This is a genomic window from Lentilactobacillus diolivorans DSM 14421 (assembly GCF_001434255.1).
Lineage (GTDB): Bacteria > Bacillota > Bacilli > Lactobacillales > Lactobacillaceae > Lentilactobacillus > Lentilactobacillus diolivorans.
In genome coordinates this window covers 1-49,334 of the sequence record NZ_AZEY01000014.1, presented here as the reverse complement: position 1 = coordinate 49,334, position 49,334 = coordinate 1, and the positions used below count along the sequence as shown (strand labels likewise).

37 protein-coding genes, 1 pseudogene, 1 riboswitch and 1 other annotated feature are annotated in these 49,334 nt (G+C 39.6%); of the genes and pseudogenes, 20 read left to right on the top strand and 18 right to left on the bottom strand.

What is annotated here, in order from left to right; translation table 11 throughout:
- Window positions 1-157, bottom strand: a pseudogene (locus FC85_RS15620) (MFS transporter); the annotation flags it as partial.
- Between the two features lie 598 nt (window positions 158-755).
- Window positions 756-1,829 (bottom strand): mannonate dehydratase, encoded by a 1,074-nt coding sequence (gene uxuA / locus FC85_RS01270; RefSeq protein WP_057863764.1) that lies wholly within the window; start codon window positions 1,827-1,829, stop codon window positions 756-758.
- Between the two features lie 306 nt (window positions 1,830-2,135).
- Here uxuA and FC85_RS01265 point away from each other — a divergent pair, with 306 nt between their 5' ends.
- Window positions 2,136-3,155, top strand: coding sequence for a sugar kinase (locus tag FC85_RS01265; protein WP_057863763.1), 1,020 nt, complete (start codon window positions 2,136-2,138; stop codon window positions 3,153-3,155).
- Between the two features lie 232 nt (window positions 3,156-3,387).
- Here FC85_RS01265 and FC85_RS01260 read toward each other — a convergent pair whose 3' ends face one another.
- Window positions 3,388-5,415 (bottom strand): glycosyl hydrolase 115 family protein, encoded by a 2,028-nt coding sequence (locus FC85_RS01260; RefSeq protein WP_057863762.1) that lies wholly within the window; start codon window positions 5,413-5,415, stop codon window positions 3,388-3,390.
- 282 nt (window positions 5,416-5,697) lie between these two features.
- Between FC85_RS01260 and FC85_RS01255 the strand changes: the two genes are divergently transcribed.
- Entirely contained in the window at window positions 5,698-6,363 is a 666-nt protein-coding gene (locus FC85_RS01255; protein ID WP_057863761.1) for a GntR family transcriptional regulator, read from the top strand.
- A gap of 683 nt (window positions 6,364-7,046) precedes the next feature.
- Here FC85_RS01255 and FC85_RS01245 read toward each other — a convergent pair.
- Complete coding sequence (locus tag FC85_RS01245) at window positions 7,047-7,346, bottom strand: hypothetical protein (protein ID WP_057863759.1); 300 nt, start codon at window positions 7,344-7,346, stop codon at window positions 7,047-7,049.
- A gap of 188 nt (window positions 7,347-7,534) precedes the next feature.
- Window positions 7,535-8,938, bottom strand: coding sequence for a sugar porter family MFS transporter (locus FC85_RS01240; RefSeq protein ID WP_057863758.1), 1,404 nt, complete (start codon window positions 8,936-8,938; stop codon window positions 7,535-7,537).
- Window positions 8,939-10,191: 1,253 nt separating this feature from the next.
- Here FC85_RS01240 and FC85_RS01235 point away from each other — a divergent pair.
- On the top strand, window positions 10,192-10,413 hold the full coding sequence (locus tag FC85_RS01235) for an IS66 family transposase (RefSeq protein ID WP_083484845.1): 222 nt from the start codon (window positions 10,192-10,194) through the stop codon (window positions 10,411-10,413).
- A 363-nt stretch (window positions 10,414-10,776) separates the two neighbouring features.
- On the opposite strand, the gene FC85_RS01230 is transcribed toward FC85_RS01235, so the two are convergent.
- Entirely contained in the window at window positions 10,777-14,064 is a 3,288-nt protein-coding gene (locus FC85_RS01230; protein WP_057863756.1) for a DUF5776 domain-containing protein, read from the bottom strand.
- A gap of 206 nt (window positions 14,065-14,270) precedes the next feature.
- On the opposite strand from FC85_RS01230, the gene FC85_RS01225 reads away from it, so the two are divergent.
- Window positions 14,271-14,627, top strand: coding sequence for a hypothetical protein (locus FC85_RS01225; protein ID WP_147008549.1), 357 nt, complete (start codon window positions 14,271-14,273; stop codon window positions 14,625-14,627).
- A 305-nt stretch (window positions 14,628-14,932) separates the two neighbouring features.
- Here the strand turns inward: FC85_RS01225 and FC85_RS01220 are convergent, their stop codons facing one another.
- Together FC85_RS01220 and FC85_RS01215 are read right to left on the bottom strand one after the other, a co-directional pair.
- Complete coding sequence (locus FC85_RS01220; RefSeq protein WP_057863754.1) at window positions 14,933-16,186, bottom strand: MFS transporter; 1,254 nt, start codon at window positions 16,184-16,186, stop codon at window positions 14,933-14,935.
- 34 nt (window positions 16,187-16,220) lie between these two features.
- A complete protein-coding gene (locus tag FC85_RS01215; RefSeq protein WP_057863753.1) occupies window positions 16,221-17,876 on the bottom strand; it encodes a glycoside hydrolase family 43 protein in 1,656 nt (551 codons plus the stop codon).
- A 232-nt stretch (window positions 17,877-18,108) separates the two neighbouring features.
- Here FC85_RS01215 and FC85_RS01210 point away from each other — a divergent pair, with 232 nt between their 5' ends.
- On the top strand, window positions 18,109-19,116 hold the full coding sequence (locus FC85_RS01210; protein WP_057863752.1) for a LacI family DNA-binding transcriptional regulator: 1,008 nt from the start codon (window positions 18,109-18,111) through the stop codon (window positions 19,114-19,116).
- Between the two features lie 246 nt (window positions 19,117-19,362).
- On the opposite strand, the gene FC85_RS01205 is transcribed toward FC85_RS01210, so the two are convergent.
- Together FC85_RS01205 and FC85_RS01200 are read right to left on the bottom strand one after the other, a co-directional pair.
- The gene (locus FC85_RS01205) at window positions 19,363-19,719 is read right to left on the bottom strand and encodes a hypothetical protein (protein ID WP_057863751.1); all 357 of its coding nucleotides are present in this window, start codon (window positions 19,717-19,719) and stop codon (window positions 19,363-19,365) included.
- Window positions 19,720-19,955: 236 nt separating this feature from the next.
- Window positions 19,956-20,573, bottom strand: a complete 618-nt coding sequence (locus FC85_RS01200) for a TetR/AcrR family transcriptional regulator (RefSeq protein WP_225427586.1) — start codon at window positions 20,571-20,573, stop codon at window positions 19,956-19,958.
- Window positions 20,574-20,691: 118 nt separating this feature from the next.
- On the opposite strand from FC85_RS01200, the gene FC85_RS01195 reads away from it, so the two are divergent.
- From FC85_RS01195 to FC85_RS01185, 3 genes are all read left to right on the top strand, one after another.
- Complete coding sequence (locus tag FC85_RS01195; RefSeq protein WP_057863750.1) at window positions 20,692-22,164, top strand: DHA2 family efflux MFS transporter permease subunit; 1,473 nt, start codon at window positions 20,692-20,694, stop codon at window positions 22,162-22,164.
- A 66-nt stretch (window positions 22,165-22,230) separates the two neighbouring features.
- Window positions 22,231-22,743: a hypothetical protein gene (locus FC85_RS01190; protein ID WP_057863749.1), complete on the top strand. Its 513-nt coding sequence runs from the start codon at window positions 22,231-22,233 to the stop codon at window positions 22,741-22,743.
- A 375-nt stretch (window positions 22,744-23,118) separates the two neighbouring features.
- Window positions 23,119-23,180: riboswitch (Fluoride riboswitch) on the top strand.
- A 50-nt stretch (window positions 23,181-23,230) separates the two neighbouring features.
- On the top strand, window positions 23,231-25,510 hold the full coding sequence (locus FC85_RS01185; RefSeq protein ID WP_057863748.1) for an HAD-IC family P-type ATPase: 2,280 nt from the start codon (window positions 23,231-23,233) through the stop codon (window positions 25,508-25,510).
- Between the two features lie 128 nt (window positions 25,511-25,638).
- Here FC85_RS01185 and FC85_RS01180 read toward each other — a convergent pair whose 3' ends face one another.
- Window positions 25,639-26,250: a TetR/AcrR family transcriptional regulator gene (locus tag FC85_RS01180; protein ID WP_057863747.1), complete on the bottom strand. Its 612-nt coding sequence runs from the start codon at window positions 26,248-26,250 to the stop codon at window positions 25,639-25,641.
- A gap of 302 nt (window positions 26,251-26,552) precedes the next feature.
- On the opposite strand from FC85_RS01180, the gene FC85_RS01175 reads away from it, so the two are divergent.
- The 3 genes from FC85_RS01175 (at window position 26,553) to FC85_RS01165 (ending at window position 30,459) form a co-directional block, all read left to right on the top strand.
- Window positions 26,553-27,254: an ABC transporter ATP-binding protein gene (locus tag FC85_RS01175; RefSeq protein WP_057863746.1), complete on the top strand. Its 702-nt coding sequence runs from the start codon at window positions 26,553-26,555 to the stop codon at window positions 27,252-27,254.
- Window positions 27,255-27,267: 13 nt separating this feature from the next.
- Window positions 27,268-30,018 carry an FtsX-like permease family protein gene (locus FC85_RS01170; protein ID WP_057863745.1) on the top strand — a complete coding sequence of 917 codons (2,751 nt, stop codon included), beginning with the start codon at window positions 27,268-27,270 and terminating at the stop codon, window positions 30,016-30,018.
- 177 nt (window positions 30,019-30,195) lie between these two features.
- Complete coding sequence (locus FC85_RS01165; RefSeq protein WP_057863744.1) at window positions 30,196-30,459, top strand: hypothetical protein; 264 nt, start codon at window positions 30,196-30,198, stop codon at window positions 30,457-30,459.
- Window positions 30,460-30,980: 521 nt separating this feature from the next.
- On the opposite strand, the gene FC85_RS15940 is transcribed toward FC85_RS01165, so the two are convergent.
- The 3 genes from FC85_RS15940 to FC85_RS01150 form a co-directional block, all read right to left on the bottom strand.
- Complete coding sequence (locus tag FC85_RS15940) at window positions 30,981-33,644, bottom strand: LPXTG cell wall anchor domain-containing protein (protein ID WP_057863743.1); 2,664 nt, start codon at window positions 33,642-33,644, stop codon at window positions 30,981-30,983.
- A 283-nt stretch (window positions 33,645-33,927) separates the two neighbouring features.
- Entirely contained in the window at window positions 33,928-34,995 is a 1,068-nt protein-coding gene (locus FC85_RS01155) for a KxYKxGKxW signal peptide domain-containing protein (protein WP_057863742.1), read from the bottom strand.
- Between the two features lie 646 nt (window positions 34,996-35,641).
- Window positions 35,642-36,490, bottom strand: coding sequence for a tyrosine-protein phosphatase (locus tag FC85_RS01150; RefSeq protein ID WP_057863741.1), 849 nt, complete (start codon window positions 36,488-36,490; stop codon window positions 35,642-35,644).
- Window positions 36,491-36,897: 407 nt separating this feature from the next.
- On the opposite strand from FC85_RS01150, the gene FC85_RS01145 reads away from it, so the two are divergent.
- Window positions 36,898-37,902: an acyltransferase family protein gene (locus tag FC85_RS01145; RefSeq protein ID WP_057863740.1), complete on the top strand. Its 1,005-nt coding sequence runs from the start codon at window positions 36,898-36,900 to the stop codon at window positions 37,900-37,902.
- A gap of 142 nt (window positions 37,903-38,044) precedes the next feature.
- Here the strand turns inward: FC85_RS01145 and FC85_RS01140 are convergent, their stop codons facing one another.
- On the bottom strand, window positions 38,045-38,668 hold the full coding sequence (locus FC85_RS01140; protein WP_057863739.1) for a DUF308 domain-containing protein: 624 nt from the start codon (window positions 38,666-38,668) through the stop codon (window positions 38,045-38,047).
- A gap of 388 nt (window positions 38,669-39,056) precedes the next feature.
- On the opposite strand from FC85_RS01140, the gene FC85_RS01135 reads away from it, so the two are divergent.
- The 5 genes from FC85_RS01135 to FC85_RS01115 all read left to right on the top strand — a co-directional run bounded on the left by FC85_RS01135 (window position 39,057) and on the right by FC85_RS01115 (window position 45,621).
- Window positions 39,057-40,007 carry an AraC family transcriptional regulator gene (locus tag FC85_RS01135; protein ID WP_057863738.1) on the top strand — a complete coding sequence of 317 codons (951 nt, stop codon included), beginning with the start codon at window positions 39,057-39,059 and terminating at the stop codon, window positions 40,005-40,007.
- 108 nt (window positions 40,008-40,115) lie between these two features.
- Window positions 40,116-40,325: a hypothetical protein gene (locus FC85_RS01130; RefSeq protein WP_057863737.1), complete on the top strand. Its 210-nt coding sequence runs from the start codon at window positions 40,116-40,118 to the stop codon at window positions 40,323-40,325.
- A 202-nt stretch (window positions 40,326-40,527) separates the two neighbouring features.
- Window positions 40,528-40,769 (top strand) — a binding site (T-box leader).
- A gap of 79 nt (window positions 40,770-40,848) precedes the next feature.
- Entirely contained in the window at window positions 40,849-42,243 is a 1,395-nt protein-coding gene (locus FC85_RS01125) for an amino acid permease (protein WP_057863736.1), read from the top strand.
- Between the two features lie 402 nt (window positions 42,244-42,645).
- Window positions 42,646-43,551, top strand: a complete 906-nt coding sequence (locus FC85_RS01120) for an Ig-like domain-containing protein (protein WP_147008551.1) — start codon at window positions 42,646-42,648, stop codon at window positions 43,549-43,551.
- A 48-nt stretch (window positions 43,552-43,599) separates the two neighbouring features.
- On the top strand, window positions 43,600-45,621 hold the full coding sequence (locus FC85_RS01115) for a Cna B-type domain-containing protein (RefSeq protein WP_338033328.1): 2,022 nt from the start codon (window positions 43,600-43,602) through the stop codon (window positions 45,619-45,621).
- 140 nt (window positions 45,622-45,761) lie between these two features.
- Here FC85_RS01115 and FC85_RS01110 read toward each other — a convergent pair whose 3' ends face one another.
- Together FC85_RS01110 and FC85_RS01105 are read right to left on the bottom strand one after the other, a co-directional pair.
- A complete protein-coding gene (locus tag FC85_RS01110; protein ID WP_147008553.1) occupies window positions 45,762-46,109 on the bottom strand; it encodes a hypothetical protein in 348 nt (115 codons plus the stop codon).
- Between the two features lie 25 nt (window positions 46,110-46,134).
- The gene (locus FC85_RS01105) at window positions 46,135-46,482 is read right to left on the bottom strand and encodes a hypothetical protein (RefSeq protein ID WP_057863732.1); all 348 of its coding nucleotides are present in this window, start codon (window positions 46,480-46,482) and stop codon (window positions 46,135-46,137) included.
- Window positions 46,483-46,775: 293 nt separating this feature from the next.
- Here FC85_RS01105 and FC85_RS01100 point away from each other — a divergent pair, with 293 nt between their 5' ends.
- Window positions 46,776-47,342 carry a DUF5776 domain-containing protein gene (locus tag FC85_RS01100; RefSeq protein ID WP_057863731.1) on the top strand — a complete coding sequence of 189 codons (567 nt, stop codon included), beginning with the start codon at window positions 46,776-46,778 and terminating at the stop codon, window positions 47,340-47,342.
- A 168-nt stretch (window positions 47,343-47,510) separates the two neighbouring features.
- On the opposite strand, the gene FC85_RS01095 is transcribed toward FC85_RS01100, so the two are convergent.
- Complete coding sequence (locus FC85_RS01095) at window positions 47,511-48,419, bottom strand: magnesium transporter CorA family protein (protein WP_042521520.1); 909 nt, start codon at window positions 48,417-48,419, stop codon at window positions 47,511-47,513.
- A gap of 165 nt (window positions 48,420-48,584) precedes the next feature.
- Here FC85_RS01095 and FC85_RS01090 point away from each other — a divergent pair, with 165 nt between their 5' ends.
- Both FC85_RS01090 and FC85_RS01085 read left to right on the top strand, forming a co-directional pair.
- Window positions 48,585-48,941, top strand: coding sequence for a type II toxin-antitoxin system RelE/ParE family toxin (locus tag FC85_RS01090; protein WP_057863730.1), 357 nt, complete (start codon window positions 48,585-48,587; stop codon window positions 48,939-48,941).
- Window positions 48,934-49,209: a helix-turn-helix domain-containing protein gene (locus tag FC85_RS01085; RefSeq protein WP_057863729.1), complete on the top strand. Its 276-nt coding sequence runs from the start codon at window positions 48,934-48,936 to the stop codon at window positions 49,207-49,209. The genes FC85_RS01090 and FC85_RS01085 overlap by 8 nt, the downstream gene beginning before the upstream one ends.
- The last annotated feature ends 125 nt before the right edge of the window (window positions 49,210-49,334 follow it).

Sequence of the window (49,334 nt, the reverse complement as noted above, 5' to 3'; positions counted from 1 at the left end):
AACCAATTGGCCCATACCAGCAAAGTGGTGCTAAAAACATAGCCGACGAAACCATCAAAGGTAATTTAGGCTGTTGTGAATCCTTTACGCGGGCATTGGTAATTTCACCAACGACAGATGAAACTGGTTTTTCTTTCGGATCATTATTTTTTGCCATTTTTTTCACTCCTAAATTTACAATTTCTTAATTTTTAATACACGAACTGATACAAAATACTGTTGTATCATCTGCCACATCCCTTCAAAACGTGTTGACACTTTCAGCCATTTTAAGTTTTATCAATTAATCAGGTGAAAGTTCACACAATCAAAAATACTAATATTCTAATATACTAGACAAATAGAATTTAACACTTATAGAAAGCGCTGTCAACTTGATTTTTCATAAAAAATGACTCAAAATCATTAAAATCCAACGATATCAATTAAATAAATCATCAAACTTAATTGTGAACTTATTTATTAATCTCAAGTATTCATCTGTTTATCCGCATCTAACAGTTCCGCCAATAAATAATAATTGGTGAAAATCCCTTATTTAATCGCACCCAGTGACCTGACTTTTGGGCATATTATTGTCTTAGCAACACCTCAAAATAAAAGTACCTCTGGACAGTTAGTCGAAAGAATAGTAAGGCTCAAAAAAGTCTCGTAAAATCAGCAATAACACTGGTTTTACGAGACTTTTATTGTCCAATCAGAACGCTACAAGCTAACGTTTTAACGCTTGTTCGAGCTCCATTTTTTCTTATATTCTAAGACTTCTCTAGGGCCTCCCACAAGCCTTCTAAATAAGTAATCCCAAGCGCTCGGTCGTATAATCCATAGCCTGGACGACCATCTTCACCAAAAATGTTCCGACCATGATCGGGACGGATATAACCATCATAATCAGTATCATGAAGTGCCTTCATGATCTCATACATATCAAGTGACCCTTCTGATGATGGATGAGCTGATTCATGAAAAGCATCCTTACCAACATACTTAATATTTCGAACATGCATAAACGGCACCCGATCCTTGGGGACAAATTCCCGAATGATTGCAGGTAAATCGTTTTCAGGATTCTCGCCAAGACTTCCGGTACAAACTGTAAACCCATTGTATCGTGATTCATGTAGTTGTTCGATTTTCAGCATATCTTCCCGATTCTTAAAGATTCTTGGAAGACCAAATAATGGCTTTGGTGGATCATCCGGATGAATCGCCATTCGAACATTATATTTCTCACAAGTTGGCATAATAGCATCCAAGAAATACTTAAAGTTTTCCCGTAGCTTATCTGCCGTGACATCTTTATATGCAGCAAATAACTGTTTTAAAGCAGCCAGACGTTCAGGCTCCCAACCAGGTAAACTGAACCCCCTTGATCCCGAATTCATTTCAGCCATTAAGGCTTCTGGATCCTTGGGCAGCTTGCTCTCTTCATACATCATTGCATTAGAACCATCGGCTAATTGGTGATGTAGATCAGTTCTTAACCAATCAAAGACTGGCATGAAGTTGTAGCAAATTACCTTAATTCCCACTTTTGAAAGATTCTTGATGGTTTGAATGTAATTAGCGATGTACTTATCCCGGCTCGGCAAGCCGATCTTAATATCATCATGAATGTTAACTGATTCGATGACTTCAAGCTTAAGGCCGGCATCAGTCACCTGCTTTTTTAATGCATCGATTTTATCTTGGGGCCAAACTTCCCCCACTGGTACGTCAAATAATGCCCCGACAACTTGCTTAGTTTGCGGAATTTGTCGAATTTCTGCTAATGAAATTGGGTCGTCATCAGCGCCAAACCAGCGAAATCCCATTTTTAGATTTCTCATTGTTTCCTCCTTGTGGATTGATTAAATAAAGTAAAACTTAACTGGTATTTTAATATATTTTAATAAAAGCCATTCACAACTTACCATAACCAAAAGATACCGTCAACGGTTAGCCATCATTAATTTGACAAATTGATATATTAATATACAATACACATTGTAAGCGGAATCATATCCTATTGCAACTAAATTCTATGAAATGTACCCTTCGATCGGACTCACAGGGCGTTTAACATCGCTGAAACACCTTTTCTAATAGTAACCAAATTAAGCAAAATAATAAACAATATTTAGGAGACGATTAACATGAAATTAACATCATTGGGAGAATTAATGCTGCGGTTCAAACCTAATAGTTGTACTCGGATCGTTCAAGCCACTTCATTTGAAGCATCATTCGGCGGTGCCGAGGCTAACGTTGCCGTTTCGCTAGCACTACTGGGCGATCAGAGTTGCTACATCACCAAGCTGCCTCAAAACATCCTCGGGGAGTCAGCTCTTTTTCGACTTCGTGGATATGGTGTCGACACCACAAAAATTCTTCGCGGCGGTGAACGAATCGGCACTTACTACTTTGAAAAAGGGACTAGTGTTAGAGGAACCAACGTTGTTTATGATCGTGCCCATAGTTCGTTTGCAACCTCTAATGATAATGAATATGATTGGAAAAGGCTATTAAAAACCACTGATTATTTCTACGTTTCTGGCATTACGCCAGCCTTATCACCTCAACTTCAAGATACCGTTTTAGATGCGGCTATTTACTGTAAAAAGCACGGCATCAAAGTTGTCTATGATGCCAACTTTCGCGGAAAACTTTGGTCAACCAAAGATGCTCAAAAGTTTTCAAGCATGATCATGCCTTACGTCTCAATTGTTTTTGCTCATGATGAAGATTTTGAATCCTCGTTTGGTATTAAAGCGTTCGATGGCAACATGGCTGACGGTATCGCCCAAAAACAGCAATTTAAGCAAGCGATGCTTAAATTGGCTGCCACATACCCTAACCTAGAGACAATCGGATCTGTTCTTCGAAACATCTATTCTGTTGAATCAAGTCAGTGGACGGCAATGTTACTTAATGATCAGACGTTTTATGAAAGCCCGGTCCACTCCGTTCAAGTTTACGAAGGTGTTGGCGGTGGGGATGCCTTTGCCGCGGGAATCATGCACGGTATTATGAATCAATTCGACCTGCAAAAAACGGTGAATTACGGTATTGCAGCCAGTGTCACCAAACTAACAATCTCCGGTGATTTTAACCTCGCCTTTGATAATGAGATCACCCAACTTGCCGCAACGGGTGGATCAGCAATGAATCGATAAGCAAATTCCAAAATCTTCCGTCAATAGTCTTAGACCACTAACTTATTGTTAACTTAAAACAGCTCTGTTGAATCCCCCTCTATAAAAGAGATTTCAACAGAACTGTTTTTTATATCAGATACTCACTGGTTGTACCCGAAGCAAAAAAGCTGGGATCCATTTTGACGATATCCCAGTCTCTTCACTTTTTATTTATGATCATTAACAAGGAAAATCAACGGATCTTCGATATTTATAGTGACTCGTCATTACCCTCTAGACGAGATGCAATTTCATCATCACTGTATGCTTTGTGCGTGTTCGACAATAACATGACTTTTGCATCGCTCTTACGCATCAAATATTTCCGTTCCCATTGATCCTCATCCGGCCCATCGCAAGTAATCCGAATGACATTTTCCAAAGTCGCTAAGGTTTGGGCGGCTAATGTGATATTGGTATAGCAATCATTATCAAAGAAATGACGCCACTTGGCTAATGGGTTATTCAACCATCGACTCGTCATCGTTTGCATATTCTTTTTGGCTTGATCAACTTTCAAAAATGCACCAACAAAATCATGGCCATCGTATGATTTAAACGCGTCAATCAGTAGTTTAAGCGCTTTAATTGAGTACGTGTGAATGGCAATACTTAGCCACAAGTCGTTGTATAAACGACCTGCATCGTCTGCCGGCAATCGTTTCATCAAAACGGTAGTGTCAGTTGCCAGCTTAATAAATGGTTGAACATGTGGCTTAATTAAGTCGTCAATTTGTCTAAGCTGAGCGGCAAATTGATTAGTCCCGGTTAGCCACTCCATTTCCGGCATTTGATCACGTTTAGCCAGCCAGGTTGCAATCGCCTTTCTCAGTGTATAAACGTAGAATTCGTCACCAGCTTTTTGATCTTCAAAATGCCGATAATTGAAGGTTGTCTGGAAATATCGGGTGTAAAGTGCAGCAATTTCGCTTAGATGTGACTCGTAATAGATCCCAACATATTCATTTAAGATATCTGAATTGGATCCCAGCTTATAATTACTGCGCCAAGTTTGTGCAATCAGACGTAAATAGAAAATATGTGGCTTAATGCTTCCGGTATTGGCAATCACCAGATCATCCATTCCAGCCTGTCGAACCTGCATTAATTGATCGGCAACATAGTGTGGATCAATCTGTAACAAGGTTAAGAAATTGGATGCTTGTAAATCATGGAATGCCACATGATAGTAAATTCCTTGAGCAATTTGATCGTTTTTTGAAGAAAGGACGGCACTTCGTGGATCATCATTTCCCTGCCGACGTGAAACCATCTTGCCATAGCCGTTGTCAGCCCAAATCTGGATAACATCCTTTGGTATTTTAAGTAACCCTTCATTATATAAGCCGGTTGATTCACCATAAATATTCATTGAGCACATTGCATCAGGGTCAGCTTTTTTAACCATTTCATACTGGGTTTGAATCACTGAATTGATGACTTTAGCTTTATCTTCTTCTGTGTAATTATGATCATCATCAGCCCAAAATGGTCGGTCTCCTTGTCCTCGAAAACCGATATTCCAGAGAATTTTACTTCCTTTCTGGCGATCGATACTATCCTGCCAAATTTTCTTAAACAAATCAGGATGCTTCAAATAAGATGCTTCAAGATCTGGATAAACTCGGGAAAACATGTCAGCACCCAGTGGTTCCGCATGGTGATGGGCGATCATGAGACCCATTGAAGAAGCTAATGGCCAATGCAAATGACTATTGGTATCCGTTCCAGGAATGACGATATTGCCACCACAGCGCAACAATGTTTCAAAGATTAGCATCCAAACGTACTGATTTGATTCTCGATACTCCCAGTGATTAATTAATAGTTCGTCGTTTACAAACCAGCCACGGTATTTAACATGATAATCAGGCATTTTCAATGATTCAACTTTTGGAAATTCCACGTATGGCACCGATTTCGGCATCTTATCCAACCAAAACCAGAAATCATCAATTCCCAAGACATCCTTAGAAATTGCCAAAGCACCATACATTACTCCTAATTCAGTTTTGGCAATAACAAGTATTCGATCAATTGCTGGAAAAACAACTTGAAAAGCGTCACCTTTCAAGTTGGCAGCCAGATCCACCTTCAATATAATGGTATTGTGAGATTTATGATTGGTGACTGTTTTTCGGATATCTCTCTGCAAAATTTCTGCTGCATTCCGAAGAACGTCGTTAGTGAAATTCGTTTGAACATTGGTATCTTTTGAAATAAAAAATTTAGTTCTCAACTACATAGCGTCCTTTCATTTGTTTTGAACGAACTAAAAATACATTTTCTACTTTGCCAACCCCATCCACGGCAACTAAATTTATTATCGAAATTAATAAATTCAATCTTGGTTGACTAATCTAGAATCTTAATATATCAATTGCAAATCTATCACTCATTGAAACCGCTGTCAATATTTGGTTGAATATTACAACTTGGTCTGTGAATGTTAGAATACTAGTGTTACAATTATCAATTACAAGCATAATTGATTAAATCTAATTATTAATGAGGGATAACCATGGAAAGCCTAAACGAAGTTGCTTATCAAACTATTTTAAATGACATTCTCAAACTCAAGTTCAAACCTGGAGAACGCATTCAGGATAGAGACCTAATTGAACGTCTAAAGATCAGCCGAACTCCTGTACGGGAAGCCATTTTACGATTGAAAAACGATGGCTTAATGGCAACGGTTCCACAAAGTGGGACATACGTGACCAAAATTAGTTTAAAAAGTGCGTTAAATGCGCGTTTTGTTCGTCAAAGCGTTGAACGTGACGTTGTCAAGGAAGCAGCCATCAACATGAGTGAATCGAATATTTTGGACGCCAAGAATCTAATCAGCAAGCAAGAACTAGCTACCAAACAAAAAAATAGTGAAGACTTTTTTTACCTAGACAATGACTTTCATAAAATGTTTTATACAGCGACTGATAAAGATGAAGTTTGGAACTGGTTAAAGGCTCTCACGCTTCAACTTGACCGTTATCGTTTCTTGCGAATTCAGCAAACCGAAATGCCCGTTGACAAAATCTTGCAACAACATGAGGGCATTGTTGAAGCCATCAAGAAACATGACAAATCCTTAGCAGGTCGTCGTGCTTTTAACCATCTCAACTTGATGCTGGCCGAAAAAAACAACCTACTGAAAAAGTTTCCAGATTACTTTGAAGAAAATCGTTAAAAATCACATAAGGTCATTTTGTACATCCGTATTAATAAGATGTTAATTGCAATTAATTATATCATCAGAACACTTTTACCAATAAATAATATCTAAACGACAAACTAATTAGTCTATACCATAATACTTACAACCCTAAAGAAGATAAAAAAGCAAAAGCTAAGAATTACGCTAACCAAGCGAGATTCTTAGCTTTTGTTTTATACTTCAGAAACAATCGAATATAATTAATTGTCATTTAACAATCATCCGACGTAACGTTCACAAGATTAACTATCAGGCATCTCAAAATATCAACATCAACCAATCACAAATACACCTTCGTATTCTTTGATCATTTACCTTTTTCATCCAATATAAAATTTTGCAATCCCGAATTACTTGGAAAACTATCACTCATTAAATCTCATTCATCAAAAAGGTGGTTTAACAAATTTCTTGTTTGCGCAAATATAAGCGCCGTTTGTTAATCGGTAACGAGTCCTATTCTTTGGTCTATTCTGAAATACAATCTGCTACGCGATAATAACCAGTTTCATTTGTCAACAAGGCTTGTCGATATGAATGAATTCCATATTTGGCAATAACCTTAATAGTTTTGGAAACTGGCAGACTTGAATAATAAAATAGTTTAACATAGTTATTTTTTGTAGTGATATAGCCAACCGTCAAAATCACGAAAGTTATACCTTAATTTCCCAGCATTGAATTTGACATCCCGTAACATTTTGAATATTAACAGATTTATCCGCGTAAATATAGGTCCCAATCCTAACTGCCCCTCGATCAAGAGTAGTCGAAGGTTCTAAAGCATCTGAAGCCCCAGATAAGCCGGTTTCTGTTAAAGAACTTGAGAAACCAGCTGTGGAGGGACTAGTAGATTGAACCGTTTGGGCTAAATTAGTCGTCGATGAATCTACCGAACTGCTTGAAGTTGTGAAACCACTATTAGAAATATCATTAACATAAACTTGAAATTCCACTAGCCCATCTTGACCGCCAATAACCTTAGTCGCTGTTAATCTAACATAACGACCTTATCCAGTGAACTTATTACCATTACAACCTTAGTGGATGGATTAACGCTCTTCTTCCAGTTATTGCTGTCCCTCCGTCCAAACCAGTCTCGATCACATCTATGTTAATTGAAAAAGGTACACAGCAAAAATCATTATTTCTTTGAATCTTCTTGAATTTGTTCCAATGACTTCCCAGCGGTCTCACTGAAGAACAGCTGAATAAACATCCCCATCGCAATACAGAAAATGCCAAAAATAACAAATGTCCAAACACTTCCTAACTTATCGAGCATCACTGGAAATAATTGAGTAACTGCGTAAGTTGCGGCCCATAATGCGAATGACGCAATTGATGAAGCTCGACCACGAATTTTATTTGGAAACATTTCAGAAATCAAGACCCAGGCACCACCGCCCCAGGACATTTCAAAAATACTCGTATGGATGATGATTAAAGCGATGATAAATACATCAAAGATTTTTGACATGGAAGTTTGGTCGAAACAGAACGCCAGCAATAGCATACAAGCTGCCATTCCATATCCACCCCATTTGAGCAGTCGCTTTCGTCCGAGTCTATCAATCATTCCCATAAAGAATAGAACAAATAATACCTTAACCAATCCGATGGCCACCGTTTCAATCATGGCCGCGTTGGTTCCTGCACCAGCATTTTTAAAAATAACTGGTGCATAATAAGCTACCGCACTGACCCCCGTTAATTGTTGAAACACGGAACACATGACAGCAATGAATAATGCCATTCGTGTCCCCTTTTTGAATAACTCTTTAAGAAATGTACCGTTTGAAGTCTCTGAATGAATTGTCTTTTTGATTTCGTTAACTTCAGTCGAGATTGTTTGTTCAGAATTATAACTCACTTTTCCCATAATCCTTTTTGCTTGTTCATCTTGATTTTTGCTAACTAAGAATCGTGGACTTTCCGGAATGAAAAATAATAGGACAAAGAAAAGGATGCCAGGAACAATGCCCGCTAGGAACATCATCCGCCAACCAATATCTTGATTCCAAGCAATCGTATGTGTGTTAGCAATTAACGCATTAATCACATAAACAACAAATATTCCTGATGCAACTGCTAGTTGATAACTGCCAACCATTTTTCCACGAACTTGTTTTGGAGAAATTTCAGCAATGTATAAAGGAACCAGTGTAGACACCATTCCAATTCCTAAACCACCAATTAAACGAGAAATAATTAAAATTGCAACGTTACCGGCAAATGCACAGCCAACCCCCGAAAGCGCAAACAATATTGCGGAAACGAACATCATGATTTTCCTGCCAATTCGATCAGCCAAGTATCCGGCAATTAAACAACCAACCATTGCCCCCAAAGGAATACAACCAGAAATGAACCCTAATAATCCGCTTGACATAGCAAACGTATGACCAATAAACGTAACAGCACCGGACATAACACCTTGATCATACCCGAATAACAGTCCACCAAGAGCTGCAATAAAAACGGTAATTGTTAGATACCGTGGAAAATCATGGCTATTGGAAGATTTGACTACAACATTCTTTTTCAAAAGATAACCCCTCCTAGGATTAAATATGCAAAAACCGACTGTTCAAACCTATCCTCTTTTGTGACATATTGAATACAAATCGAGATAGTTTTAGGAAAAAACTATTTTCTGAAAAAAGTCTCAACCTATCGTTTGGGTCGGTCATTTTTTTGCACACTGATATATTAATGTACTAATATTCTAAAGACACAATAGAAGAATAACACTTTAATTCACATATTTCAATGATGTTAAAACTAGCTCAACTTGATTCAGTTTATCTTTTAATCAATCACCAATTTATGATTCCGCTTACAAGTGCCATTTCTCCGCAATCCTTTTTTGGATCATGATTACAATTAAAGCAATCTATCCGATTTTTCAATGTTCTGTAAGCATTTTCTTCTAAGTATTTTTTTCACAACCGCGGACTAGATCATAAGTATCCTCGGGCTTCACATTTAAATTGGTTCATCTCACATCAGTTCTTATAGAAATTAAGACTCTATGATCATTAGGTTGAACACCAATGCCGAATAATGTCATATCAATCCATAAAGGGAAAGATCATAAAAGCTTTTATTGAACTTCATTGACTAACCATATTTAAAATATAGTAGACATTTTTTCACTTACTGCAGAAGTTAATCATAAAAACAAAATACATTCTGGTAAATCTAGCGAGCGGTCGCCAGGAAATGGTCAAACCTAGTTATTTGACGATGATAATAATGGTGTTTTCAACCAACCGGAGTCAAATGGGAAACAAGTCGAAACGGTCATAGTATGTCATTTGCAAATGAAAATTACTATTAAAGGAGGAATTTATCACATTAGCAGATCGTCATTGTGACGCGTATGGCCACCAGTACATGGTTTTCAAAAAAATGATTGGAAAAAAGCTGCATTTCCAACCAGTCAAGTTATACATAGTTCAACGTTATCGAGAAATTGGTAAGCATCTGCAATGTTCAGCCGATATCAATTACGATGGTGATAAGTTAACAACAGGGTATCTTTGATCCCACACAGTTTAGCAGCGGCAAATTGATTAGCTGTTATCACAGCCAATTGTCATTTTTCTACGCACCATCACGGAGTAGAACCGTCGTAGAATGGTTGTATGCTGATATGATGCACTGCCACCCAAAATAATTCACGCGGGCTGCTGAGCAGACGCCAAATAAAAATTTGTGGAGATGCAAGTGGAATTGTCACAACAAGCAGCATGAGCGTCTAATTTGTTCAGTTAGTTATCCGTCAAAAGAAAACCAATTGTCGACCAGTTCTTCGCATTGGCAATTCACAACCCGGCGATTGAAAAATCCAAACTGGGTAAAGCGATTACTTATTTGGTTAATCAGCGGGTGGCGTTAAAAGTCTGCTTAACCGATTCTCAAGCGGCGATCCGTAATAATGTGGCGGAACGAAGCATTCAAACTTTAGTAATTGGTCGTAAAGTGTCAACCCGACTGGGGCCAAAGTCAACGCTTTAAAATTCAACAAATATTTAACCTATTTATTCACAAGAGTACTCCAACTTGGCGATTTTCCTCGCCAGGGCCGACTGGTGGCTCATTTACCATGGAGAAAAATTCAACAAATCTGCGTCGACTAAAATTAAAACCGGCTCTCGATAGACGTTAACGTAATCGAGAGCCGGTTTTAATATGTCCAGTTATTTAGTGCGTGCATTTAAAATTACGAAATCTAAATATTAAAAACAGTTTAACATCTTCAAGAAAAATGAAATGAAAGTATTAATTAACCCACTTTATTTATTACCTATACAATATTCAAACCAATATTAGTGAAAACATTTTAGTACATCCAATGTCAATTAAAAATCACATTTGTCATTAATAGTTTTTTTGCATAACTAACTTTTTATTACCAGTGATGTAATAGCCATTAACCAATCGATACCGCGAAGTCAGATGATATTTCTTAATCGCTTCAACCTTTAATTTGGTACCTTGTTTATAATGTTTGGCTTTACCTTTAAGACTGACTGTCCTGTATGCATTAACACCCTTCTTAGCAATAATCGTATTTACTTTAGATTTTGGCATCGTTGCGTAATAAGCAGGAACAATATACTTCCTATTAGCAGTGATGTAACCTCTTTTACCATTGGTTTTACGATAATGATTTACATCTTTGACTTGATAGCGGAGTGTTCCATTTGACGAACGGGCAAATCCTTGAACAACGAACATAGGTCGGTTAACCCGTCGTTGCTTTGAATAAACAGTAATCCGGTTATTAGTCTTGAAGTTAGCATCTTTATATAGATAGACTTTTTTAACTGCGTAAACAGCTTCGCCAACTTTTAATTGACCTGGTTTAGTCACCAATGTTGACCCATTTGTTGAACTAGAGGATGAAGAAGTAGCACTTGAGCTAAAATTCGACGTACTTGAACTGGTTACAGATGATTCTGAACTATTAGAAGACGAACTAATTTCTGTTGTTGGTGGATTTGGTGTACTTGTCCCACCAGCTGTTGTTGACGAAGCTGGTGATTGAGCCTCGTCAATCGCATCGAGTAAAAAGTTTCCACTTTTCACTGCAACCCTCACCGTATGTTTACCATTACTCAAATTGGCAAGACTATAGGCCGTGCCACGATCAATTGAATTATTGGCAATGGCATCATCTTTAATTACTTGACCATCAACGGTGATTTGAAGATGCGCTGAATTGTTTTTGCCAATTAAATTGAATTCATTACCATTCATTGTAAAAGTAAATGCACCACTATTTGAAGAGGAGGCTGAACGGTTATAGACGTTCCCTTCAGCACCATTACTATCACCACTTCCCGGAACAGCATGTGTCCAATCACCACTGTAATTAATTGCTGAATCAAGGTCATCGATTCGTTGGACATTTTGAGCCTGACCATCAATAGGGTCAATCTTCAGATTATCGAACTGAGTGTGATAATAACCACTGCTTAAGCCAATTTTTCCCGTACTATACGGTGAATCATTATCTGTATAGGTCACAATCTCCTTATTATCTAAATAGCCAGTAATGGTATTCCCAACAACTTTAAGAGCAAAATTATGCCATTGATCAGCCTTGAAGCTAGGAATTGTTATCGTTTTCAAAGATTTTCCGTCTTTATTAAGACTAATCTGACCACTTTTATCAACCTTCAATGCATAACCAGAATCATTATTGCCTCCAGACTTTAAATTTCGAGCCAGTAAACTAGCAAAATCTGGGTCTGAATTTGTAACAGGCGTTTTGGTGTCAAGCTTAAAATCAGAACTAACTTGATAGTTGGCCCATCGATTATCTCCCATTACAGTATCATTACCGGGCTCTGGATTCCATCCCCCAACAAAAGTTGCAGCGGTAATCATTCCTTGCAGGACATTATTATGGCCCGAATCGTCTGACTTGACCACCTGGAAAGCGCCACCCATGTCATCAAAGTAACGAGGCGTACCATCTCGACTGCTTAAATACCCTTGGTTTGCAGAATCAATTACTGACGTATCTCGATAATTTTGATATTTTGAGTCAGTGTAATCGAAATTATCTGCATACGGCAAAGATAGCTGATCATCTTTCCACTGCTTTTGATTGTCGTTGGGTTGATAGTTACTTTGTCCTGTTGTGGTCGACAAAGTAACAACACTATTGGGGTCAACTGTGTAGTTAAATGTATAAGTACCATTATTAGCTTTAGCTGGTGTGACGTTGCCAACATTCTTTAGCCAATTTGCATCATATTTCTCACCTGATTTAGGACCAGTTGTCTTCCAAGCGTGCAAAATGGCACTTGGATCTTTCATATTTTTTAATGTGAAGTTATAACCTCTTGGCGAATCACTATCGTTAGTAATAACAACCGAATAGTCTTTTTTGCTTGAATCAGTTAATGTTAAATGATTATCAGTTGTATTCGTCAGTCCATTTGCGCCTTGACCGTCACCTTCTGAGGCACTTTTAATATATTCCCATCCTGGTTTGATAAAGTTAGTAAATTGTTGCGTAACTGGAACCCCAGCATCAACATAATAATTTCCCGACCAAGGTGTTTGGGCATCAATCAATTCCTTGGTTGAATATTGGCTACCATCATAGAATGAACTAACCGCCGGTTGAAATTCATAACGCGTCATGTAGCCGGATGAATTTTCAGACTGATTATTTAAACTGGTAGTCGACTGATACATATTGATAAATGAATTCGCAACATCAATGGCACCATGTGTGCCTCCTAACCCATTTTTAGGAGTATTGCTGTTAAGCCGATATTCAGCAAATGTTGTCGGAGCCAATGCCTCTGAGTACCAAATCTGTTTACCCTGCTTGTTAACCTCACGAATGTCCGCATCACCATGAACTTGATAATGCATTGAAACAACATCAATTGCATCCATTAATGCCTTGTCTTTTAACATTTTACCAGGCAAATCTGTACCACCGATTTGATCCGAGGCAACAATCTTAATTCCATTCATTGGATATGGACTAGTTTCCTTTTTTAAATGACCAGATAAATACTTAATCCACTCTGGTTCAACATTTCTTGTTTCATTCTTATCAGCACTGACATAGTCCATCTTAATACCATATGTTTTGTAAGCGGAGTCAATTGTTTCTTTATACCACTTATAGCGAGCTGCATACCCCGCCTCTACACCCTGCTTTTCGGCATCACTCACCCATTTTGGCTCGGACCAGCGTAACATATCAACTTTTAAATTTGGATTGATCTTCTTAGCATCAGCTACGATGTGCCAATCCCAACCACGAAGTGTATTTGCAGGCTCATCCACAGATCGCATTGTGGCAGGAGTTGAAGCAGTTGATGTATTTGCATCGGCACCCATTTCTACCTTAATCATGTCCAAAATTCCCGTATTAGGGTTAAATAACCGATTCATAATTTCCCAATACTTCGCTGGATTTTCAGCCTTGTAATCAAGAAGCAAACGAGAAGTCCCGTTTGCTGAAACCATTCCAAATCCCTTATAAGTATTAGCTTGATTGGTATCCACCGTACTTCCATCGATAGTCACATTTCTTGCTGTATCCGCTTGAGCTTGAGTAACACCAAACGCGGTTATTCCTATTAATGTTGCAGTACTCAATACGGCTGAAACCCATAACTTGGATTTTCTCACTTTTGATCCTTCTTTCAATATAGTTAGTAACAGCACTGCTTTGTAAGCACTTACAGGCAATATTCTATCATGTGGATATTAATATATCAATCCCAGGATGTTTTCATCTTATGAGAAAACGAAACCAAAATGACCTGAGATTACGCTTGCATTAGTGGTCCAAAACATTGCTATTAACGATAATTCCGAAAACCAGTATAATTTTTTTGGCAAAATTTGAGTCAACCCCAAAGAAGGACGAAATCGTTTTACATTTCAAAGGATGTGGCGCCCCGGTTAAAATCAATGTCTCATGGCACTTCTTTAGCCAACGTAATCAGGAAGCAATTAAAGTTCGGAAATTTGAAAATAAATACTTAAAGCAGCTTAAGTACGCATTGTCAAAATCAGAGAACGACTTAATGATGCAACACGAGATTGATTGTCTGAATAACCACTTTCATCAATTTGTGACTTTTTATAATGAACAGCTGATTAGGGATGTTTTAGTGGGCTATGGCGTTGACCGCAATCATATTGAACAACCATTCGTTGAACACTTGGCTAAGAAGCTGATGCAGTAACAACTAATCGTGATAAATTATCCACTGGATAATTTATCATTAATCATTTGACATCTATCGATAACTTTTCAAAGTAAATAAGCGTCTTCATCGTATTTTGTTGATTTATACACACTTTAATTAGGTGTCCACCAAGTGATTGACAGAAACAAAGAGGCAAAAACGAGGCAGAAACTCCCGCTTGTGAGAATTTCCTGCCTCATTTTCCATTAATTCTAACTTATTGTGTTCCTGACGATAACCAGGTATCAATTTCATTTGCCGAAACAAGTGAAGCCAATATTTTTTTATTCTTCCAAATCGATTTATTTAACTCGTTTAATCAACATGATAAGTAAACCACCAACGACACAAATAATTGTTTCAACTGGAAACATTGCTTTATAACCCATTGTCGAAATAGCAACCGCCGCAATCATTGGTCCGAAGACTTGTCCTAAGGTATTTGCCATATTGATAATCCCTAAATCTTTGGCTGCAGAATTCGGATTTGGCAAAACAGCAACGTTAAGGGCTTGATCAACGGCATTATAGGCACCCATTCCGATTCCAGCAACCAAGGCATATGCGAACATCGTCCATGGTTTAGGAGAAAAGAATGGGAAGAACGCACCAACACCCAGCAAAATAGTTGTAAGTGCAACAGGTGCTTTTAAGCGATGAATCTTGTCAGAAATAGGACCAGCTAAAGCAGTAAATAAAATACCTGTAACCATAAGAATGGAAGACATTGTTGCAATTGAAGCTGCCGTAGCGCCTTTACTTAGATTCATATAATCTGTAAAAATATAAAGTTGGTACCCAACAATTACGTATTGACCAGTAACCATCAACATTTTACCTGCCAGAGCCAAGTAATAATCGCGAGCGCCCTTTGTTGGAAACATAAAGTTCTGTTTAAGCGTTGACGCATCAAATTTAACTTTTGGTTCATCCAAATTAGAAGGTTCCTTAGCTAAGAAGGCTGAAAGTAACCCACCAACTAAAGCAAAGGTCGCCAAAACTTGAATTCCCACTGCCGTTGTATCAATAAATTGTGAAGCAATAATTCCCGAACCATAGTTACCAAAAGCCTGTCCAATGCCATAAAATGATGAAATCGTCCCTCGCCATTTTGGCGCAACTCTATCGGAAATCTGTGCAATCATTGGCGCCACAACCGCATTCAGAACTGCTTGGTAAATTCCCCAAATAACCAAAAGCATTGTGACACTGGTTGCCATTGATAAACCAACTAAACATAGTGCAGATAAAATTGAGTTAATGACAATCCACGGCGTTCTCTTACCATGCTTAGAACGAGTAACGTCTGATAAGGCTCCGGCAATGATATTGGCGATCGTGGCAACCGTCATGGCAATGGCCGATGCGGCTGCGACTAACGGAACTTTGTCCGCCGGAGCAAGTTGACCAATCTTAGCTGGTAACAAAGTTGCTGAAACACCAACATAGGGTCCCAACCAACATGCAGGACCAATTAACAATGAAAATCCTAGTCTAATTGGACGCTTGGGTTGTTGATCATTTGTTACCCCAAGTGTTGAACTATTTTCTGCCATACTAATTCATTCCTCTCGGCATCTTTTGATGTCTTTATTCATTTTTTGGTGTAATTTTGAAGTATTTAAAGTCCGCAAATGACTGTCGGCGATAGGCATCCCAAGTACCGATACCACCCATTAATCCAGTAAAGCCACCAGTTTGTTCATCGGACATAAATGAAATGTCAATTAAATCACCTAATTTGCGCCATTCAGTATTTTCATTTGTTCGGTAGAAGAACTGAACTTGGCCATAATCAATTTCAGCTTTTAGTTCAGCTTTTCCTCCCGGTAAGGCAACTCGATCAAGAATGTATTCATCCTTATTACCCTTTTCACCTTTCATGATTGCCAATGCGGTACTATTTAATGTCTCTGAATGATAGAGACGGGCAAAAAGCCAATTGCTATTATCGTAATAAAGTGTTAGCCCGGCTGATTGTGAATAGTGAATCGGGTTAAATTCAACCTTGGTCGAAACGATTGACTTGAATGAATCGATTCGGGAAGCTAACAGTGACACTTGAAATTGGCTGAAGAATGATTGTCGTCCATGAATTCTCAACCAACCTGAGCGCTCTTTTAATGAACACCATTCTTCTGTTCGTGGCCCGTAAGGACTCATTAAATGAAGATCAATTTTTCCAGTAGAAAAATCGGCATTCACACCTGCTGCTTGAGATTTATCAGATACTTGAATCCCTTTCATTCCTTCAGTTGTCGGCTGTGCTAATGTGCCGCCGGCTTTCATTCTTAACCAGCCTTCCTCGGTCCACTCAACTTTTTGGATTGAGGTTTCACGTCCAAGGGTACAATTAGTCGTTCCGGGTAAAGGTCGTGCAGATAAGTGAACGACGTACCACTCATCGGTAGCAGTGTGAACCAAGGAACCGTGACCACATTTCTGAAGCGGTGCTTTTGGATTATAAAGATCCAATCTCAATGAATCCGGGTCCCCTCTTCTAAAGTAACGATACGGTGTGGAAGTAATAATCGGATTCTGTGGATCTGATTCATAGGGACCATCGATTGTTTTTGACCGTTGAACAACTACCCCGTGACCGTATCCAGTACCACCTTCTGCAGTCATTAAATAGTAATAACCATCATGTTTATAAATATGAGGGGCTTCCAAACATCCGCGATCAGTGCCGCCGCGACTAATCCGTTTCGTTGGGCCAACCAACTTGCCCTGGTCTGGATCAAATTGTTCTAAAACGATTGCTCCTGGATGTTGATACCCCTTTCGAGTATCCCATTCCAAGGTCACCGCCCAGTGCTTACCATCATCGTCATGAAATAGCGAACAATCAAAACCAATCGAATTTAAATAAATTGGCTTTGACCAAGGGCCGTTAATTGAGTCTGCATAAACGGCATAGTTATCCTGATCAAACAAATTACCATTCATGTTGTGCATTTGACACATCACAATCCAATATTTACCGGTTCGTTTATCATATGTTAAATCCGGTGCCCACACTCCGGCAGGTGTATCAGTTCCTGCTAAATGTAAAAAGTCTGGATCATTAAAAACGTAGGTTTGCAGCTCCCAATGAGCTAAATCCTTTGAGTGAAAAATTTGAACTCCCGGATACCAGTTAAAGGTTGAAGTTGCTAAATAATAATCATCGCCAACCCCTAAAACTGCTGGATCTGGGGTAAAACCAGGCAAAATTGGATTTTTAATTGTTGAATAGTCTGTCATAACATTTCCTCTCTTCGTCAATCTGATAGCGCTATCATTACTTAGAATATAAATTATTTTAAAAAGCTAAACAATAAGATAAACTAGACGAACAGTAAATAAATGTTTATGATAGAACCACGCCGAAAGGTGAAAGCGCTATCTAAAGGGCTTCTGACCCCCATAAAAAGATCATTAAGCACGGTCTTTTGGGTTGGTAAACATTGGTAAACAGCGAAAGGATCCTTTAAACATGACGATTAGAGAAATTGCAAAATTAGCTGACGTCTCTCCAGGCGTGGTTTCGCGAGTTATTAATCAAGACCCCTCACTTCGGATTTCAACCACAACGCGTCAACGAATTGAATCGATTATCAAAAAAACAGGATATCAAAGAAAAACATCCCGTTATGAAATCGTGATTTTATTAGCTCTGAGCCAAAAAAGGGTTTCTCAAGACCCTTATTTTTCAGATTTACTTCAAAATATTCTAATTTATTGTCGTCAGAATAATCTAAAGGTTGCGAAAACAATTTGGTTACCAGATAACGTTGCTTTAGCCCAACTAGATAAATTACATGGGGTCTTGGTTATCGGGCCATTCACAACGGCCGCCATTAAAAGAATGAAACGAATTTCTAATGCCTTTGTTTTAGTTGATGACAATACCAGTGTTCCTAAAACAAACCAAGTTAAAAGTAACTTTGATCAAATTACAAATAAAATACTCGATGACTTCATCATTGACCATCGAAATCGCATTTCGTTTGTTGGTGGATCGATTGAACGAATTAACCAATCCGGAAAGACGTGGAATAATCTGATTGATCTGCGATTATCAACCTACTATGAGTGGTCAAAAAAACATACATTGGTTCCTGATATTATTAACGTTGGCCTCACGATTGAAGATGGTAAAAAGGCCGCTCAATACTTGCTAAACCGAAAAAAGGAAACCAACTATTCTTTTCCAAATGGGATTATCGCTTTAAATGATTTAATTGCTAGGGGATTGATTGATACCTTAAGTGATAATCAGATTGATGTTCCCAATGATGTCAGCGTCGTTAGTTTTGATAATTTAATGGTCACCAAAATAAAATCTCCTACAATTACTTCAATTGAAATCCCAACAAATGAGCTTGCAAACGCTGCTGTCCGATTGCTACGAGATCAGATCAATCATTCACTTGTTGGAACTAATATCATTACAGTTCCCGGAGATATTATTTATCGTGATAGTTTTCCTAAAATCAAATAATCGTATCAATTTCATCAACCAGCAAACAGAAGGGCCGAACACTTTTTGTATATATAAACACACAATAAAAGCATTGCTGGGCATGGACAGTATCAACATCTATCCTATGTTCAGCAATGCTTTTTCATAATTTAGCATTCGAAAATTTGTTGGTAAGTAGCATCGTTAGAGTGCGAAATTATAGTACAAAAGCAGGGAGAAATTTTATAAGTGAAGTCTCTCCCTGCTTTCATGATCCACCTTTTATTATTTAGTGACCACAGACTGCTCAGCAACCTTTCTGAAAATATCAGATAATGAAATGTTTATATTTGAAAACTTCTTATGAAGGACTAATTGACGAAATTGCTCAATGGTGAGTTTCTCGGTATCTTTAAACGGCATCGGTGCTAACGCTAAAGCAGTCGTTGGGGTATTGCCTAACGTCATCGAGATAATCAACCCGTCATGGCTATTAAGTCGGACATTCCAATATTCAAAGTAGGTTTTGTCTGTATAGCTACCGGTTAGTTCTTGGTGTTGTTCAAAATAGTGGGTTAAATAATCCTCGAAATCATCAGATGTTTTAATTGCATTTTTCCAATTCATTGTTATCGTTGTCATATTAATACTCCCTTTTCAAAAAACTAAAATCTCGAAACACGGTATGCCAATTCTGCAATTAGTAATGATATCAATTCTATCATTGCTTTGCTGAATTCAACTCTCATAGTAATCAGATTTTTTCAGAAAACAAGTGAAAAACTTTATGAAAACGTTGACAATAGCAAATTTATTAATTCTAAGTTAACCAATGACCGGATTCTACCCTTCTTTAAATTTTCACTCACAAGTTCATTTTATTGGGTCGGGTTAATCCTACTTTCATAATGATAAGATGGTAATAAAACATCATCAATCAACAATTCCAACTTGTGCTCAGTTAAAGGCTGGTTAGTAAAAAGGTGAAATCTTAGCCAATCAAATGGCAGCAATTTAATTTCTTCAGGCAGATCTGTTTTTATGATCTCACCTCTTTTTTTTGCTCGTTCGAGGACATGATCAAGGGCATTAAGATCGATCGCATTTCCCTCACTAATCAATTGTTGAATCGTCGTATTTTGCTTTTGAGTTGCTTCCCCTAACAGTTCGGCAATTCGGAAGTCCCTAAATGCTTGCATACTAATAATAAACCGATGCAGTAGTTGCAATAAATCCTCGCGTAACGAATGACCGGTCAAAGTTAATTCATCCGTTCGACCATGATTTTCTGTTTTTATCTTATCTTGAATCGCGGCAATCGCCAGAGAAAATGGTGTCTGCCATCGGCGATAAATAACTGATTTACTGGTTTTTGCCAAATCTGCCACATCGGCGAAATTTAAATTTAAAAATCCCTTACTTTTCAGGATCTGTAAAGTTGCTTGATAAATCGCTTGTTCGAGGTCGGCGCCACGGCGACGTTTTTGAACCATCATATTTAGTCTCCTTTTATAAGATACCTAAAGTACCTTATTGCGTTTTTTGTCTTCGGAGAGTATTATATCAATTATCGAATTAAGATACTAATAGTTTCTTATTTAGGAGGAAAATTTAATGAATAAAGAAATCCCTAAATCGACAATTGTGATTGCCTGGGTAGTCGTCTTTGGTGCAATGGCCCCATTACTTGATTCAACAATGATCAACATTGCCATTAACAAGTTGGTTAACAGTTTTAATAGTTCCGTCACAACGGTTCAATGGACGATTACCTGCTATGTCTTGGCAACTGGAATTGCCGTTCCATTTTCAAGTTGGTTGTTAAATAAATTTGATGGTAAACATGTCTTTATGTTTAGTGAAGTTTTATTCGGTATCGGATCTATCTTAGCCGCCGTTTCACCAAACATTCAATTTTTAATTGGGGCGCGCCTGATTCAAGGATTTGCCGGTGGCTTAATTATGCCACTGCTAACCACGCTTCTGGTTCAAACTGCTGGAGCCGCCGTTATGGGACAAATGATGGCAACGGTCGGCTTACCCATGATCTTGGGTCCTCTGATTGGACCTGTTATCGGTGGGATTATCATCAAGTTTTTATCTTGGCAGTGGATTTTTTGGATTAACGTGCCAGTTACCTTGACATCGCTTGGCTTAATTATTTGGAAAATGCCTAACTACCCTGCTCAAAATAAATCCGCCAAATTAGACCTGATTGGGACATTGCTCCTGATCGGATCCAGCAGCAGTATTATTTATGGCATGGTTAAGGCAGCTCATAAGGCCAGTTTTAGCAACTCGTCAACACTCAGCTTTTTGGCAACGGGCGTTTCACTGTTAATTGTCTACATTATTTGGGGTGCAATTCGTGGCGAAAAAGCCGTCATCCCGCTTAATTTGTTTAAACACGGGTCCTTTAACGGTTCAATCATTGGCTTGTTTATTGCTGGAACCGTTCTTAACGGTGCTATGTTATTGCTGCCACTCTTTTTCCAAAACGTGCGTCATATGAGTGTCTTGATGGCCTCACTGGCATTGATCCCCCAAGGATTGGGGATGTTGATTTCACGACCATTAACCGGTCGATTGACTGATTCAATCGGCGCAAAATATGTCGTTCTTGTCAGTGTCTTTATTGCTTTTCTTGGTACCATCCCCTTCTACTGGATCACCCAAAGCACCCCTTATTGGATTATCGCCGTTGTGCTGCTGGTTCGTGGAATTGGTGCCGGTGGTATTTTAACACCATTGATGGCCGACTCTTATACCGGAATGAAAATCGAACAAATTTCAAGCGCCACAATTGGTTCCCGAATTCTCCAAAATATCGGAAGCGCCTTTGGCTCAGCGCTAGTTACAACTGTCGTAACCGCCTTTTCAGCTTCACACGTTAAGACTTTCCAACACCAATTAAAAACGGGTGACATCAAACCGGCATCAGGCCAATTAGCCACTTTTATCCATCAACACTTGGTTAATATTCGGCTCGACTCATTTCAACAGGGATTTTTAATGATTTCTTTGGCAGCTTTGTTGATCATTCTGCCAACCCTGCTGCTTTCAAACAAAATGAAATTAAAAAAATAACCAAAAAACGGTTACCGAGCTACTGAAGTAGTCAAGAGTCTCGTCTGAGGGGAGGATGATTCAATCATGAAAAATGATCTTTTGGCAATCATGCATGGCTGGTACATTGCCCTTGCTGTTGTTCTATGGCTCACGTTTGTTACAATTTTTGTTTCAAAGAGATACCTCAGCAGCTCCCCAGTCAGTTGGGCAAAATTGTATTTAACACCCATTTTATTTATTGTTTTCGGCATTGAGAAAATTGTCCGCTTTCAACATTTAGCAGCCACTCTGGCAATCTTTCTAGTGATTATTTTGTTGGCTAGTTTCTTAGGTGCCCACTTGGCCTACAAATTCCAAGCTTTTTTCTCGGAGGATAATCAAATAAAAATGATTGGCGGCAAATACGCGATTAGTTTAATGATTATGAATGTCATCGTGATGCTGCTTATTAATTTCCATGGTTGGGTAAATCCACAAAGTTATGAGACTTGGTCATACACACTAACCTATGCCATTACCTCGGCAATTGTTAAAGGGCTCTTGATTGGCCAATCTGTTAATATGTGGTGGCATTTGAGGGTACTACCGAAGAGATGATGTTATTTATCGACGAACAAATAGGCTATATCATGATGCCGGAATAATAGATCAAGCTGCACGCTTAAGCCAAACGGATCCCATAAAATCAGCAATTAATACTGGTTTTATGGGATTTGTCCTATTGATATACAACAGTCTAATTATCAAAGTCAATTAGACTACCACCAGTAACATCACAAGTCTCTGAAATAGTAAATTCAAAAACAATTACCAACTAATAGCACTAATGAGATGACACCAATTATTTGATGACTCTCAAATAATTCGAATTACCAGTATATAACCACCAGCAACTTGATAGCTTGAACTCCCCTTTTAAAGTAGCTATGACTTAACTTAAGCGACTAAATATGGTAAGTTAAAAATAAATATATTTATAAACGCGATGACGTTCGCGAAACAATTAATTTTAATTTGATGACGTCTACTGTAGGCCCTGTGGCTTGCAGTAGGCGTCTTTTTTAATTCAAGAGGAGGTAAAGCAATGACTCAAACATCTTTAGAAGGGCTGTCAAGTCAGGCGGTTGAACATCGAATTAAATCAGACGGTTATAACGAAATTCCTATCGCCAGCTTCAATTTCTTCCAATCAGTTCTTAGCCGATTATGGGAACCTTCCGCATGGATTTTAGAGCTGGCACTTTTAATGGAATTGTTTTTAGGAAAAGACATTCAGGCTTCTTTCATTGTTTTAATGTTATTATTCGCTGCCATCAATGGCACAATCCAAGAATATCGTGCCAGCAAAGTATTAAATTCCTTGTCAACAGCTTTAAAACCCTTAGTAACCGTTAAACGAAACGGCCAATGGCTTAAACGACCATCGCGTGAATTGGTGGCTGGGGACGTCATTAATTTAAAGTCTGGAAATATTATTCCGGCTGATGTGACAATCTTAGATAAATCAATTTATGTCAACGAAAGCAGTATTACTGGTGAATCAATGCCGATTACCAGAACGAAAGGATCCGAAGCATTTTCAGGCACTGAAATTATCAGCGGTAATTGTTTAGCATTGGTTATCAGAACAGGTATTAGAAGCCGGGCCGGAAGAACCTCTCAATTAACTATCCAGTCAAAAGCACCCGGTCAGCTTCAGATCTTGTTAGGCCGAGTTATCAAAAGTTTAGCCATTTTAGACGTCATCTTAATTATGATTTTGCTACTTTTTGCTTTAATTCGGAAAGAAAACCTCATTTCATTATTGCCGTTTTTCGCAATGTTAATTATTGCGACAATTCCAATTGCAATGCCGTCAAGCTTTTCAGTTGCAAACGCCATTGAAGCAAACGTCTTAAGTAAAAAATCAATCTTAGTCCGAGATTTAACCGGCATTCAGGAAGCGGCCAACGTCAACTTATTATTAATGGATAAAACAGGTACTCTTACGAATAACCAAACAGTAGTGGAAGGGTTTCACAACTTTAGTTCATACTCAAAAGAAAAAATTGACCAGTTGGCCTTAACTGCCGTTGATACTACGCAACCAAGCCAACTTGACGACGCGCTCTTAACCGCCCTCTCACCTGCCTGTCATTTATCGGTGGAAGCTTTTCAACCATTTAATCCGAATGTGGGCTATTCAACAGCAATGGTTAATATCAATCACCAGGAAAGACAAGTTAAACTCGGCTCATTAAAGATTATTTCACAAGAAACCAGCCAGATAATTGATGAGTCAAAAGTCCATGGTCATACTGTCGCTCTGAGCTTGGATCGGCAATTACTTGGATTTTACATCTTAAAAGATCAAATTCGTCCTGACAGTGTCACTGCGGTGCAAAAGTTTAACCGTCGTGGCATAAAAGTAATCATCCTAACAGGAGATAATCACAAATCTGCCGAACAAACTTCACACCAAATTGGTCTTACCGGAAAGATTATTACAAAAGAAGCGATTAACGCGATTAAATTAAAGAATAATATCGCAGCCATCTCGGAAGTGTTACCCGAAAATAAATTAGATGTTGTCAAAAAGTTTCAAAGACTGGGGTACACAGTCGGTATGATTGGCGATGGTATTAACGACGCGCCCGCTTTAAAACAAGCCAATCTGGGAATTGCAGTTAATACAGCAACCGATATTGCAAAGAAAGCCGCAAAAATAATCTTGATGAAAGACCGGCTATTATCAGTTGTTGACATTGTCGATAGCGGTCATCGGGTCTATCAAAGAATGATGACTTGGACAATTACCAAACTGGTGAGAACCGCCGAACTAACTTTATTGCTAACGCTCGGATATATTTTCTTTCGTTTCATGCCCCTTTCACTAAATGAATTAGTTTTAATTGCCATCTTAAATGATTTGGTAACCCTAGTACTGGGAACTGATAACACAACGATTACCTATCATCCTGAAAATTGGAATTTTAAAAAGATGATTGGTCAAGCAAGTATCCTCACTATTGGTTGGACAGCCAGCGCACTTTTTATATTGACCATTTTGATAAAAAATACAACGATTAGCAAAGCAAGTACACTCCTATTTGTGTTTTTAATTGCCAGTGCTATGCTAACCATTTTGATGACTCGAACAACTCAGCCATTTTGGTTAAGTTTACCCAGTTTCGCGGTTTGCTTCTCAATTATATTTAATCTAATAATTGTTTCAGCTCTCGCAGTATTAGGATTAGGCATCCCCCAAATTTCTATTCTATCGATTATCAACATGTTATTAATTACCCTATCGATATCGCTCATCTTGGACATGATTCATGTCTGGATAAATAAATACGCCCGTAAAAAGGTTAATCACAATTAAAAAGGCCCACTAACTCAGACGAATTTGACCATATTTTAATTGCCAGGCCTGTCAGATTACCGCTTAATATGGAATGGACCTTTTCTAAAAGTGAAAAAATCGAAGGAAAGATAACATAACAATTAGCCCTACTCGTCAATCCCCAACAATTGAAACGGACACATATATCGAGTTTTCATAATAATATCTGAAATTTCTTCCGGACTGTCTGGATTACCTTCTGCTAACCAGACTTTAATCACGCTCATTAATCCTGAAACAATGATTTCATGGGAAAAGTTATTGGGAATTTGTTTGGTCATCCCCATCTCACCCTTAAGCCGAAAAAGATCAGCATCAATAATTTTGGTTAGCAGCCCTTTGACCTTTTCTTCAAGTCGGTTATCACCATTGGAACCCAGTAACACTCGGATCATATCAAATTCAGACGCAATGTACTGAATAATTTTATCAACAACCGGATACGTATGTGGCTTACCCGATGATACATCTTGATATTTCATTGTATCCGCTAAATTATCCTTCATTAAGTTCTTGATATGTGCCAAAATTTCATTTTCAAAATGGTCAACCATCATAAACTTATCTTGATAATGAGAATAGAAGGTACTTCGATTAATGTTCGCATACTTAGTTATATCGCTAACTGTCATGCGATCAATTCCTTTTGATTCTGTAAGAAAAATAAATGCTTGTTTGATTTTACGTTCAGTATTGGCAATTTTTTGATGAGTCGCCATTGGACACATCTCCTTTATGTTACAGTCATCATACCCGAGTTTAAGCGTTAAATCAACAGGTAGTTGTTTTAATCTTAAAATCCAAGTTAATTCATTTAATGACGAGTTTCGTGATGTGTTTTTTTAAGCTTAACTTTTTAATAACTATTAACGCACGCGTAGAGACTTGAGTCCGAATACCCGTTCCTGTTCAAATCAACACTTTTAAGATTTTTGATGGTTGTTCTTATTTCCAGTAAAGGTTATATTACATTATAAGCAACAGAGTGTTGAATACAATCAATAAGAGAGAGGGACACATCATGGCATACATTGACGTGATTCATGAATCAAAAATTTACGGTTCAGGTGAACAAGAAGTCCGGGCAAATGATGATGTTAACTTTGAAATTAACAAGGGTGAATTAACCGTCATTGTCGGCGCTTCCGGGGCAGGAAAATCGACTTTACTTAATATCCTTGGCGGCATGGACTCGCCAACAAAGGGCCAGGTCATCATTAATAGTAAAGATATTTCGAACTACTCCAGTCGCCAAATGACGACTTTCCGACGGTTATCAATTGGGTTTGTCTTCCAATTCTATAATCTCATTCCCAACCTAACTGCTTTGGAAAACGTTGAATTAGCTTCACAAATTTCGCCGGACTCACTCGACGTTAAAGAGGTTATGGCAGATGTGGGGTTGAAACAACGCATGAATAACTTTCCCGCGCAGCTATCCGGTGGCGAACAACAACGGGTGGCAATCGCTCGGGCAATCGCCAAGAACCCAGATTTACTATTATGTGATGAGCCCACTGGTGCCTTGGACTATAAAACCGGGAAAAGTATCCTGACTTTGTTACAGCGCTTCAGTCATCGGACAAAGAAAAACGTCATCATCGTCACACATAATGGCATGATTAAACCGATGGCCGATCATGTCATCGAAATTGGTGACGGTAAGATTAAACAGGACGTTCTCAACCCAAACCCGACCCCAATTGAACAAATCGAATGGTAGGTGAATGCACACAATGAAATCAATTTTATGGCGAAATATCCTCCGCGAGTTTCGTTTCTCATTCGCGCGATTCATCTCAATTGCCACATTGCTGGGACTCGGGGTTTTCGTACTGATTGGCTTAAAAGTAACCGGCCCGGATATGCGGATGACCGGTAACAATTATTACGCTTCCCATAAAATGGCTGATGCCATGATTAACAGCAATACCGGTATCACCAAAGCCGATCAGTCTTATATGCGAACCCTACCACATATTAAGAAAATTGAATTTGGAACGGCCAAGGACGCGGTCATTAAAGGATCAGATAAAAGCATCCGAGTTGGGTCAAAAACTAATCAATTATCAATTAACAAAGTGGTCTCTGGCAGGCTACCAAAATCCAACAATGAAATTGCGCTTAGCAACCATGAAAAATCTAAATACAAAGTTGGTCAAACCCTCCGACTCGTCAACAACAAGGGTAACGCCGATATTTCTGGATTGAAATATGCTTCTTACAAGATTGTTGGCTTTGTCACTTCCAGCGATTATTTGATGAAGGAAAACCTTGGTGCTACTTCAGCGGGAACTGGACAATTGTCAACGTTCGGGATTGTTAACAAGAGTGCGTTTACCAGCAGCCGGCCAACGATCGCTCGTATCAGTTATAATAATGTTCATGGTAAAAGCTATACCAATCAATATGAGAAACAAGTTCAATCGAATGTAGATAATGTTGAGAACCGGTTAAACGATCGCGCCAAACAACGTCAATCAAAACTAAAAACTAATGCTGCTGATAAACTCAACGACGCCGAAACAAAGCTAACTGCTCAACAAACAAAGCTTAACCAAAGTAAGCGGCAGCTCGCGACGGCAACAAGTCGGTTAAAATCAGCAACAGCCCAACTTAATCAGCTTCGGAATAGTGGTCAAGCTTCAAGCACGCAACTATCCTCCCAACAAGCTCAACTGACGGCTCAGGCCAAACAACTTAACGCTAACCGTCAGCAAATTGTGGCTAATCAGACGAAAATTAATCAAGCGAAAGACCGGATAGTTAATCAGAAAAAATCATTAGCTGATCTGCCCGACATTACCTACCAGATTCAAAGCCGAAATGACTACAACTCCGGCTACAATCAGTTTGGTGAAGACGCCAAACGAATTGATATTTTATCCAACACTTTCCCAATTATTTTCTTCGCAGTCGCCATTCTGGTCAGTTTAACGACTATGTCACGAATGGCCGAAGAAAAACGACAGGAAATTGGTACGCAACGGGCTTTAGGTTATAGCAAGTTTGATACGATGAAGTTGTTTTTAATCTACGGCACCTTATCAGGCCTTTTAGGATCGGCCCTTGGTGCATGGCTGGGAACCAGCTTCTTACCAAAGAAGATTTTTGGTGCTTACGCGGCCAACTTTGTCATTCCTAATTTTCAAACACCACCATCAGCATTTTGGATTTGCCTTTCTGTCATCATCTCACTCATTTGCACGATTGTCCCAACAGTTGGGGTTGCCATCAGAATGCTCAAGGACAAGCCGGCAACACTGATGCTTCCTAAGCCGCCAAAGTCCGGCTCAAAAGTTCTCCTTGAACGATTACCATTCATCTGGAAACATCTGTCCTTCAACTATAAGGTTACAATTCGAAACCTTGCTCGTTATAAAGGCCGCATGTTAATGACTATCCTCGGGGTCCTCGGATGTACAGCGTTATTAATCACCGGTTTTGGGATTCGGGACTCCTTAAACGGGATTGTGCAGACCCAATATAAGGATATCATTCACTATGATGTCATCGGGGTTTACAATTCTCACGCTTCAAAAGAAAGCCAACAAGATTATCGAAAAGCTGCTGACAATCTTTCAGGCATTAAGCACGAAACTGATATTTATTACGAAACGGTCTCTGCCAGGCCAAAGGGGATGACCAACAATCAAAGTGTTTCAATGATTGTCCCGAAATCAGCTCAAGGCTTTGACAAGTTTGTTACTCTGAGAAATTTAAACACCAAGAAGAAATTAAAACTTTCCAACAACGGTGCAATCATTACCCAGAAAATGGCAACCTTGGCTAATCTAAAAGTCGGTGATTATCTAACCGTCAAAACAGCTAACGGTGAAAAGCATCAAGTTAGGATTGCGGGGATCACTGAAATGTATGCTGGCCACACGTTATATATGAATCAGCAATACTACCGCAAAGCCTTCAATCAAAGTGCTGACTACAATGCGAAAATGCTCATGTTAAATGACCGCTCGGCAAAAAATATTGATCAGGTCTCCCGAAAACTAACCCGGCAGAATGCCTCAATTACCGCTGTTCAATCGGATGACGCAAAAACAACCATTAATAATATTTTAGCCGGTCTAAACCACTTGGTGATGATTATTATTGGTGCTGCTTCAATGTTGGCGTTCATGGTTCTGTTCACCTTGACCAACATCAACGTTTCTGAACGGATTCGTGAGTTATCAACGATTAAGGTTCTTGGTTTTTATCCAATGGAAGTCGTCATGTACATTTATCGAGAAACATTTATTCTTAGTCTCCTTGGTGTCTTGGCCGGTTTCGTCGGTGGTGCCTGGCTGCACAATTACATCATGCAGACGCTGCCACCGGAAACCGCAATGGCTGATTTGACGCTATTATGGACCAATTTTACAACATCTGGAGTCATGACCCTGATCTTCTCAATTATCGTTATGGCGATCATGGCGCGTAAGATCAATCGAGTGGATATGTTAGGGGCTTTGAAGTCAGTCGATTAACCCAAATCAAGAAGCCTTCACTATTCATCATTTAAAAAGATCATAATAAGCCCAGCACTCCGAATGATTGCGGAATGTTGGGCTTATTGGTTTTTTTGAAAAAACATCCCATTAATTTCAAAAGTAACGCACATTTTGTCAAATTGTATGCAATAATAAGTTCGGGAGGCCGAAGAAATGGATAAACTAAATCGAAAACTACGGAAGCATTTTGAATCGTTATTAACCAATTATTTACTCGAAGAAACACTGCAAGCCGACTTTGGGCGGATGCACCAATCAGTTGGCAGCCCACAACTTGTTTCACAATTAATTCAGAGCCGCGAACAACCGGTTAAACGGGTCGTTAGGAAGATGAGTGACGAGCGGCTTGTGAATCAGTTGAAACAAGTGCAATCACTATCGGTGGAAATCGAACAGGACTTAAAAATTTACAGTTAGTTTTTGTCCTTCGCCTTCAAGCTTTTTACGCAAGAAAGGAAGGAAATCCATGAAAAGAAGTAAGCACCAAGACCTTCAACCAACTTTTGACCGATACTTCTGTGGTTTATTAATTATCGTTGTCGTTGTTTTAGTCATCACTTCAAGTGCCTTCTTTTAAGAATTAATCAATTTAATTCACTAGAAAAACAGTGAGTGCAAAAGATCTGGTAAGCAGATTGTTTGTAGTCACTATTTTTTTTATGGATTTCTTGGCCACAATGATTAATTCCATATTATAAAAAAGCTACCACACAAACCTTGTAAATGAACAAGTTTTGCGTCATAGCTTTTCAGTGTAGTCGTTATTCCTTTAATTAATGCTTGATACTTTTTGTTTTAAAATACTTGGGTGATTAAAGCTCAATAAAAACCGTCGCCCTCACAATAATGAGCAAAGATTGGTCACTCAAATTCTCAGACAAAGAAATCAAACCACTCATTTGAAATGACCATTCAGCTTCGATATATCAAACAACAGCTTAATCTTCATGTCGTCTACGATCTCTTACCATCCAACCAAACGCCATGGCGATTGCTGCCAGAACAACTCCAAATACGGTTAAACTAGTGCTGGATTTATCCCCGGTCTGTGGTAACATAGCCGCCTTGTTGGTATCAGAAGCTTGAGAATTTAGTGTCTGCTGTTCATTAGCTGTTTGATCCAACTGACCATTGTAACCATTCAAACCTGATATTTGACTATCTCGGTCCGCATTATTCATTTCGCTAACACCAAGCTTATTAGCTTGTGATTGACTTGTTGTCCCTGAAGTTGCTAATGCGTTCGGTGAAACTGTTCTCGTTGCACTCAATTTACCAGTTGTCCGTGATCCACCTGGTGTATTTGTATTACCAGTGGTGTTTGGATTACCCGGTGTGCTTGGGGTTCCCGGTTTATTTGGAGTTCTTGGTGTGCCTGGAGTTCGTGGTGTACTTGGAGTCTCTGGCGTATTTGGAGTCCCCGGTGTACTTGGAGTTCCTGGCGTACTTGGAGTCCCTGGTGTATTTGGAGTTCCTGGCGTATTTGGGATTCCTGGTGTACTTGGAGTTCCTGGTGTACTTGGAGTTCCCGGTGTACCTGGATTGCCCGGTGTACCTGGATTGCCCGGTGTATCCGGTGTACTTGGAGTTGGTTCTGTTGGCTGGTTCAAAGTAATGGTTGGTGCTTGAACCGCAACATCGGGTACTTGAAGATCCGGTGTGGCTGCCTTGCCACTCAAATAAGTTAGCCCGGTTACATTATCACCCTTTGTTGTTGTGGGAGCCGCCAATGTGGTGTCGGTGCCATAGGCGGAAACTGGGGCTAATCTCATAGCCGAAGTCGTAAATTGCTTGACACCAGTTGCTTTGATCGGCGTTGATATTGAAACTAACTTGCTGTAGTCTGTGGCTGCCAGATAATAAAAGTAAATATAAGTGTTTTGTGATGGATCTCCAGAAAGATCCACCCCATTCTTAATCATTTCCTGTTCGGCATCAGCATTGGTGAAAGTATAGATTTGATTTGTACTTTTCAGGCGACCCAGTATGTTATTAGCTTGATAAATGCCGTATCCAGCTAAATAATACGTTTGACCATTGGTCGTATAAGTTGGTTGCAGTTTAAAGCTTGCAGCGTCATAATCGGAATTCTGCCATCCGTCACTACTAAAGATCTGTTGGATCGCTGTTGCATATAACCGATGGACCTGTTCATTTTCGACTATTGCATATTGACGAGGGGTAAAGCTTAGTGGTTTTGAAAATTTACCATCCAAGTTAGTCGATTCCAACACAGACTGCCAAGTACCTGATCCAAAAATGACACGTGCAAGCAAAGTTTGTGGCCCGTCAGTATAGGTAAATTGAGCGGGAGACGACCCATCAGTGCTTAATTTCTTCGGATTATTCAAAGATGCCAAAGCCTGTGCATTTTGGCTCGGATCAGCAGCTATCCCAGCCAAAGTCCTGATCAAATTTTGATACTGTGCCGAAAAGCCGTCAGTACCCTCCAAGCTCTTTTTTAGACTGTCCGCGGCACTGGTTACGATATCAGCATCAGCAGGATCACCCGTATTGATTTTATCTTTAGCATCGGTAACCGTGGCGTTGTATGCGTTAACCATATCGAGGTAAGCATTAACCAAGTAAGCATAACTAGCTTTTGAACCATCTTTAGCCACATTCGAGTCTGCATAATCGGTATCGGAATAGTTGGCCTTAGTTGTGCCAGCTTGAGTATCAGCGTATTTCTTGCCATAGTCAGCAGTTACTGTCGTTGTCTTAAACGATGTCGTTGTTCCATTGACCGCGTCAATATACTGATAGTCCTTTTGGATTAAATCATCACCAGCCGTGTGGAGCTGCGGATAGAAGAAAGCCCAACGGCCATCGTTTTTAGCTTGGGAAATCAAGTCATTCCAAGTCTCAACGGCTTTTTGTTGATCACTGGCAGCTTGATTAATCTGCGCAATTTTAGCCTGGAGTTCTTGGGCTGCAGCGCCAATTTTTTGAATGGCCTGATACTGATCAATATTTTTCTGCATAATAGCGGCATTTTGAGCTGGGGTTGTCGGACTAGTCGTTCCGGTTGAAGCAAAATCATTTTGCAATTTGGTGATCCCAGCTTGAAATTGGTTCCAAGCACTATTAGAATCGCTAAGATCATAACCAGGTGCTGCTTTTTGAACGGCCGTACCCGTTTTAGTGGCATAATCATTCAAAACTGTTTGATAATTTGCCAGTGACGTCTTATAAGCATCATTGACAGCCTTAAACTGATTGACTTCATCTGCCAAAGCTGTCTGCGCGTTGGTAACGACAGTCTGGCCGTTGGTCAAATCGGCTTCCGTAGCCTTGGCAGACCCATTATTGACATTGTTAACCATCTGATTATACTCGTCCGCTGCGGCCTGCCAATCGGCAACCTTAGCCGCTAAATCAGTTAATGCAGCCTTAATATTGTTGTAAGCTGTAGTAGCAGCTTCATATTGCTTATAAGCATTGTTTTGGGCCGCTGCCTTGACAATCTCATCTTTAAAGTTGGCAAAATCCTTTTGTGAGGGATTCATCATTGGATCCGCTGGGTTAGCCGTATCCGAATTGGTTCCCAATGGCGTAATCTTTTGATCTGTATCAGTGGTTGTGGCATTATAAACCGTCACATCACTATTGTAAGCCGTTAAAGCATCATCATACGCGGTTTTATAATTATTGAGCGTCTGGCCGGTGGCGTCTGATCCGGTGATCGCCTTCTGAGCGGCATCAATATCACCGGCATTGGCACTATCAACGGCTTGTTTGATTGCCGTGTTTAGTTGCTCAGCCGCAGTTTTTAATTGTTATTGTGCGGCATTTAACGCCTCAGCGGTCGCATAGTTGGCCTGGCCATTTTTGATTTGGGTCAATATAGTATTTACCTGATCAGCATAAGCGGCCACTAGTTTATTATAGTTGGCTAGGGTCCTTATCGCCAACTTTAACGCTCTGGATGGCACCGGGCTGAGGTTGATTAGGCATGTTCTTGAGGGCTGCTTCATAAGCCGCTACAACATCATCCGTGGTGACCTTTGTGCCAGTAAAATCACTCGAAGACTTCGCGAGATCATTTAAAGCCGCATTAACTTTGGTCAGCCAAGTACTATCATTAGGCTTCGGATCCTTTAATAAAGCTTGTAGGGCCGCGGCACTTTGATTGGCCTTAGCGGCGAGATCATTGGCGTGGTCTGTTTTATCCTTAGCCGTTTGATAATCACTATCTGCCGTTTTTTGAGGATCCGCGTTGGCATCAGTCTTGGTAGCGGGTTGATTAGTAACAGTGTCATCAGTTTTGGTTGTCGCCGTTTTAGAAGCTGCGGCTTGCTTTGTGTTTACCCCTGCAACGCTCTTGGCATCTGAGGTATTATTAGTAGCTGGGGTTGTCTCGGTTGTTACCGATTGATCCGTAGCTTTAACCGATTCAGCTTGCGCGGTTGATCGAACACCAGATGCCCTTGTATCTTCAGCAGTCGACGTTGGTGCCGTTTGTGCGGGTGCTTGTGACGTCGAACTCGTTGAGGTAACGGTCTTAGCGACTGTTGAAGTCTCAGTGGCCGCTGCTTTGGAATCCGTTTCTGAGCCAGTGGATGCTGGCGTTGCAACTGATTGCGCTGATGATTGGACTGTATTTTGCGGTTTATCATTCTGGGCTGGTGTTTGCGTGGCTGCGGCCTGTTCAGCTGGTTTCACAGTCGAACTCGTTGTCGTTGCCTGCTGATCCACCGGTGCAGTCGCTGCTTGATCCGTTTGAGACGTTGTTGATGGGCTGTCTTGTGTGTTATCGGTTTGGGTAGTTGGCTGGGCAGTGCGTGTTTGGGCGGCAGTGGTCGTTTGGACAGAATCTGCTTGTGTCATTTGCGGACTGCCGGCTAACATCAAACCAAAACTTGCAGCAGCCAGACTGGCAAAGACCCAATGCTTACCATCCTTATACATTTTATAATGCAGTTTGATATCTTGATTATTCCCCTTGAACATTTTAATTTCCTCCCAATAAAAGAAACTGACGCAACAATCTGAACAGATACCGCCACTGATTGCTGATTTCCCCACCAGCTATTAAGTGGTTAATTGGTTCTGATCTATTCTAACAATTGCTTTAAAGATTTAGTCGTGTTTTCATTGATAACTTTGTAGTGGCAGCCAACCACGCAAAGTTAAGATGAGCGATAATGATGTAGACACTCTCAACTACTGGTTACCATTTAGTTCTAAATAAATGCCTATGGTCATTACAACTGACGTATCGATAATAGCACTATTTTAAAGAAAAAGTACATCATTTCGTAATGAAACAACATTTAGACAAGATTCTCACATCGATCATCTCATTTCATGGGCGTCACTACATAACATTGGTCAGTACTTATTTCCTAATATTATAATAACAGAGTTAACTAAATGATTGAAAATTTAACGCTTACAACTCCCTCAAGACATCCCAATCTTTACCTATTCTTTAATTATGCTAATTCATTAGAAATTAAATTTTCTGTGATTAGTCAAAAAAACGCCATGAGTCCTTTTTACTTGCTTAAAGCTCAGGTAAAAAGGACTCACGACGGTCATTTTATAAATTAAAGCAATTCAAAACGAATTAGAAGCTTGAATTGCAAAAGAACTATTATATTAAGTAGCGCTTCCGAATCTCTGCTTGCTGATCAGGGGTCACGCGCAGCCCCTTCTCAATAAAGGTATCTAAATTGCCGAACTCTCTGTGGATTTCATCAAACGCAGCTTCAAGGTACGTTGCATCTACGCCACTATCATATTTAACCTGCATAATCTTATCCCGACTAATCCCATTCTTTTTCATGCGGGCAATTCGAGCATCGTTTCGATCACGCAAGAAATCATTTGAAGCAACGTAATCTTGAATAATCGTATCACCATCAACCCCTAGAACGTGCATTAATAAAGCTGTTCCAACACCAGTTCGATCTTTGCCTGAAGCACAATGATACAGCAACGCTTTACCAACCGGTTTATTTAACACGGCCATAAAGAATTGATGATAAGCATATCGCGCTTGGGGCACCGATACATAAGTCCGATAGTGTTCACGAATATGTTCCGGCGTAATTGGAAAATGAAAGTTGCTCATTGTCCCCAACGGTTGATCAATGTACGTTACCCCAGGCATTTTGGGATCCTTGGCCGATTCAACTTCATCTGCCCGTCGCAAATCAAAGTCAACCGCAACGTGATAATCACGAACTAAAGTCTCAATATCAGTCGTCGTTAAATGATTTAAACGAGCTGATCGAATTAATGTATGCGGTTTGATGATTCGACCAGCTTGGGTTTCGAAGCCGCCAAGGTCACGGACATTGAAACCACCCTCAAGATGAATTTCATGATCCTGAATCCGTTTCAAGGGTGTCACCGTTAATTTTTCAGATGTCACCGTTGTTTCTTCAACAGTCGACTCTGGGAATGTGGATGAGGCTGCTGAAATATGATTATTTTTCATAAAATCACTCCTCGTATTATTAGATATCGCAAATGATCAACAATGCTTGCTTAACGTCTTGACGCCAAACCCACACCTCTCAATTAATGATCTTGAAGTTAAAATAATTTTGGTCACTCACAACTTCCAATGTAACACCATTATGCTACCAATGTTTTCTTTTGGTTTGGCAAAAAATTGGTAAAAGTTACGTAAATGATAAACCGGTTTTCTCCTTATTAACAAATGAGCCCTGCCGATTACAATATGAGTCGAAGCTTTCATTTCTTCTCAAAATTGATAGATTTGAATTTTGCCTTAAAGGCTCATTTAAGGTTAGGCTGGTATAAATAATATTGAAAATGAACCGCTATCGCTTTAGCGGCTCAATAAACTTTCGGAAAGGTTCGGGTGATCGCAGAATTATTATGAGTAAAAAGAGAATTGAATGGATTGACATTGCAAAAGCATACGGCATCATCGCGGTCGTGATCGGCCATGCACTGGCAAGTGGCACAACAACTCACATTATTTACTGGTGGCACATGCCATTATTCTTCATCATTGGCGGGTTCTTCTTAAAACCGATTGATGCCGCTAAACTAACTGAATGGAAAAGGTTCTTTAATAAACGAATTCACCGAGATTTACTAGTCTATTTTATAGCCGGCATTGGCCTAATCACCTTGTATAGTATTTTATACAATGAAGATTGGCAGTACCTGGTCAATCATTTATCACGTTTAATGGTTGGTGGTCGCGCCTTAAATCTCTACACAAGTACTTTCTGGTTCATCAACGTCTACTTGATTTCAATTGTAGCAATCACATTATTAATTTCAACGGTTAAATCACGTTGGCTGCAATTTGCCATTGTTTCTGGTGGCCTGTTTCTAAGTACCTGCTACGACAAATTTGACTGGCTGACCTTTTACAATTTTAAAATGATGCCGTGGAATTTAGACATCGTGTTAATTGCTGCATTCTTCACCTACATTGGCTACCTATTCTTGCACACTGACTACAGTTGGATTGAAAAGCCACGACCAATTACGCTACTGGTAACTGGAATGGGAATCTTAATTGCCGGCTATATCAACGGCAACTTCAACTTTAAATTCTCGATGAAGTCACATATGATCGACGCCTCATTGCCAAAAATCCTGTTATTAGCCATGATTCCACTTGTCTTTTCATTTGGGGTATTTGGCTTGTCATATTTAACATCCCGGCTTTCCGGCAGCTTCATCTTAGCAACCATTGGCCAACATACGATGATCATCATGTACTTGCATAACGCGCTGTTAGATATCGCATCGATGGCAGGAATCACCAACGTGGCTACTCAAGTGATCATCGCCGTGATTGTGCCGATGTTAATTACGCGGATAAAGCAACCAGTAATGCAGAATCGGAGCTTGTATTTGAGCTGAATTTGCACCAATAATTTGAAAAAATATGATAGTCAAAAGTTTCGTATCTTAAATAAACATCCATCAAATCAATCCGAATGATCGGGTTGACTTGATGGATGTTTTAGTCTAAATCAATGTTTACAATTTATTTCTAGAAGGATTACTTAACAAAACTTCGAACCTTCTGACCATTCGCTACAGTTAAAATCGGCTGCCGGTGAGGTGTTTTAGCAATTATTTTTAATTGATAGTGCTTGTTAAGACCGTTTTCAATCATTAAACTCGTTTTTTCAAACCCGCTAACCGTTTTTGGCCATTTTAACTGCTGTGCCTGCTTAGGGTGCGTCTTCAAATAGGTCATCGCTTGATTAAAATCTTTGTTTGAAATTGTTAGGACGAACGTTTTATGCGTTTGATTAAGCATAACCGTTCCCAATTTTCGATAGTCCTTACTTAACTGCTTCTTAATCACCTTTTCAGCAAAAAGTTGCTTAGACGCCGCTCGCTGATGAGTTCCGCCGTCAAAAGGGCCATTCTGATCTTGATTAATTGACGACATTGATGCTTGCTGTTGGGCGGATGCCGGCTTCTGAGAGACAGTCTGTTGCGCATAAGCATGGGGAATCATCGAGCCGCCGCCAATAACCATCACAACGCTTAACCCAATCAAAAAGACAAACATCCCCCGGGTTTCATTTTTGTAAGTTGCCGTAATATAGGAAAAAATTCCCAAAAACAGCATAATTAAGCCAATAATCGTAATGGCAACAAATATTTTTAGCAATGTTGGCCTCCTCGCAATTTTAGTTTAAGGTTCAAATAACAGTTTTCAACTTAAATTGATTTTGAAAACACAATTTAAATATCGGTATGAACTCAATTTTTAACTAACTTTTCTTAATTCATTAAAGCCTTCATTTCCCAATAGTTAATAACTTGTTGCAACAAATAATTTAGCATTTCAATAACCCGCAGTCAAATTAATTTATGAACGCTAAATCAACGTTGCATCTAAGTAGGACCTGTTTCTAAAAAAGCAAATTATCAAAATTGGCCATAGCGTTATTTTAATGACCCACTTTCACATATTTTGTAACCGTTTCCGACAAGTTGCCGCTAAACCGTTTTCTTTACCACAAAATAAGGAATAATAGAGATGTGAGGTGAGTAAAATGCTATTTTTTCCATTTACTCTTGAAAAAACGCTTCTTTATTATCAAGGTGGTGAATTTACTTCCACTGGCGGTTGGCAACTTTCAAAAGGCAACAATCATGGCGATTATGAGTTGATCTTCTGTATTGAAGGCCCGATCTATCTGCAAATTGATCAAACTCACTACGTCTTGAATTCTGGTGATTTGCTACTGATTCCACCGTTTAAAGACTTTGGTGGCTACCAGTCATCCCCAAGATCCGTCAGTTATTACTGGATTCGTTTCTTTTCCCAAGCTCGGGACAATATGTTTGAAGAAGATGAGCAACACATTATCGACGAGATGAGAATTGATGAGCCCGCCAACAATCGCATTGTCTTACCGGTTACCTTTAAGTTAGCCGATCCAGATCAAACGATCGTCTTGATTAACCAGATTCTCGCAATCTATCCGGATTCATCACCACTTCAAGAACGTGATTATTTGACATCCGCGCTCCTGATCAAATTGTTCAAACACTATGTCAGTCAAAATGGTTACTCAGAAGAAAATGCCCGGATCCGCTTTCTCAAAGAATGGATTCGTGCCAATATGTCCAATAACTTAACGGTTAGAGAGATTTCAGCCAGGGTGGACCTGAATCCAGATTATTTAACCCGGTTATTTAAAGGGCAAACCGGGATGACGCTCCATCAATATCTCAACCACCTAAAGATTGAAGTTGCGACACTGCTACTGGTTCGAACTGACATGCCAATTAATCAAATCGCCACTAACGCCTATTTCAACGATCCCCGCGTCTTCATGCGCCACTTCAAGAAATCAACCGGCGTAACACCAAGCGAGTATCGGAAATCTTACGATACTCTCCCCGAAGACAGTCCAAACGTCGACGCCAAGATTCCAATTCCGAAACGAATTGCTGATTTGATCGATTATGTTCCAGAAAATGGTGACATTCCGGAATAATGTCATGATTTGAATATCGGAATAACCACCTTTATCATGTCTCTGATTAATTTTATTTTATATTCTTATTTGCAATTATTTTTCCAACATTAAAGGAGAAGAATTATTATGAAGTATTTAGCAAAGCCAATCGCTGGTCAATCCATTTTATCTTGGGTCTTTCAAGTTGCCCTAATCGTTTTAGCGTGGAAGGTGGCCGACCATACCCTGGCAAACAATTTAACCACCATTACAATTGCAGCTGTCCTATTAATTGCGATTTATTTAAGCATTAATTTGGATCGCAAAATGCGTCGACGTGAAGAAAAGAAGCAGTAGCTCTGAGTTAAAGCGGATCGCTATCACAGGTAATGCCAATGTGATAACGATCTTTTTTTATTAGCCACCTCAAAATCCGAAACCATTTTAATTTAGTTTATTTTCCGAACGGTCTATTAATTCAAACAATTACTGACGATTTTTCCTTTCTTTCCTCTTGAAAAATTAAAATATCATGATAAAATCACTAGTAACAATTAAATCAGTTGCGTTGATGAGAAGAGTAGCAAGCATGATTGCTTTAAAGAGAACCGTTCATCGGTGAAAGACGGTAACAATAATACCTGCGAAGATGAGCTCAGAGCATTAGGCACGTGAAAGCGATGCCTACGTTAAGACCCGTTACCGTCTCAAACTTGACTAGCCATTGGCAAAAGAGTTGATGAGGTGATTGCTGCAAAACAATCACAAATTTGGGTGGTACCGCGTCAAAACGTCCCTGCAGATTTTCTGTGGGGACGTTTTTTTGTGTCTCGATGGCTAAGCAATAATTAATTTTTAGGAAATAGAGGTTGGTTGATTTATGGCAAAATCCAAAGAAGTTGAAATCAATAAAGATGGGACAATTCGGGGGTTATCCAATACCGCTGTGCAAATGATTGCCTTTGGTGGTTCAATTGGAACGGGACTATTTTTGGGTGCCGGCAGTACGATTCATCGCACCGGTCCTTCAATTTTATTTGTTTATTTAATTATCGGACTCTTTTTCTTCCTGATGATGCGGGCAATTGGTGAAATGATGTACGCCGATCCTGAACAACATACCTTCGTCTCGTTCATTGGCAAATACGTCAATCCAAGATTGGGCTATTTCGCCGCATGGAGTTACTGGTTGGAACTCATTTTAGCTGGAATGGCAGAATTAACAGCCATTTCAACCTACGTCAAATACTGGTTTCCCGGGGTGCCGGCTTGGCTGATTCAAGTCTTCTTCCTATTAGTATTAACGATTGTCAATTTAGCAATGGTCAGTTCGTTCGGCAAATCAGAAACCTTTTTGTCGGGAATTAAAATTCTGGCTATCATTGCCCTCATTGGATTAGGCATTTATCTAGTTTCAACGAGTCATCGAAATCCATCTGGGACAACCGCTTCTTGGGGAAACATTTTTAATCATTTCAGTATGTTTCCCAATGGCTTACATCAATTTATCAACGCTTTTCCAATGGTCTTCTTTGCTTTTCAAGGAATGGAATTTGTTGGCATTACAACTGCCGAAACTAAGCAACCACTCAAAGTACTACCGCGAGCCGTTAACCAGATCATTGGCCGAATTCTGTTATTCTATATCGGTTCCTTGCTCATCATCATGGCCATCACCCCATGGAACACGTTGAATCCAAACGAAAGTCCATTCGTCCAAATCTTTAAATTAGCTGGACTCCCTGCCGCTTCACAAATCATTAACCTGGTCGTGATTGCCGCCGCTTGTTCAACTTTGAATAGTGCCATCTTTTCAACGGGACGCCACCTGTATCAGTTAGCTGAAGAATCATCTGCAAAATCAATGGGTTTCTTCACGAAAGTTTCTAAAAATGGGATTCCAATTGTCAGTGTTCTCTTCTCAGCCGGAATGATGATTTTGGCACCGATCATCAGCTCATTTAATTCATTAAGCACCGCGTTTGCTTTCATCGCGTCCGTTTCAAGTGATATTTATATTTTAGTTTGCATTTTGACCATGGTGGCCCATTATAGGTACCGCCAGTCAGCTGATTTCAAGCTCAATGGTTTTAAAATGCCGCAATATCGCTGGTCAAATCCGCTAACCATTGCTTTCTTCATTGCAATTTTCGTCAGTCTCTTCTTTAATCAAACCTCAATTTGGCCAGCCATTGGTGCCTTGGCTTGGGGATTAGGCTTTAACGCTTTGTTATCCTATCGTCACAAACGCGTCGAAATTGCGGAAGAGGACTAATCCGACCCGTTATTTTTCATGGAAAATCGAATCAATTATTACAAAGGGACTGAGACAAAGTGATTTTGTCCAGGCCTGTTTTTGTCATCATGATTATTACCGAGCGGAAACGTGAGCCAAAAGGCAACTTCCTGCCGTGCAATCGAATTATCCCAATATTCAAGCCCAGAATATTAGGATAATCCAATTGCACTCTGGAAGTTAACCGCCCTTTGGCTCACTCTGTTTACTTTAGCGGTTACATAAAATAATGCCCGAATACCTATTGTAATCAGGCTTCACAAGCGTTATAAAAGAGATAGACATTTAATTTTTTTACAATACTAAAAGAAGGTAATCCTTATTGTGATAACTGAGTTCAATAAAATAAATACTGGAAGATTTTGGAAATGGTTGAGCATTTTGCTACTATTTATTTCCTTTTGTACCAGCTTAAGTTTCCACCCACAGATTGCCAAGGCGGCTGATATTACCAGCAGTATTAGTGGTATTTCGGGAACCAGCCCCACTGCAATTGATACAGCTACTAACGCTCCTGCTAAAATAAGTGATTCCAAGAATTGGAGTCCGTATGACAATTATCAGCTGACATACAATTTTACAATCAAAGACGGTACCAACGTTCAAAAGGGTGATACCGCAAAAGTCGCTTTGCCAGCAGGAACAAAGTTTTCTTCTCAACAAAGTTTTAATATTATGAGCCTTGATGGTAAAGATATTGTCGGTACCTTTCAAGCTAATGCCGGGGATAATTTTGGAACCATCACATTCTCCGATTACTTTTCAAAAAATCCAAATAAGATGGCCGGAAACCTCTCTTTTACAATTATCGGAAGTCATGATCCCGGCGGTGGTGGAACCGGCGGAACTTCCTACATTGGCAAACGCGGCTGGGGGCAAGATGGTACGTGGCTGGATAACAAACCCTATGGATTAGATAAAAACGGCCGCTATCAATATGTCGTATGGGATTTACAAGTTAATCCAGATAGTAAATCGTTAACCGATGTTTCAATTAATGACACACTGGACAATCTGAATCAAGAAACAATGCTCCCGAGTACGCTATACGTTACGAGCAATAGCAAGCCTGCAACTACCTATAAAGAAGGAACCAATTACGCAATTGATTATCAGCCTAATAAAACAGATCCAACCTCCTTTACAATAAAATGGCTTTCTCCAACACCATTAAAGGATCCGGTAAATATTGAATACTTATCCCAAATTAATAAGAATTCACCCTATCTGCAGAATGGATCGGGAATAACGCTCACAAACACTGCTTCAATCAGTGGTAATGATTAGGGCAGCGGTGGAAAATTCACTGCTGATACTACTCACACAACGGCGACTATCCCCCTTGGCGGTAATGGGCATGCCGGTGGAACCTCTTTAACCATCCCAGTAGTCAAAAAGTGGAAAGATGTTCCGACCGGCACAAACACACCACCGATTAATGCAACTTTGTTTAAGAAGTCTGGAAACAGTGCCCCTGCCAAAGTTGAGACAATTACCTTGGATCAAACCAATCAGTATAAAGGTTCATTTCCCAATTTACCCGAATATGATTCAAGCGGAAACCCGATTACTTACACCGTTGCTGAAGATTCTGTTCCATCAGGCTATACCTCTGACGCAACAACTCAAAATCCACTGACGGTTACGAATGGACCCGTCACCATTACCAACACGTATGTACCAAAAACGACGACAGTCACCGTCAATAAGATTTGGAAGGGGATCCCATCAGGGACACAAACACCTGATGTAACAGCTGTCTTATATGAAAACGGTAAAAAGACGGATAAGACTGTGAGTTTAACGACCAAAAACAGTTATCAAGCCGAGTTTAGTAATCTTGATCAAAATGATGCCAATGGCAAACCAATTACGTATACAGTTGCCGAATCATCTGTTCCAAAGGGCTATACCACCACATCAACCGAACCACAGTCAGTCATAAATGGCAAGGCAACGTTGACCAACACTTATATTCCTCAAACAACCAATATCGCAGTTAAAAAGGTTTGGCAAGGTGCTCCTAAAGGAACCAAGACACCTGATGTGACTGCAACGTTATTTGCGAATGGTAAGTCAACCGGCAAAATCGTTAAACTAACTCAGAATAACAGTTATTCAGGCCAATTTTCCAAATTAGCCAAGACCGATGCTAATGGTAACAAGATTACCTACACGGTTGCCGAAACGCCGGTTCAAGGATACACGTCAAAGACACCGGGGCAACAAACCCCTGATAAAAATGGCACTGTTACCCTGACCAACGAATTCAAACCGGTTGTTCCAAAGACAACGACTGTCAAAGTTGATAAGATTTGGAAAAATGTTCCAACGGGGACAAAAACGCCAACAATTACGGCAACGCTGTATGCCAATGGCAAGTCAACCGGTAAGACAATTACGTTGGATCAGAAGAATGGTTATTCCAATCAATTTTCTAATTTACCGATTGCCGACAAAGCTGGCCACACCATCACCTACACGGTTGCCGAGACAACTGTTCCCACTGGCTATACTTCCAGCACCACTGGTCAACAACCTATTAAAAATGGCAAGGTCACGTTGATTAACAACTATAAGCCGGTTATTCCTAAGACAACGACGATCGCGGTTCATAAGATCTGGCAAGACGTTCCAACCGGCACAGCCACCCCAACAATTACGGCGACATTGTATGCCAACGGTAAATCAACGGGTAAAACGGTTACGTTGGATCAAGCCAATGGCTATTCAGCCAACTTTACTGATTTACCAGCGACTGACCAATCAGGGAAAATGATCACTTACACGGTCGCTGAAAATGCGGTTCCCGATGGTTACACAACTACCACGGCTGGCCAACAATCAGTAAAGAATGGCAGCGTAACATTAATCAACAGGTTCGTACCAAAAACACCAAGTACACCGGTGACACCTGGAACGCCAACGACGCCGTCCACGCCGACAACACCTGATACGCCAACGACACCGGATGTCCCATTAACACCAGAAACACCGAAGACACCCGTCATTCCTTCCCTACCATTTAATCAGCCAAATCAACCAACCCAACCAACCCATCATAAGGGTTCAAAGGGCTCAAACTTCAACTTTGGTTCAACGATTAATCCCAAGGTACCAGCAAAAGTTACCCCGAAGATTCCGGTCCATCAATCAAGGACCAATCACACCTCGACAACACCCACAACAAATGGGTCTAATCATCGTGCTGGTTCGACAACAACTCAACCTACCAATGGCTTGGCAAAATTGCCACAAACCAACGATAATCGTAACCAAAGTATCGTCATGACGATTGTTGGTGCCGTGTTGCTTAGCATCTTAGGCATGGCTAAAGCTGTTCGACCTAAATCTTGATTGCCTTAAGAAGAATCGGATTCATTTATTTTAAACTCATTAGGGAATCATGAGTTACAAAAGAACCGGTATCAATCACCCTCTTAGTGTGGTTGATACCGGTTCTCTTTTTGTATTTAAAATAAGCAAACTAATCAGAATTACTTTTTAGATTTTGTTCGTTGGCTGACTTTTCGCCAAACCCAGAAAATATAAACAAAACACAAAATGCCCACAGCCGTGTTGACATATAAGTTCCAGGCCGGAAATTTATCAGTAATCAACGTGCCAACATAAATCACAAAGAATGTCACCCAAATATCCCAATCTAAATGGCGGTGCTGGTAAACAAAGAGGTCAATATCCAAAATAACCAGAATCACTGCCACAGTAATGAAGATTGGCATCGGATTTTTGCTATTCATAATAATGAAGAAACCAATTAAGTTTGCGACTGAAGCCAACGTGTTGATTATCGCTTGTAATAAGTTTTGTTGTGCCTTCTTCAATCTGTCACCCCCAGTTAACCAATCATTATGACTTAATTTTACCACTTCGGTACTTCCGCCAAAGCCAAATCATGTAGCCGATGCATAAAACATCGACCATAACGTTAACGGCAAAAGTAGCATTGGGATAAAAGTTGGTAATTAATGTGCCAATGTAAATGACGAAAAAGAACGCCCAACTATCCCAATCCAGATGACGCCGCTGTTTGATAAATAACGCAACATCAACGATCAATAGGATAATAGCGACGCCCATAAAAATCACCAGATTATTGGCACCGGCGGTCATCAGCATGTATCCAAGCAAAATGGCAACTGTCGCAATTAGATTAAAAACCGCACTTATAATGACGGGTTGAACTTTTTTCTGCAATTTATTTTTCCTCACATTCATCAATTTCTTAACTATTGATCTATTGTCGATCAATTTAGTTGTAAGTAACAGTATAACGCAGCAACCGAGAAAAGTGACCAAATTCAAAAAGTTAACTAAAAATCAACCATTAGTCGCCATTTCAGCCGAGTCATTTGAACATCCCAATACTCACTAAAATTTACACGCCTTTTACGAATTTTAAGTCTAAAAATTTACATCTCCTTGTTATGTTAAGAGTGTCATCAAAGACATGGTAAGGGTGACAAATCCAGCTTACGAGGAGACTTTTTATGTTATCAATTAAACGTCAGACCATAATGGCAGCAGTCCTATTCGTCATTGGCGGCGGCTTGCTTTCTCAAACACAGGCCGTCAATGCAGCATCCAATCACAGTTCGGAAAACACGACTTACGGCTCAACCACAACCAAGGTATCGCCATTTAAAATTGTTGTTAAAAAGGAAGTCCATTCTTTTAAAACTGCCGATTTTACCAAAAGCAACTTGACCGGCATTAATCATCCATCCAAACAATTAGTGGTTACCGGCACCCAAAAATCCAGTACGGGCGCTCTGCAATATCAGCTTGACGATGGCACTTTCATCACTTCTGACCCTGACTATGTGACGCGTCAATTTTATGCATCCCTACCCAAATCAAAACGGATCATCGTCACCGATACCATTGGGATAAATAGTTACCAATCACCAACCCTTAAAAATAAGATGAAGCATTTTCAATTTCATCAGTCACTTAAGGTCAGCAAAATCAAGAAGTTTAACAACGGCAACATTACGTATCGACTTGCATCCGGTGGTTATGTCACCGCCAGCAAACTATTTGTGAAGGCAATGTAGCCACTAAATTTTCCTCAATAAAACAATCCAGGATTATTCTCAAGAAAACATGGTCAGAAAAGCAACCTTCAGCGTAACCGCCTTTCACCCCACCCTTAATAAATAAAGGATCAGTTATCGGCAATCGACCGTGACTGATCCTTTTTTTGACCCGCTAATCCTTATAGCTTACATTTTATGATGCAGCCGTAGCATGATCAACAGCCAAACAATCAAAACAGCCGAAATGATAATGGCGATAATCCAAGCGTCATGTAAAGTCGCTAACGGTAACTTCACATTCATCCCGTAAAAACCGGTAATAATTGTCGGTACGGCCATTGTCAGCGACCAAATCGTCAAAAACTTCATGGTATCATTCAAATTATTATTGGCGATACTGTTGAATGTATGATCAATGCGATCCACAACTTGGGTTTCAATTTCAATCATCCGCTGAACCTGTTCGGCTTCAATCGTGACATCTTCAAACAAATCACGCTTTTCCTGATTGGCATTTTTACCAAAGTAGGTATTCGGCAGTCGTTGAAGCAAGCTCAAATTCAACTGAACCGCGCTGGTCAGGAAGGTCAGTGTCTGTTGTAAATAAGATAATGCCACTAAATCTGCATTCTTGGTCTTTCGATTGAGCATTTTATCCAAATGATTTCGTTTGCGGGTAACCGCCCGAGAAATTGGCATATAGCTGTCAACCACGGCAAACAACGTTTCCAAAATAAAAGCGTCAACCGTTTGAACTTCCGGATTTTCAGCAGCCGTCTGAAACGCATCGTCGACCTGTTTGATCCGACTCTCATTAAAGGTGAACAGAACCCCTTTGTGTAACAGAATCCCAAACGGTCTGGTAATATACCGCAGTAATTTGCGGTCCAAAACATACGGCGCCAAAAAAATAAACAATTGATCGTCTTCGTTAATATCGTGAACAAAATTGGTACTTTCATCTTTATCAACGACATACTCAATAATATCCTCATCAATGCCGTACTCTTTCATTAACTGCTGACGTTCTTCAGGGGTTAAGCGAACCGTTTCAATCCACTTGGTTCCCCGGATTTCTTTTTCAGGTTTAATCATACGAACTCTCCTGTGAATCGTTATTTAACAATGCGTTATCTCTATCATACCGAATATTGAGGGGAAAATGTGATATTAGGTTAATAATATTATTTAAACGATAATGAGATTTGATTCTAAATAAAAGTGATTGCTTTATTATTGCGAACTTGCTATCATGAAAGTATGAAAAAGCTGACTTTTACATATTATGACTGGGAAAAATTTGCAACATTTTTAGATTCGTTGCCAGCAAAGGATGCTCAAAAATTAGTCCAGCTAATCCGGAAAATCGAACAATATGGACTACAAACATCCGAACGACAAGAATGGGTTAAAAAACTAGAAAATAATTTATACGAAATTCGATCAAGGCAAGGATCAAATATTCAAAGGGTGATTTACTTCCAAATAGATCAAAGCCAATATATGATCACCCATGGTTTCACTAAGAAAACACAAAAAACACCAATAAAAGAAATTAATCGAGGAATCAGACTGAGGAATACATATTTTCATGAAAGGAGAAATGGTCATGAGTAAAATCGATGAATATATGAATAATCGCCGGAACCATGATAAAGAATTTGCATCTGGTCTTGATCAAGTTGGCTTTAATCTTGATGCCGCCGTTGCTGTTAGTAATTTAAGAGAAAGTTTGCACATGACTCAACGTGAATTTGCAAAATATATAGGCAAACCACAGTCGACAATTTCACGAATTGAGCATGGCAATATGAATGTTTCAACGCAATTGTTAAATCAAATTGCTCAAGCCGCCCATAAAAAATTAAAGATCGAATTTGTTTAAGCATTGTCGATCTCATTACTACACCTTTTCGTCATGTCATTGTGACGATATTCAAAATTAATCTTGATAAAAAAACAATCTAAGATTAGATCCAGTTAGAAGCCGATAAAAATCAGCTTCTAACT

Bases quoted from the DNA above. Each gene is read 5' to 3' on its own strand.
- FC85_RS01090 (WP_057863730.1), top strand. From the start codon at position 48,585: ATGAAAAAGCTGACTTTTACATATTATGACTGGGAAAAATTTGCAACA.
- FC85_RS01185 (WP_057863748.1), top strand. From the start codon at position 23,231: ATGACTCAAACATCTTTAGAAGGGCTGTCAAGTCAGGCGGTTGAACAT.
- FC85_RS01130 (WP_057863737.1), top strand. From the start codon at position 40,116: ATGAAGTATTTAGCAAAGCCAATCGCTGGTCAATCCATTTTATCTTGG.
- FC85_RS01265 (WP_057863763.1), top strand. From the start codon at position 2,136: ATGAAATTAACATCATTGGGAGAATTAATGCTGCGGTTCAAACCTAAT.
- FC85_RS01125 (WP_057863736.1), top strand. From the start codon at position 40,849: ATGGCAAAATCCAAAGAAGTTGAAATCAATAAAGATGGGACAATTCGG.
- FC85_RS01085 (WP_057863729.1), top strand. From the start codon at position 48,934: ATGAGTAAAATCGATGAATATATGAATAATCGCCGGAACCATGATAAA.
- FC85_RS01200 (WP_225427586.1), bottom strand. From the start codon at position 20,573: ATGATGGTTCAAAAACGTCGCCGTGGCGCCGACCTCGAACAAGCGATT.
- FC85_RS01150 (WP_057863741.1), bottom strand. From the start codon at position 36,490: ATGAAAAATAATCATATTTCAGCAGCCTCATCCACATTCCCAGAGTCG.
- FC85_RS01195 (WP_057863750.1), top strand. From the start codon at position 20,692: ATGAATAAAGAAATCCCTAAATCGACAATTGTGATTGCCTGGGTAGTC.
- FC85_RS01095 (WP_042521520.1), bottom strand. From the start codon at position 48,419: ATGATTAAACCTGAAAAAGAAATCCGGGGAACCAAGTGGATTGAAACG.
- FC85_RS01180 (WP_057863747.1), bottom strand. From the start codon at position 26,250: ATGGCGACTCATCAAAAAATTGCCAATACTGAACGTAAAATCAAACAA.
- FC85_RS01135 (WP_057863738.1), top strand. From the start codon at position 39,057: ATGCTATTTTTTCCATTTACTCTTGAAAAAACGCTTCTTTATTATCAA.
- FC85_RS01100 (WP_057863731.1), top strand. From the start codon at position 46,776: ATGTTATCAATTAAACGTCAGACCATAATGGCAGCAGTCCTATTCGTC.
- FC85_RS01215 (WP_057863753.1), bottom strand. From the start codon at position 17,876: ATGACAGACTATTCAACAATTAAAAATCCAATTTTGCCTGGTTTTACC.
- FC85_RS01155 (WP_057863742.1), bottom strand. From the start codon at position 34,995: ATGTTCAAGGGGAATAATCAAGATATCAAACTGCATTATAAAATGTAT.
- FC85_RS01190 (WP_057863749.1), top strand. From the start codon at position 22,231: ATGAAAAATGATCTTTTGGCAATCATGCATGGCTGGTACATTGCCCTT.
- FC85_RS01255 (WP_057863761.1), top strand. From the start codon at position 5,698: ATGGAAAGCCTAAACGAAGTTGCTTATCAAACTATTTTAAATGACATT.
- FC85_RS01165 (WP_057863744.1), top strand. From the start codon at position 30,196: ATGGATAAACTAAATCGAAAACTACGGAAGCATTTTGAATCGTTATTA.
- FC85_RS01145 (WP_057863740.1), top strand. From the start codon at position 36,898: ATGAGTAAAAAGAGAATTGAATGGATTGACATTGCAAAAGCATACGGC.
- FC85_RS01175 (WP_057863746.1), top strand. From the start codon at position 26,553: ATGGCATACATTGACGTGATTCATGAATCAAAAATTTACGGTTCAGGT.
- FC85_RS01220 (WP_057863754.1), bottom strand. From the start codon at position 16,186: ATGGCAGAAAATAGTTCAACACTTGGGGTAACAAATGATCAACAACCC.
- uxuA (WP_057863764.1), bottom strand. From the start codon at position 1,829: ATGAGAAATCTAAAAATGGGATTTCGCTGGTTTGGCGCTGATGACGAC.
- FC85_RS01205 (WP_057863751.1), bottom strand. From the start codon at position 19,719: ATGACAACGATAACAATGAATTGGAAAAATGCAATTAAAACATCTGAT.
- FC85_RS01170 (WP_057863745.1), top strand. From the start codon at position 27,268: ATGAAATCAATTTTATGGCGAAATATCCTCCGCGAGTTTCGTTTCTCA.
- FC85_RS01210 (WP_057863752.1), top strand. From the start codon at position 18,109: ATGACGATTAGAGAAATTGCAAAATTAGCTGACGTCTCTCCAGGCGTG.